This window comes from Hymenobacter cavernae, assembly GCF_014641455.1.
Taxonomy (GTDB): Bacteria; Bacteroidota; Bacteroidia; order Cytophagales; family Hymenobacteraceae; genus Hymenobacter; species Hymenobacter cavernae.
On sequence record NZ_BMHT01000004.1, the window covers coordinates 366,223 to 423,893 of the forward strand.

Consider the following 57,671-nt stretch of genomic DNA (forward strand, 5'->3'; position numbering starts at 1 on the left):
CGACCTAGCTTTGAATCATATTATTCCGACCGCAATTGCTTACCAAACGAAACTAATCAACAACCTTTGTGGCCTGCGGGAACTTGGATTAGAAGACGACAGTTCGCAGGTCACGATTGATACAATCAAAGCCATTTCGCGCTACATTGCAACCATTAAGACCGAAGCAGACGCGATGGTCAATAGCCGCAAGACAGCCAACAAGATTGAAGATACACGGGAACGCGCAATCAGCTATTGCGACACCGTGAAAGCGCATTTCGGCCCCATTCGCCGCGCCGTAGATAAGCTCGAGCTGATGGTGGCCGATGAGGACTGGCCGCTGGTGAAGTACCGCGAACTGCTGTTCCGGCACTAAGCCCGCGGACGGGCTCGACCCGGAGTTGGGTGGGAATTTTCTCCGCGTGTCGAGACGCGAAAAAGCCGTTCCGGGTGGGACGGCTTTTTTTGTGCCCTCACTAACCTAGGTTGTTAGCGCCGGCAAATGTTCAGACAATGCGCTTTAAATCAGATTGCTGGCTTCTTCCGGGCGCTTCATGGCGGCATTGAGCCCATCGATAGTCGCCAGAATCCAGCGGTCAATTTTGTCAATCGTCTTGATGACGCCTTTGCGTTGTCGGCGCAAGCCATACGCTTCAATATTGGTCGTGACGGTGCCAACACTGTATTTACCGGCTCTAGCGTAATCAGAATACGTGTGGGTGATTTGGTCGATTTGATACTGATAATGACCATCTTTCACCTGGATAGCCAACCGAAAGGCTTTTCCGTCGAAAGCGTTACCGGCCTTAACGTGGCTGATGAGTAGGCCGGCTTCCGGATTGCTCACTTTCTGAACGACTGTGTGCGTGGAGCCTAGCTCCGCAAGCCAATCCTGCGCCCGCAGAAACAGCTCTTCCTCCGGAACATTGGCGGCGGGCACCACGGCCGTGTACTCAACTTGCTTTGTTGTTTGATTTACAGGTAGTTGAAAGTAGCCAGGGTAAGGCCCCGGCTGGGCGATTGTTGTGCTGGTCGCCAGCGCAAGCAAAAGTGTGCATAAGAGTTTCATGGGACGAATGGGTGGCTTTCTGATAGGGGTGGGTTATCAGAAAAGGTGGGTGGTAGGAAGGTGAAGAGCGGCGTGATTCAGTTAAATCTCTGGGCGGAGCGTAGCAGTTCAGCAGGCAAGTAAACACTGGAAAATTATACTCAGATTAAAATAGATTAAAACGCTTTTAATCTGACTGGCAACTGCTAAAGCCTACTATTGCCGATGGGTTTGCGTTGCTGATTTTGTATAGTACAATTTACGCGCACTACCGCATATAGTTCCGCCAGCCCGGCACCCGCGGATGCCACCATTCAGCCTGTTAAAACCAAACCTAGCTTCTGCCCGCACGAGAGAAGAGGGCTGGGGTGCGGCTGCCTTCAGTCCGCAGAGCCGCGCTCCACTTCTTCCAGTACCTCCCAAAGAGCTTCGGCACTCTGGTCCCAGGAAAAGCGCTTCATATTATCAAAGCCTTTGATAATCAGCTCCTCACGCAAAGCTAGGTCGGCGTGCAGCCTGACCAGCGACTCCGCGATGGAGTCGACGGCAAACGGGTCTACCAGCAAGGCGGCGTCGCCGGCTACTTCGGGCAGGGAGCTGCAATTGGACGTAATAACCGGGCTGCCGCAGGCTTGCGCTTCAATAATCGGGATGCCAAAGCCCTCGAAGTAAGGTACATACACCGTAGCAAGCGCGGCGGCGTAGAGTTCCACCAGCTCCGCGTCGCTCACGCGGCCGGTGAGATGCACATCGTCCTGGTGACGCATTTGGTCGTACACATCGAAGATGGGTCCGGCCTTCCACGCCTTGCGCCCCACGATCAGCAGCTGCGTATCGGCACCGGATTGGGCTTTGAACTGGTCGAAGGCGCGGAGCAGGTTCACCAGGTTTTTGCGTGGCTGCAAAGCGCCCACAAAGAGAAAATATGGTTTGCCGTCGCTGAACTTTGCGCACGTAGCGGTCTGTGTTGCCTCCGGCTGCGGCCGAAACCTGGCATCGGCCGCATTGTACACCACGCGGATACGCTCGGCGGGCAGCTGGTACGTGTCGATCAGATCCTGCCGGGTCGCTTCCGAAACGGCCACTACACAGTCGGAAGCGTAAGCGAAACGCGGCGCAAAAAAGTGGTAGTACTGGCGTTGCAGAAAGCCCACATCCTGCGGAAAATGCTCGAAAGCCAGGTCGTGCATCACCGTCACGCGGGGCACGCTGGTACGCAGCGTCGTGAACCCATCGAGGCTGAGAAACACATCGGGGCGTAGCTGGCGAAGCGCTTGAGCTACAGCGCCTTCAAACCATGCTACGAACAGAAACGGATGCCGGGCCGGCGGAAACAGCACATGCGGCACCACGTTTTTGCCGAAGACGTATTTCGAGTCAAACGGCCGGTCGAACAGGAAGTGGAACGTGTGTTCGGGGTGGCGCCGCACCATCCGGATCAGCGTTTCGTAGGTGAAACGCCCGATGCCTTCGAGCTGGTTGCCGGGCAGCAAAAAGCGGACGTTGACGGCGATAATCAATTGGACGATAGGATGATGAGGTGATATGCTAGTGTGCTAATAGAGCTGTTGTCCTGAGGAACAAAGGACACGACTAACGTAATAACGCGCTGCTCAACTGGCATTAGGTCATGCCGCTTGATGCGCGGAATGTTCCTCAAGATGACAGAGAGGAGAACCTAGCTGCGTTTCAGCACCTTCTGCAGCTCGGCTATGCTTACGATGTTCGTCAGGAACAGGATGCCCACGAACGCAAACCCCGCCAGCACCGCTTCGATGAGCCATTGATCGACGAGCAGGCGCAAGCCGAAGAACACGCCGCAAAGCAGCCCAAACGCCAGACCTAGCTGCCCCAGCACCCGCCACGGAATGGCGACGCCCGCCCGCTTACGTACCAGCCACAAGTAGCCAATCGACACAAAAAGGGCACACAGCAAGGTATTCACTGATGCTGCTAAAGCACCATAGCGCGGCAAAAGCACCAGGTTCAGGCCAACGTTCAGGGCGATGCTGCCGGCTACAAGCCAGCTAACAGGCCGCTCCTGACTGGTGCTCGTGAGCAGCGTGCTGTAGATGGCAAAGAAGGCGTGCACCAGCACGTTCACGAACAAGATCTTCAGACACAAGGCCATACGACCTAGCTCCTCGGGCGAGCTGTGCTTAAACTGCCAGAACAAAACCTCGCCCCGGAACAGCACGAACGCGCACACAAACAGCAGCGGCACCGTAACGACGCGCTGCCCGAACCAGAGCAGCTCCTGCTGCTCCTCGCGGTTGTGCGTAGCGAGCGCAAACTTGGCGAAGAACAGCGGCAGCACCGTCCACAAATACATCATCACGGCATCGACCCAGCGGTAGGCGCCGGCGTAGTAGCTAGCTTCCTGCGGCGATACCAGCCGCTCCAGCATGCCCATGTCCACGCGTTCATTGAGGCCGTAGAGCAGGGCAATGAGGGCAAACGGCATACTGTCGCGCAGGAGGGTGCGGGCGTGGTCCCAGCGCAGCCGGTAGCGCACCCGCCCGTATAGCCGCGACACCAGCCCGTATAGCACCACAAAGGTGAAGAGCACCGCCACCGAGCGCGCGCCCACGTAGCGGTTGAGGGTGAGGCCGATGGGCAGCAAACCGAGCACCAGCAGCAGCAGCAGCGCCTTCTCCAGAATAGACAGCACCGCATCGGTATTGAAGCGCTGGTGAGCCTGAAGCGCGCCGCGCAAAAACAGCGTGTACTGCGTCAGGAGCAGGCCTGCGCCGATGAGCGCCAGCAGCAGCAGTACGTGGCCCTGATAACCTAGCACCGCCCCGACGCCAACCATCAGCGCCAGGAAGCCCGCCATGAGCCAGCCTTTGAGCGGCAGCAGGGTCGGGAAGTATTCGGGTAAAAAATCGGCGTTGGCGGCTACCCGCTTGGTCATGAGCTGGGTAGTACCTAGGTCCGACACCGACGCAATGATGAGTGTCCAGGCCGACAGCGCCGTGAACGTCCCGAACGCCGCGTGCCCCAGCCGGTCCTGCACCAGATTCTCAACCACCACCCAACCCGGCTTCACCAGCAGGTTGAGCAGTACGACAAAGCTGATATTTCCGAAAAACTTTTTGATAAAAGCAGGAGCGTAAGTGAAGCGACGAAAATACGATGAGTAAGTTTATTGGCTATTGGCTATTGGCTATTGGCTATTAGCTGTTGGCTGCTAGCTGTTAGCTTTTGTTCAACGACGAAGGCTAGCAGCTAACAGCTAACTCATTACTCAAACCGCAAGTGCTTCACCGATTCGCCGGAGTTCTGTAGTTCAATGAGCGAATCAATGCCGATCTGAAGGTGGGCCTGCACGAAACCGGCCGTCACTTTCGAGTCGCTTTCGGCCGTTTTCACACCTTCGGGCGTCATCGGGTTGTCCGACACCAGCAGCAGCGCGCCGTGCGGAATCTCGTTGATGAAACCGACCACGAAGATGGTCGCCGTTTCCATATCCACGGCCATCGCCCGAATTTGGCGCAGGTAGTCTTTGAAGGCGGCGTCGTGCTCCCACACGCGGCGATTGGTGGTGTACACGGTGCCGGTCCAGTAGTCCTTCTCGTGCTTCTTAATCATTGAAGAAACAGCACGTTGCAAACGGAACGAGGGCAGGGCCGGGATTTCCGGAGGCAGATAGTCATCGGAAGTACCCTCGCCGCGAATGGCGGCAATGGGCAGGATCAGGTCACCTAGCTTGGTCTTGCTTTTCAGGCCGCCGCACTTGCCCAGGAAGAGCGCCGCTTTTGGCTTAATAGCTGAGAGCAAGTCCATTACGGTAGCCGCCATCGGCGAGCCCATACCGAAGTTGATAATCGTGATATTGTTTGCCGTAGCCGTTTGCATCGGCTTATCCAGGCCGCGCATCTCAACGCCAAACTGCTCAGCAAACATCTGAACGTAGTTGATAAAGTTGGTCAGCAGAATGTATTGCCCGAACTCCTTGAGCGGAACGCCCGTGTAGCGCGGCAGCCAGTTCTCCACAATGGAGGCTTTGTCTTTCATGGAATTATATTGTTATATGGTTGATTGTTAAATGGTTAATTGCTTGATAAAAGGGTGCATCCAGTTGAGAATCTTAAAATCGGTAGCTCAGCCATTTGACAATTCAACCATTTAACCATTCAACAACCAGCCTTTTAAAAACAAAAAAGCCGTCACACAAAACTGTACGACGGCACCTCAGTGAAAAGCGGAAACAGATTTTCCATGCGGTACCTTTGTAGGTGATGCAAGCGCTGAACCTGCCGCCTTTCGAGTACAAACTTACAAAATCGGGCCCAAACTCGCTAATCTGGGACGTTTTACGCCGCAAGAACGTGGTGCTGACGCCCGAGGAATGGGTGCGCCAACACGTCGTTCATTACCTCATCGACCACCTAGGTTACCCGCGCGGCCTACTCGCCCTGGAGCGCGGCCACGCCTACAACCAACGCCAGAAGCGCACCGATCTTTGTGCCTTCGACGCCGATGGAAAGCCCTTGCTGCTGGTCGAATGCAAAGCCACTACGGTGCCTATCACGGCAGCCGTAGCGCACCAGGCCGCTACTTATAATCAGACCATCGGCGCGCCTTTATTGCTTCTAACCAATGGGTTGCAACACTACTGCTGGCACGTTGACTTCGCGCAGCGCCGCAACGAGCAGCTAGCGGAAATTCCGGATTACGAAGCCGCGCAACGTGTAGCCAAGAACCTAGGTTAATAGAACGTCATTCCGAGCCTTGCGAGGAATCTCGCGTGCTTTACCAAAACGTCATGCTTCATCTGGCGTCCGCTTGTCGAAGCATCTCTACCGCAACGGTATTCATTTACTTTGGCGGGAGAGATGCTTCGACAAGCGGACGCCAGATGAAGCATGACAGTTACTAAGGCATCGGCAATCGGAACCTAGGTTTACTTATACAGCTGATTATCAGCTAACCCATTCACGAAAAACTGCACACAGGCTTTCAGCTCGTCGCCGTACTGCTGCACTTTTCGCGGATCGGGGTGGGGGAGCGGCTCCGCCGGAATGAAATGCGTTTGGTAAGGAAAGAGCAGCACTTTGTTGTCGACGGTAAGCTCCGTTACGAAGTCGCGGTGAACCAGGAAGTAGGAGCCGCCGCTTAGGTAGATGGCCCGGCCGGAATTGTCCTTGTCAAAAACGGAGTAGCCGAAGGGAAGCAGTTGATTATCAGCGTTGAAACCTAGGTAGTCGAGCACGGTGGCGGGCACGTCGGCTTGCTGGGTGATGCGGTGCACATCGGCAGCGGGCAGGGTGCGACCGGGGTGGAAGAGGAGCAGCGGCGTTTTGTAGTTGCCTAGGTCGTTCTGGTAGCCGGGGCGGCTGGTCTGCGATGTGTGGTCGGCCAGCAGAATGAACAGCGTGTGCTGGTACCACGGCTGCCGGCTGGCGGCCTTGAAGAACTGCCGCAACGCATGATCGGTGTAGCCAATGGTGGCGTGAATGGGCAAATCGCCCGCCGGGAAACGACCCGTGTACTTGGCCGGCACGGTGAACGGCTCGTGGGAACTGAGCGTGAACAGTGTGGAGAAGAAAGGCTCTTTTTGCTTGCTTAACTGTTGATTAAAGTGCTGAAGATAAGGCTCATCGAAGATGCCCCAGTGCCCATCGTAGTCGGGGCTGCCGGCGCCGCCGGGGTATTCTTCCAGGCCGTAATAGCGCTGTATGCCCGCAATACCGGCGAAGGTGTTGAAGCCCATCGTACCATTCTGCGCCCCATGAAACATGGACGTGGTGTAGCCCTGCCGGCCCAGCAGCTCACCTAGGCCATGCAGCTCATCGGTCTGGTAATTGGAGGTGATAAACGGGCCTTCCATCAGCGAAGGCAGCCCCGCCAGCGCGGCCGGTAGCGCCTCGATGGAGCGGCGGCCGTTGGCATAATGCTCCCGAAAAAACAGGCCCTTGGTAGCCAGCGAGTCGAAGAAAGGCGTGTAGCCTTTGCCGCCGTTTTCGATGCCCGTATACTCAGAGGCAAAGCTTTCCAAAAGCAGCACCACCACATTATCGGGCGGAGCGCCTCTTTTTATTAGCTGCACTGGCAGATGGCTAGCAGCCAACGCCCGGCGCAAATCAGCGGGCGAAGTGAAGTAGTGCTTGTGCTCCGCGGTCTGGTAGCCCAGGCTTTTCAGGAACGTGAAGGTGCTGTTCAGGGCCAGATGACCTAGCACGGCGGGCTGCTGCACAAACGCGTGACCCGTGCGCAACGGCTTCAGCTGCAAGCCTCCCCGAATACCCAGCACCACCCCAAAAGCCACTAAAGCCACTTCCAGCGCCCCGAGCCCAAATCGGCGCAGCCGGGTAGTTGGAAAAGCAAGCTGAGCGGTAGCCTGGCCCGAAGGCATCGGGTACAGGTAGCCGAGCAGCACCATCAACCCAATGAACGGAATTAGCAGGTACCAGTAATGACCTAGCAGCTGCACGGCCTGGCGCTGCACATCGGAGCCAATCGTGGAAAGCTCGTTGGACGTACGTCGCCCGATGAACTTGAAATACTCCGTGTCAATGATGTTGAGGGCTAGGCCTATCGAATTGATTACCAAATACACGCCGCGCAAAAAGCGTTGCCAGGCTCGCCCAAACGCCGGCACCAGTGACAACACCATAAACGGTAGGTTCAGCAGCAGCAACCCCGAAATATCGAACCGGAAGCCGTGCCAGAAGGCCCACAGCACCTGTCCGCCGGATGCCTCCTGGAAAACGGTATGATTGGCCGCGTAAAAACCTAGCCGCAGCAGCAGATACAACCCAAGCAGCAGGGAAAAGCGCCGCAGCAACAGGCGCAAAGCAAGAGAAGGCATGCGCATTGCCACGTTATTCGCCCGACTTGAATTGAATCGACTGCCCGTCGGGTAAGCCTTTGATTTTCTGGTAGAAATCAGCCAGCCAAGCTAGGCGCTCGGCGTTAGGTACCGCCTTGAGGCTGGTCTTTGTCTTGTCCTTGGTTGCAATACAAGCCGGCGGATAAAGCCTTAACAACTGCCCAGGCTGAAGCACCCCGCCACCTTGCTGGAACGTGCGCAACGGCTGCATACCCAGGGCATCGACCGGAAATTTTTCCACGCCAAACAGGAAGTGCTTGAAGTCGACTTCCAGGTCGGCTAGCTCGCCGGTTTCGGTATCGAGGAAGAACACGGCATCTTGGCGCAGCAGGAACTGGTTGCCAAGGCAATCCTGCGCAAACGGAATATCCGACCGCTCTACAGTGTCGTAGGTGCGCCAAAAGGCATTTGGGCCGTGCCAAACTTCTTCGAGCGAATGCCAGGCCGGCACGCCGCCGCAGCCCCGAATGTGCAGGCCGCCGAAGTAGGCGACCACACCATTTTGCTTACGCAGAAAATCTTGGAGGTAGGAGGGAAGCAGAGCGAGGGTCGTGGCGTTGGTGATAGGTGCGCCCGTGAACAGAATTCCAATCATGTAATCAAATCCAGCATGGAGCTGGCTGCGGATCAAAGTAAAAGCCGAAACGACGTTATTTCGGCAAAAGAAGAAAAGCCTTCCCAACCTAGCGTCGGGAAGGCTTTTCACAAAATTAATCTAAACCTAGACGTGGGCCGGCTCTAATACTGAATCCACGCTAACGAGCGGCAGATTCCAGGCTTCCGCCACGCCTTTGTAGACGACCTCGCCGTTTACCACGTTCAGGCCGAGGCGCAGATCGGAGTTCTGGCGGCAGGCTTCCTGCCAACCTAGGTTGGCTATTTTTACGGCGTAAGGCAGCGTGGCGTTGGTCAGGGCCAGGGTGCTAGTGTAGGGCACCGCGCCGGGCATGTTGGCCACGCAATAGTGCACAATATCGTCGATGATGAAGGTCGGATCTTCGTGGGTGGTGGGCTTGCAGGTTTCGATGCAACCGCCCTGGTCCACAGCTACGTCGACGAGCACCGTGCCGGCCTTCATTGTCTTGAGCATGTCGCGGGTGATGAGGTGCGGCGCTTTCGCGCCCGGAATCAGCACGGCGCCCACGATGAGGTCGGCGGTTTTGATGGCTTCGCGGATGTTGTACTCGTTGGAGTACACCGTCACCACGTTTTTGGGCATGATGTCGTCCAGCTCGCGCAAACGGTTCAGGCTGATATCCATGATGGTCACCTGTGCACCTAGGCCGGCCGCAACTTTCGCCGCCTGCGTACCCACGATGCCGCCACCCAGCACGAGTACGTGCGCAGGCTTCACGCCGGGCACACCGCCGAGCAGAATGCCACGGCCTTTCAGCGGTTTCTCCAGGTACTTAGCGCCTTCCTGCGGCGCCATGCGACCAGCTACTTCGCTCATCGGCACCAGCAGCGGCAGCGAGCGGTCGGCGCGCTCCACGGTTTCGTAGGCGAGGCAGGTTGCCTTGCGCTCGATCATGGCGTGGGTCAGCTCCTCGCTCGAAGCAAAGTGGAAGTACGTAAACAGCAATTGGCCTTCCCGGATCAGCGCGTATTCTTCCTGAATCGGCTCCTTCACCTTGATGATCATCTCCGCCTGCGCGTACACGTCAGCGATGGTCGGCAGCACCACGGCGCCAGCTTGCTCATACTCAGCATCCTGGAAGCCGCTACCTACGCCAGCCGAAGCCTGCACGTACACGGTGTGATGATGCTTACGCAGCTCCGCGACGCCTGCGGGTGTCAGGCCTACGCGGTTTTCGTTATTCTTAATTTCTTTCGGAACGCCGATAATCATGGTGAAGGGAGGAATAAAGGAGAAAACTACGGGTGGAAAAACGGCCGCAAAGATACGATATATAGACGATGCACGAAGCCTGCGCTTCGCGCTTCATTGAACGCTAAATGTTGCGCGCCGCCTTTTGGTTCGTCATAACAATAAACTGTGCAACGATACGCGAAACGCAGGCTGCGTGCTGCATCTTGATCAACTCAAGTTGCGGAGCTGTAAGCTAGCTCCAGTGGGGCGGTATATGGGTAGAACCTGGCCTGTAAAAAACGACCTAGCCCCAGCAGGGCGCCACCTAGGTTCTAATGACCGGTGCCACTCCGCTGGGGCCAGACTCAGATAGTCAGCAACCTAGGTTGTCTACTTAAACGGAACCGCTGAGCCGCTTTCCTTCACCATGCTGGCCGCGTTCAGGTCGCGTACTACGTTGGCCTGAAGCGTCACTTTGGCGTCGCCGCTCAGGTCATTGGAGCTCATCGTCACGACTTCCAGCGACTGACCGGCTTGCCGGGGCGCGTAGATCAACTCGACGGGTGCGCTTTGGCCGGGCTTAATGGGCTGTGGCGTAGCCTTGTAGCCTACGCAGTTGCACGACGAAGACAGCATGCCCAGGACCAAATCCTGCTTGCCGGTGTTCTGCACCGCGAAGCGGGCAATGCTCTGCTGCCCAACTTCCATCTTGCCGAAGTCGTGCGAGGTAGTGTTCAGCTTCGCGTGGGGCGACTGGGCCAGCTGGGCGGGCGTGAGTTTGCTCTTCAACTCGTCTTTGCCGAGCACGGTGCCTTTGATGCTGAGCACGGTGCTGGGCGTAGCCGCGTTGCTGGTCACGGTCACAGTTTTGTTGAACACGCCGGGCCGGCCGGCGCTGCTGTACACGGCCTTCACCATGCCCGATTTGCCGGGCAGCACGGGCGTCTTGGTCCAGTCGGGCGTGGTGCAGCCGCACGACGCCTGCACGTTGGCAATGACGATGGGCTGAGTGCCGGTATTTTTAAACTTGAATTCGTAGCTGGCCATCGTGCCTTCGGCGACGTTGCTGAAGTCGTGCGCGTCTTTTTCAAACGTCATAATGCCCTGGGCACTAGCGCCGAAGCCGGTGAGCAGCAGCCCGAGCCCAAACAAAAGCGAGACAAAGTTTTTCATAGAGTGAAGCGTACAGGTTTTAGGATTTCGGTTCTGAAAAGGTAAGCCGGTGCAGCCAGAGCTATACAAATTAAACGAATAATACACGAAGCCTGTAATCTATCAAGACACTGCCAAGGCTAGCCCACCAAATTACGCGAGCTACTTTGTAGCCTTTGCATAATAATCCGATGGATTCAGGGCGTATTCTTCTTCAATTTTAGTGGTTACTGCCACAGTACCACAAAGATATACAAAAACGTTTCCGCTGCGTATGGCAGGCTAGGTAGGCGCTTGCCGGGCGTCGTTTTCAAAATCCGTACTTTTGCCCCGAGTTTGCAGCCTAGGCGTCCCTGATTCGTTTCAGTTGCTTGTTGTCCACCCGTTTTGTTTTCTATGTCTACTGTCGAATCGGCGCTGGCTCCGGCCATTGCCCTGAGCAAAGAAGAGTTGCTACGTGATTACCGCCTAGGTTGGGAAAGCCGACAGGCTTCGCTGGCCGGCCGCAAGGAGGTATTTATGGGCAAAGCCAAGTTTGGCATTTTCGGCGACGGCAAAGAGCTGCCTCAATTGGCCATGGCGCGCGTTTTTCAGGCGGGCGACTTCCGCTCGGGCTACTACCGCGACCAAACCTTTATGCTCGCGGCCGGCGAGCTGAACTTACAGCAATACTTCGCCCAGCTCTACGCCCACACCGACGTAGAAGCGGACCCCGCCACCGGTGGCCGCTGCATGAACGGCCACTACGCCACCCGGCTGCTCGACGAGGATGGCAACTTCAAGCCCCAGACGTCGAGCAAGAATTCCAGCGCCGACATTTCGCCCACGGCCGCCCAAATGCCGCGCTTGGTGGGGCTGGCGTACGCCTCGAAGCTGTACCGCCAGAACCCGGAGCTGCACGCCTTTACTGATTTTTCGGTGAATGGCAACGAGGTGGCTTTCGGTACTATTGGTAACGCCAGCACCTCGGAAGGCATGTTTTTCGAGGCCATCAATGCCGCCGGTGTGCTCCAGATTCCGATGCTCGTGTCGGTGTGGGACGATCATTACGGCATCTCAGTACCTGCTGAATACCAGACCACCAAGCAGAGTATCAGTGAGATACTGGCCGGTTTCCAGCGCAACGGACCCGGCGAGCAGGGCTTCGAGATTTTCGTGGTGAAAGGCTGGGACTACCCGGCGCTGCTCGAAACCTACCAGCGTGCCGCCGACGTGTGCCGCCGCGAGCATGTGCCGGTGCTGATTCACGTTACGGAAGTAACGCAGCCGCAGGGCCACTCGACCTCCGGCTCGCACGAGCGTTATAAAAACAAAGAGCGCCTAGCCTGGGAGCAGGAACACGACTGCCTGCGCAAGATGCGCCAGTGGCTGCTCAAGGAAGGCTACGCCACGCCCGAGGAGCTGTTTCGGATAGAAGATGAAGCGCTGGACGCAGTTAAAAAAGCGCGCACTGCTTCGTGGCAGGCGTTCTTCAACCCGATTCAGCAGGAGCGCGAGGAGCTAAGTCAGCTGCTGGAAAAGCTGGCTAAGGAAGCCGAGAAGCCCCACAACCTCCACAAGTCGATTGAGCACCTGAAGCAGAACCCCACCGCCCTCCGCGCCGACATCATCCGGACGGCGCGCCGGGCGTTGCGGCAGGTCCGCGGGCAGCGCATCGGTGCGCGGCGGGAGCTGCAACAGTGGCTGGAGCAGGCCACGGCCGAAAACGCCGACCGCTACAATTCTTACCTATATAGCCAGAGCGAGCAGGCCGCCTTGAACATCACGGAGGTGAAAGCCGAGTTTGCGCCCAATGCTCCGCAGGTAGACGCCCGTGAGGTGCTGCAAGCCTGCTTCGACGCCAACTTCCGCCGCGACCCTACCATCTTCGCCATCGGGGAGGACGTGGGGCAGATTGGGGACGTAAACCAAGCCTTTGCCGGTTTGCAGGCCAAGTTCGGCGAGCTGCGCGTGACGGATACTGGTATTCGCGAATGCACCATCGTGGGGCAGGGCATCGGGGCGGCGCTGCGCGGACTGCGGCCGATTACGGAGATTCAGTACCTAGATTATCTCCTTTATGCCATCCAGATTCTGTCCGACGACCTAGCTACGCTGCAATACCGCACCAAAGGTGGGCAAAAGGCGCCCCTTATTGTGCGCACGCGCGGCCACCGCTTGGAAGGCGTGTGGCACGCGGGCTCACCGATGGGAATGATCCTGAACAGCTTGCGGGGCATGCACGTCTGCGTGCCGCGCAACATGACGCAGGCAGCGGGCTTCTACAACACGTTGCTTCGCTCTGATGAGCCGGCCCTGGTTATTGAATGCCTTAATGGCTATCGCCTCAAGGAAACCATTCCGCAGAACGTTGGAGAATTCACGGTGCCGCTCGGCGTGCCGGAAGTGCTGCTGGAAGGCACCGATGTGACGATTGTCACCTACGGCTCAATGTGCCGCATTGTGCTGGATGCCGCCCGGCAGCTCGCCAAAGTCGGCATCTCGGTTGAAGTAGTTGACGTGCAGACGCTTTTGCCCTTCGACACCGACCAGTTGATTACTGACAGCATCCGCAAAACCAACCGGGTGCTGTTCACCGACGAAGACGTGCCCGGGGGGGGCACGGCCTACATGCTTCAGCAGGTGCTCGACGGGCAGCAGGCCTACCGCTACCTCGACGCGCAGCCCCGCTGCCTCGCCGCGCAGCCCCATCGCCCACCCTACGGCACCGACGGCGACTACTTCAGCAAGCCCAACGCCGAGGACGTATTCGACACGGTGTATGAGCTGATGAGCGAAGCCGACCCGAAGCGCTTTCCTGCTATTTACTAGGGCATTAGCAGCAAAAAGCCCGCTCAGACACTGCTGTCTGAGCGGGCTTTCGTTTGGGGAAATGAAACCTAGGTTGGTTCGGATTAGAACTGAATCGGGTCGGTAAGAATGGTGTTGCTCTCGTGCAGCGCCCGGTCTACGATGCTAACTTTATAGCGTACTTTCGAGCCGGTCGGGAAAGTTCCAGCGAAGACTTCTTGACTGAGTGTTAACTCGCCTTTGAGCGGTTCGGCCCGCCCGCTTGTGTTAAGCAGCGGATAGCGACTATCATAAGGAATGCCATTCAGGATGGTGTCTTTGTACTCGCCATTACGCAGAATCTGAGCTTGAAAGAAGTAATTGTTGTAAAAGCGATTGGCGGTACCATCTGTGTTTTTCTCCTGGTAAGGCGAATTTGTTTCGTCATTGCTCAGACCTAGGTCACCGTCGCCATCCTTAAAAGAAATGGTCACCTTCACGCTGTCGAAGGTGCCACTACCCGTTACGTAGCGCTCTTTGGTAATACGCTTAAAATCAATGCTGGGCGTGTCGGAGTAATCGGGAGCGGTGATGCAGGACGAAACAGTAAGGCTCGCCAGCAGCACCAGAAAAGCCAGCCCCAACAGCCGCAATGGAGTAGAAAAGTTGGTCATATCACGTAGAAAAAAGCAGCCGCCAACCCGTTGGCTGAACAGCCTGAATATACAGCTTCTCAACGAAGAGTCGGGCTATTTGTTATATCGAACCGCTAACTGAATCGTGTTGTAATGAGTTTCCGCGACGCCTACCTACGGCAGCTACCGTACCTGACGGCTGCTGATTTTGAACAAACCGCGTTGGCGCTGTTCCGGCATCAGGCGGCGCATTGCCCACCCTATACCGAATACCTAGGTTTGCTGGGCCGTGACCCGCAGACGGTGCAGCAGCTCACCGATATTCCGTTTCTGCCTATCGAGTTTTTCAAAACCCACGAGGTACGCACCGAGCCGGCCGAATGGGAGCCGCAGGAAGTGTTTCTGAGCAGCGGCACGACCATGCAGCAGCGCAGCCGACACTTGCTGCGCGACCCGCAGCTGTACCGCCAAAATGCCGCCCGCATCTTCGAGCAGACCTACAGCCCGGTGCGCGAGTGGACATTTCTGGCGTTGCTGCCTTCTTACCTCGAACAAGGCCAATCGTCGTTGGTAGCAATGGTCGATTATTTTGCCAAGGAATCCGGCCAAACGCAGCCTGCGTTTTTCCTGCACGACCATGCCGCGCTGCTGCAAGCGTTAGGGGAAGCGAAAAACCTAGGTCGTCACGTCATGCTTATTGGCGTAACATACGCGCTGCTCGACCTGGCTGCCGAATACGGCCCGGCGCCTGAGCTGCAACATCTTACAGTGCTGGAAACCGGCGGCATGAAGGGCCGCCGCCGCGAAATGATTCGAGAGGAGTTGCACGCGGAGCTGAAGCTAGCTTTTGGCCCCGCCGGCATCCACTCCGAGTATGGCATGACGGAATTGCTTTCGCAGGCTTACAGCCTCGGCGACGGCCGTTTTCATCAGCCCGTGCCGCTGCGCATTCTGCTGCGCGACCCGTCCGATCCGTTCTCCGTCTCCACTACCCGCCCCGACGGCGCCATCAACGTCATCGACCTGGCGAACATTGATTCATGCGCTTTCATTGAAACGAAGGACCTAGCTCGCCAGCATCCGGATGGTTCGTTTGAGGTGCTGGGGAGGATGGATAACTCGGACGTGCGCGGCTGTAATCAGCTGATAGCTTGACAAAAAAGCCTAGGTGAGAACCTAGGCTTTTTTGTTGGGTATATGGTTGTTACTTACCTGAATACGCCTTGGCGTCGGCTTCCGTAATGATGTCATCGCTCATGATAACCAAGCGCTCCACCACGTTGCGCAGCTCCCGGATGTTGCCGGTCCAGTTGAGGCTTTGCAGATATTTCAACGCGGCAGCGTCGGCTTTCTTGGGCTTGTTGCCGTAGTCGCGGGCTATGTCGTTCAGGAACTTCTGCACGAGGTCCGGAATGTCTTCGCGGCGGTCGTTGAGGGCCGGCACCTGGATCAGAATAACCGACAAGCGGTGGTACAAGTCTTCGCGGAAGTTGCGGTCGGCAATTTCCTGCACCAGGTTCTTGTTGGTGGCCGCTACCACGCGCACGTCTACCGAAATTTCCTTCTCGCCACCCACGCGGGTAATCTTGCTTTCCTGCAAGGCTCGCAGCACTTTGGCCTGCGCCGAAAGGCTCATGTCGCCGATTTCGTCGAGGAACAGCGTGCCACCGTTGGCTTGCTCGAACTTGCCGATACGCTGCTTGACAGCCGAGGTAAACGAGCCTTTTTCGTGGCCAAATAGCTCGCTTTCAATCAACTCCGACGGAATAGCCGCGCAGTTAACTTCCACCATCGGGCCGCTGGAACGGTTGCTCTGCTCGTGCAGTTGGCGGGCTACCATCTCCTTACCCGCCCCGTTCGGCCCGGTGATGAGCACACGGGCATCAGTAGGCGCTACCTTCTCGATGGCCTTGCGCACCACACTCAGCGCGGCCGAGTTGCCGACCATCTCCGAGCTTTTGGCAATCTTCTTCTTGAGGGTTTTCGTCTCCGTCACCAGCTTGGTGCGGTCAAGGGCGTTGCGCACCGTGATGAGTAAACGGTTCAGATCCGGGGGCTTCTGGATAAAGTCGAACGCGCCTTTTTTGGTGGCATCCACGGCCGTTTCGATGCTGCCGTGCGCCGATACCATGATGAAAGCGGAATCGGGCGATATGGTTTGGGCGCGCTCCAACACTTCAAGGCCGTCCATTTTCGGCATCTTGATGTCACAGAGCACCACGTCGTACTTGTTTTTGACGAGCATATCTAGGCCCGTAGGGCCGTCCTCGGCCTGGTCTACGGCGTAGCTTTCGTACTCCAGAATCTCCTTCAGAGTATTACGAATGGCCCGTTCGTCGTCGATGATTAGAATTTTGGGCATGGGGTAAATTAGAGAACAGATGAGCGCAAGTAGAGACGAAGGTAGCGAATTGTGAGGCGTAGGTAAGAAACAAATACGCAGCGCTTCAGCAAGGTAGATTTATAGAATCTTCGGTAAAGTTACATGAAGTAGCCCCTGATTTGCTATTGGTTTAATAGTTGTCGGTTTGGCGATGGTGCCTGGCTAGCTTGGCTGGCATACCTAGCTCAAGTATCTTGGAAGTAATAAGCGGAAGAGGCAGCGCCTGCACTATTAGCTAGCTAATTGCCAAACTGCACGCAACCACTATCTGATGCACATTTATACTCCTGGGTTACATATTCTGGCCACCTTCATGGCTCCCACTTATCACTTAATCGATGCCAGTGCGTGCCGGCAGTTTTTCGATCAGCAGATTGCCGCCTTGCACCTAACGAAAGTGGGGGAGGTGTACCACACGTTTCCGAACGGCAGCTTCACGGCCGTAATCGGCCTCACAGAGTCGCACCTGAGCATTCATACCTGGCCCGAGTACGGCTTGGCTACCTTCGACGTATTTCTGTCCAACTTTCAGCGCGACAACTCGGCCACGGTGCGCCAGCTGTACGCCGAAACCCTACGCTTCTTTGAGGCTACGGAGCAAACCAAAACGGAAGTAGTTCGATGAGCGCTGAGTTGGTTCCTTCCGGCATTGTGGAGCAATTCGAGTGTCCTAACTGCTCGATGGATATTTCATCTTATGACCCAGCGAGTAGTACTTTTTACGCGTGTCCGTCGTGTGAGGCGTATATTCGGAAGGAAGGCCATGAGCCCGCGAAGGTAATTGTCAGTTCGCGGTGGTCTAGAACTCCGAAGTATATTCCGCAGGTACTGCCCCTAGGTACACAAGGCGTAATGCCTGATGGCTTGACTTACCGCGTGATTGGCTACATGGCCCGGAAAGAAGCCAAGAATACAGAAGTGGAGTATAAATGGGGCGAGTATACGCTGTTCAGCTTGCCCGACAAGTACGCCCAGTTAGCTATATATGAAGGGCACTGGATGTTTATAAAAGCTGCCCAACAGAATTATCGTGTAGGACAACCTGCCTCACGTTACGGCTATGTTGAAGCCGATAACACCACCTACATGCTTTACAACCGGTACTCACCCCGGATCATGTACGCTGTTGGCGAATTTGATTGGGACATTCGAGAAGACGAAAATCTAAACGTTAATGAGTTCGTGGCGCCACCTTACATGCTGGTGGAAGAGCGTAAAGCGGACAAAACATCCAACTGGTATAAAGCTGAACATGTAAACTCTAAGCAGATAGCTAAAGCTTTCGATATAGAAAGATACGCGTTGCCCGATCCGCTAGGAGTGGGGGCCATTGAACCTGCACCCGGACAGAAAACGTGGCCCGCTCTGAAGAGCTTCACGCTACTCCTGGCGTTGCTAGTGGTTGCTACTCAGCTAATACTGCTGGGAATCAGACCCGAGCGTCAGTTGCTGACTCAGCAGTTTCACAGCCGACTCGATGCTTCGCTGCCTACAACGGGTAGCGCGGGAAGTGAAGCAGTTATTGTATCGACTTCGTTTCAGGTGGAAGGCCCGGCGGCTCTCTCGGTGCAGATGCGCTCCACTTTAGACAATCAATGGCTGGAATTACCCGTGTCGTTAATCAATGAGAAGACGGGGCAGAGTTACGAATTCTCAAAAGCCTTGGAGTATTATCACGGGTACGAAGGCGGGGAAAGTTGGAGTGAGGGTAGCCAGGAGCAAGAAGCTACGCTAGGAAAGATTCCCACCGGACGTTATCATCTAAATATATATCCAACGTCGGAAGTTGGTTTGGATTTACCTATTTACCTCAGTGTTAGCCAGCAATCGTCGTTGCATTCCAATGCCATATTGCTGCTGCTTATTCTGCTTATTTATCCGGGTATTCAATTCTGGCGACGCTCTTACCACGAGCGGCAACGTTGGGAAAACAGTGATTTTGGACCGACAACTTAATTATATCTCGTGAACCTCCTTCGTCAACTCTGGTCGATTCGGTACTACGCCTTCCTGGCGCTGCTTGGCTACGGCACCTTCGTGTGGGCCGGCCTGACCGGCACCCGCCTGCTCGGCGACGACAACGAGAGCACCGAAAACATCAACGGCAATGGCTTCTCCGGCGGGCGGGCCGGGCACAGTACTTACTACCACAAGTAAACTTTTCTCCCAATGGAATACCTCAACTTCAAGCTTATTACGGCTTCGGTCGTGTATTCATTGCTCGGCATTCTGATTCTGGTGGTGAGCTTTATTGTCGTGGAAAAGCTGACCCCCCGCACGCTCTGGCGAGAAATTATTGACGAGCACAATACGGCCCTTGCTATCGTAGCCGGGGCCTTTATGCTGTCCGTGGCGATTATTATCAGCGCGGCTATTCATGGGTAACGAGCCGGTTGTATCGCCGCCGCGCCGCGCTACTGCTACCCCCGACCACTTGCCGGGGCTGCTGCTCGCTTCGGTGTTCGTTATTGCTACGTGCGGGCTGATCTACGAGCTGATTGCGGGCACCCTAGCTAGCTACCTGCTCGGCGACTCGGTGACGCAGTTCTCTACTATCATCGGGGCGTACCTGTTCTCGATGGGCATTGGCTCGTGGCTGTCGCGCTACCTGGATGAGCCGTTGCTGAAGTGGTTTATTCGGCTGGAAATTCTGGTGGGGCTGGTTGGTGGATTTTCGGCGCCGCTGCTGTTCGTGTTGTTCGAGTACGTCACCTCGTTTCGACTCATGCTCTATGCGTTGGTGGGGCTGACGGGCGTGCTGGTTGGCCTTGAGATTCCGCTGCTGATGCGCATTCTGGAAGATCGGTTTGCTTTTAAGGAGCTGGTATCGAGAGTTTTTACCTTCGACTACATCGGGGCGCTGCTGGCGTCGTTGATTTTCCCGCTGGTGCTGGTGCCGCAGCTAGGTCTGATCCGGACGTCGTTGTTTTTCGGCGCGCTAAATGTGATAGTGGCCGCCGTGGCGTTGCACCGCTTTCGCGAAACCCGACCGTACCGCCGTCAATTTACCGGCGTTATCATAGGCGCCTTGCTGATGCTGGGAGTGGGGTTTGCCTATGCCGAGCGCATCATGACCTACACTGAGACCCTCGCTTTTCAGGATCAGGTTATTTATAGCAAAAGCACCCCGTATCAGCGCATTGTGCTGAGCAAGAACAACCGCGAGCTGCGCCTTTTTCTGAATGGCAACCTGCAATTCAGCTCCGCCGATGAATATCGCTACCACGAAGCGCTGGTGCACCCCGCCATGCAGGCGCTGCCCCGCGCCCGGCGGGTGCTGGTGCTGGGCGGCGGCGATGGATTAGCCGTGCGCGAACTGCTGAAGTACAACCAGTTGCAAAGCATTCGGCTGGTAGACCTGGACCCGGGCATGACGCACCTGTTTCAGCATAACCAGATGCTGCTGGCGCTAAACAAAGGCTCGCTGCTAAATCCTAGAGTGCAGGTAATCAACGGCGACGCCTACCAATGGGTGCGGCAGGACACCACCCGCTACGACTGTATCGTGGTAGACTTTCCCGATCCGTCGAACTACTCGGTAGGTAAGCTTTACACGGCAGCCTTTTACCGGGAGCTAGATAAGCTGCTAGTTTCCGGCGGACTGATAGTGGTACAAAGTACCTCGCCTTACGTGGCTCGGCAGTCATTTTGGTGCGTGCGGCACACGTTGGATGCGGCTGGTTTTCACACCATTCCTTATCACTGCTACGTGCCTTCGTTTGGCGAGTGGGGCTATGTGCTGGCGGGTCGCAACGGTCATTGGCGGGGCGATGGTGGGTTGCCCGCCGGTTTGCGTTACGTAACCCCTGCCACCATTCGCGATATGCTCTACTTCCCGCCGGATATGGCCGAGGTGCCCACGGAAATCAACCAGTTGAATAATCAAGCGCTGGTGCGGTATTTTGAAGAAGACTGGGGGCCGTACACGCACTAGAGCGCATCTTACTTCTTGGTTATTTTTGGAAAGGTGCTGTGCACCAAATATTTGCGAGAAGCTAGGTTCTGGTACTAGTTTTACAGGTGATACTTTGTATTCGTGATTTTCAACTCTAGAAAACTAAAAGCTAATTACCCCTCTTCCCAGGAGAGGAGGCTTGGAAGTGAGGTTTCCCGCCGCGCCTTCTTAGCTCGTGCAAGCGCTGGTCTTATCGGTGTGATGCTTGGACCTAGCTTATTACTAGAATCTTGTGGGTCGGCAACGGCTTCGCGGGGGCATATTCAGGGGACGCTACACGGAGCAAGCCACGTCCTTGGGCACTTGCTGCGGCAGCCGGGTAAACTGCCCGCACCTAGTCGCACGTTGCAGGCAGAAGTGGTGATAGTGGGCGGGGGAGTGGCTGGGCTGGCGGCGAAGCGCTGGCTGCACCGCCAAGAGGTGCACGAGGTGCTGCTGCTAGAATTGGAGGAGCAAGTAGGCGGCAATGCGGCCTCGGGGCACAGCGAAGTATCGGCTTATCCGTGGGGCGCGCACTACCTGCCGGTGCCCGATACGCGCAACCAAGATCTGCTTGATTTCCTGCGCGAAGCGGGCGTCATTACTGGCTACGATGCGGCTACGGGTTTGCCGATTTATAATGAGTACCACCTCTGCCACGACCCAGAGGAACGCCTGAATATCCAAGGGTATTGGCAGTCTGGCCTAGTGCCGGAGCTAGGAGTGCCGGCTGCCGACCGCCAGCAAATAGCTAGGTTTTTCGCCCTGATTGAGCAATTGCGCCAAGCCAAAGGGCACGATGGAAAGGACGCTTTTGCCATTCCCGTCGATCATTCGTCGGCCGACGATACGTTCCGCCAACTCGATCTGCTTTCGTTCGGTGATTACCTGGCGCGGGAGGGCTTCACTTCACCTTATTTGTGCTGGTACCTAGATTATTGCTGTAAAGACGATTATGGTGCTACGACTGCCACGACTTCTGCCTGGGCGGGCCTGCACTACTTTGCCGCGCGCAAAGGTAGCGCCCACAACGCTACTGCTTCCGACGTGCTAACCTGGCCGGAGGGCAACGGCTTTTTGGTGCATCATCTGCGCCGGGCTAGCCCGGAAAACATTCTGCCGCAAACCCTCGCGTATGCCCTTCGTGAAACCTCGGATGGGGTGGAAGTGCTGGCGTATGACGTGAGGGCGCAGCAGAGTGTCCAGCTGAAAGCCAAGCAGGTACTGCTCGCTACCCCGCAATTTGTGACGCAACGGCTGCTGGCCGGTGTGGCCGAAAGCAAGGCGCTTGCTTGTTATCATGCGCCTTGGGTGGTGGCGAACCTAACGGTGGATGGGCTGCCGCAAGGACCTGGTCGGCCGCTGTGCTGGGATAATGTGGTGTACGGCAGTAAGTCGGTAGGCTACGTGAATGCCAACCACCAAGACCTAGCTATGACGGCCGATGAGCGCAAGGTCATTACCCTGTACTGGCCGCTCGCCGACGAAGCGCCCGACCTAGCTCGCCGCGCTGCTTACCAAACCTCGTACGATGAGTGGCTGCAACGTATTATGGCTGAGCTAGAAACGGCGCATCCCGGCGTGACGCCCCACGTAGCACAAGCCGACATCTGGGTGTGGGGCCACGGCATGATTGCACCCACGCCCGGCTTCCTCTGGCACTCGGAGCGCCTTGCGGCGGCTCAGCCGCTACGCCAGAAAATCTTCTTTGCCCATACCGACTTGAGCGGTATGTCCATCTTCGAGGAAGGCTTTTACCAAGGCATCCGAGCGGCGCGCGAAATACTGGCTTCCGCATGAAAGCATTGTTGACCCCCATAGCAGCTAGGTCGCAGGATCGCACCGCCGCTCAGCCCTGGATTCGCTCGATGTGGTTTGATGGGTGGTTCATTCTGAGTCCGCCGTTTCTGTCGCTGTTGGTAGTCATGCTGCTGCCGGCGCAGTTCCGAGCCACGGCACAAATGCCGTTGATGGCGTGGTTTGGGCTGGTGGTGCTGATTGATGTGGCGCACGTGTACAGCACGTTGTTTCGGACGTACTTCGACCCGGTGCGCCGCCAACGGCAGCGCGTGCTGTTTTGGATGGTGCCATTAGGCTGTTACCTAGCCGGAGTAGCGCTGCATTATATGGGAGGATGGCTGTTCTGGCGCGTGTTAGCGTATTTGGCCGTATTTCATTTCATCCGGCAGCAATATGGCTTCCTGCGGCTCTATTCCCACCACGAACCTAGCCCCGGACAAGGCTGGCTTAACACGGCCATTATCTACTACGCCACAATTTACCCGTTGCTCTACTGGCACTTTTCGCCGCCGCGCAATTTCAACTGGTTTGTCGATGGCGACTTTGTGCAGCATGACTGGCCATTTGGGCGCACTGTTGCCACGCTGCTCTATGGTACCCTGCTGCTGATATACCTAGGTAAGGAAATCCGGAGCTGGCAGCGCTTACGCACCTTCAATGTGCCACGTAACTTACTAGTAATAGGTACTTTGGTGTCGTGGTATTTCGGCATCGTGTATTACAACGGCGACCTGGCTTTTACGTTGCTCAACGTGGTGTCGCACGGCATTCCGTACCTGGCTTTGATCTGGACCACCAGCCAGTCGGCTGCCAAGCACCGCAACGGAGCGCGGCCCTGGTGGACGGGGCGTTATGGCATTGCTCTGGTTTTGGGTGTGCTAGGACTGTTGGCTTACGCCGAAGAAGGTCTGTGGGACGGCTTAGTATGGCGTGAGCATGCATCGGTGTTTGGCTGGTTTCAGCAGCTGCCCGCTGTCGAGAGCCACTTATGGCTAACCTTGCTGGTACCGCTGTTGGCGCTGCCACAAGCCACTCATTATGTGCTTGATGGCTTCATCTGGCGGCGTAATAGCTAGAATTGACCTAGCTAGCCGTTGTAGCGTGCACGCTGCCGGTCCGATGCCCAAGGCCTCCAAACGGTTGTCATCTGCGGATAGCTGTAAAAGCTAGGTTCCGCCTCTTGCAAACTACTTTTCTACTGACAACTGGTCAGACGCCCCAGGCGTCGGACCGGTAGGCGTGCCCAATGCGCAGAAGAATTGTAGCTTCGCTGCAACAGAAAGTAATGAGCCAGCTTCCAACCTTCCGGCCCTGCTACGCGTCTGTAGCTTGTGCAAAGTAAGTTATCCATCACCCCTCAAAACGCTCTGAGAAACCAACCTGACACCATGAAAAAAAACTTGACGCGCTACCTGCTGCTCCCGGCTGCCCTCGTCGGAAGCTTGTCCTTGTACGCCCTCACCACTCCGCCCACGCTGGTAGCCGACGCCAACAATGCCGGCCTGAAGCTGCCGACTGGCTTCAGCGCCCTCGTAGTGGCCGAAACCGGCGCCCGGCCCCGCCACCTCACCATCACGCCGCAGGGCAATATTTACGTCAAGCTTAACCGCGTTAATAAGTCTGGGCAGGGTATTCTGATGCTGCAACCCACCAGCGGCGGCAAAGCCGAGGTGAAAACCGGCTTCGGGAATTATGGCGGCACCGGCATGTACTACAAAGACGGCTACCTGTACGCCTCCTCCGATCAGGAAGTATTTCGTTACAAGCTGAATGACAAGGGCGAAGTAACCAACCCGAGCCAGCCGGAGAAAATCGTGACGGGCCTCATCAACCGCCGCCAGCACGAAAGCAAATCCATTGTGCTGGATAATGCGGGCAACGTGTACGTGAACGTCGGGGCGTACTCAAATTCCTGCCAGCAGCGCGACCGGCAGAAAGGCTCCCTAGGTCAGCCGAACTGCCCGATTCTGGATTCGGCGGGCGGCGTTTGGCAGTTCAAGGCCAACCAGATGAACCAGACTTACGGCAACGGTAAGCGCTACGTCACGGGGTTGCGCAACGTGGTGGGCCTCGATTGGAACCAGCAAGATAACCAGCTCTTTGTGATGCAGCACGGCCGCGACCAACTGCACGACATCTTCCCCGACCTTTATGACGCTAAACAGTCGGCGCAGCTACCGGCCGAGTGCATGTACGCGGTGAAGCCAGGCGACAACGCCGGCTGGCCCTACATGTACTACGACCAAGTGCAGCAGAAGAAAATCCTAGCTCCCGAGTACGGCGGCGATGGTAAGAAAGAAGCGGATACCAAATTTATTGACCCCGCCGCGGCTTTTCCCGGCCACATGGCACCCAATGGGCTGCTGTTTTACACCGGCAACATGTTCCCGGAGCGCTATAAAAACGGCGCATTCATCGCCTTCCACGGCTCCTGGAACCGCGCCCCCGAGCCACAAGCCGGCTATTTCGTTGTATTCCAGCCTTTCAAAAACGGCAAGCCGGATGGCAAGTGGGAAGTATTTGCCGATAACTTTGCCGGTGCGCCTGAGAAGGTTGCCTCCGGTCGCGCCGACCACCGCCCGTGCGGCCTGGCCCAGGCACCCGACGGCTCGTTGTATGTCACCGACGACGCAAAGGGCACGATTTACCGCATTTTCTACAATAAGAAGTAACCACCTAGGTATGCAGAAGTTAAGCATCCTGTGCTTCCTCGTTTTCTTGAGTTTGCCGCTAGCGGCGCAGAAGAAACCAGCGCCGAAACCCAAAGCGCCCGCTGCCTCTGCCGGAGCATCGAAGTCGATTGCGGCGGGCAAGCAGATTTATTCGCAGTACTGCCTCAGCTGCCACCAGGCTGATGGGGGCGGGGTGCAGAACATGAACCCGCCGCTGATCAAAACCAGCTACGTGCTCGGCGACAAAACCCGCCTCACGAAGGTGCTGCTCAACGGTTTGCAAGACGTGGACATCGACGGCGAGCCGTACAACAACGTCATGCCCTCCCACGACTTCCTAACCGATCAGCAGATAGCTGACGTGCTGACCTTTGTGCGAAACAGCTTCGGCAATAAAGCCACCGCAGTTAGTGCAGCCGAAGTAAAAGCCGTGCGAGCCGCCAACAAGAAGTAAAAGCTAGGTTGTCTGTCATTCCGAGCTGCGCGAGGAATCTGAGTAACGAACCTAGGTGTCTAACCCAGATTCCTCGCGCAGCTCGGAATGACAGACAACAAAAAAAGCCCCGGAAGACTTCCGGGGCTTTTTTTGTTATAAACACTTGCTGAACAATAATTCAGCTAACAGCTTATAAAGGACCCTAACGGCCGCCGGGCGGGCAGTTATCCTTTAGAAACTTGGTATAAGTAGCAGCCAGGTGGCGACTAGTGCCTTCGCCTTCCGAGATGCTGTGTGTGCGGTTCGGGTACGACATCAGCTGGAACACCTTGCCGTTGCGGATCAGCTCGTTGATCATCTGTTCGGCGTTGTTGTAGTGCACGTTATCATCGCCGGTGCCGTGCACGAGCAGCAGGTTGCCACGCAGGTTTTTGGCGTGGGCCAGGGGCGAGTTGTCCACGAAGTAGTGCTTGTCTTCGGGCACCAGACCCATGTAGCGCTCCTGGTAGATGTTGTCGTAGTTCAGCTGATTATCGACGGCGGCGATGGAAATACCGGTTTTGTAGATCTGCGGGTATTGGAACAGCAGGTTCAGCGTGGACGAGCCGCCGCCGCTCCAGCCCCACACCGCTACGCGGCTGGTGTCTACGAAAGCATTTTTGAGCACTTCCTTAGCACCCATTGCCTGGTCGCGGATGTTCAGGCTGCCGATGTTGTGGTAGATGGCTTTACGGAACTCGCGGCCGCGCGGAGCCGGCGCGCCCCGGTTTTCCAGCGAAGCATAAATGTAGCCATCCTCCGCCATGTTGCCTAGGTACAAGCGGTTGAAGCCCGTGCCGAAACGGTCTGTCACGGTCTGGCTGGCGGGCTCGCCGTACACGTAGAACACGATGGGGTATTTCTTCTTCGGGTCGAAGTTGCTGGGCTTCACCATCCAGCCGTCCAGGGTCACGCCATCCTGGGTTTTTACCTGGAAGAACTCCACTTTGGGCAGCTTGATATTCTGTGCTTGGGCAGGTGTTTCGCCGCCGCTCAAGCGTTGGTGCGCGGGCAACGAGATGACATCGGCCGTCGGGTAAACAGCGCTGCTGGAATACGTGTGCAGAGCTAGCTTGCCGTTGGGCGAAATATCGTAGCTGTGCGAGCCAGCTAGGTTTTGCGGAGTAACGCGCTCAGCCTTACCGCCTTTCAGGGGTACGTGGTAGAGGTAGGTTTGGGTGGCGTTGGTGGGGGAGGCCATGAAGTAGATCTGGCCGCCTTTCTCATCAATCGATTCCAGGCTAATCACGTCGTAGTCGCCTTTGGTTAGGAGCTGCTCCTTGCCTTTGCGGTCGACGGCGTAGAGGTGGCGCCAGCCGTCCTTCTCACTCGACCACACGAAGCGCTTGCCGCCCTGAATCCAATTCCAGCCCACGGCACCTTCTTTGGCATCAACCCACGCTTTGTCGGTTTCGCTGTACAGCGGCTTCACGGCACCGCTGCTGGCGGTGCAAAGCATGAGCTTGCTTTCATTCTGGCGACGATTCAGCTGCTGAAGAATCAGCTCATCGTTGCCGGCCCATTCCATGCGCGGAATGTAGTGCTGCACGGCGTCGCCGGGCACGTCCATCCACTTGGTAGCGCCACCTGCTACCGGCACCACGCCCACGCGGCAGCGGCTCGGGTCTTCACCTACCACCGGGTACTCTACCGGTACGGTGAACGGATACAGCTGATCCGTCGTGTTCAGCATCAGATAGTTGCGCGTCTTGGTAGCGTCGAGCTGCCAGTAAGCTAGCTTCTGCCCGTCGGGTGCCCAGCGGAAACCGTCGCGGCAGTCCAGCTCCTCCTCGTACACCCAGTCGAAGGTGCCGTTGATGAGGCGGTCGGTGCCGTCGGTGGTAAGAGACGTGATGCGGTTGTCGGCCAGGTTCTCGACGTAAAGATTATGTTCGCTCACATAAGCCACTTTGCTGCCATCGGGCGAGAACTTGGCAAACATCAGCGACGACTCCGGCCGACCTTTGCCGAGCTGCGTGAGCTTCTTGCTACCTAGGTCGACCACCCAGTAGTCGCCGCGGGTGTCGTAGCGCCAGACCTTCTTGGTGTTGGTATTGATGAGCACTTTGCGGCCGTCGTCGGAGAAAGCGAAGCGGCGTACTTTCAGCGGTGCCGTCTGGCCTTGCGGTGTTAGTAACTGCTTGTTGATGAGCGTTGTCGACTTGCTGGGGTCACGTGCGTCGAGTTGCACGATTTCGTCATCTTGAGCCCGCATATAGCCGTAGCCATCTTTGGTCCACTGAGTGCCAGGACCGACTTGCGCCCACGCACCCGGCCCGACGGCCAGATGAAGGAAGACGATAATCGCCGCGGCATTGCGCATTAGGGGTTGGATCATGCGAAAAATGAAGTTGTTAAGAGGCTGCAACGAATGATTTAGGAAGACAAGCGTTTTTAGCAGCCCGAATGGAATACGAAAGTAGGTAGTTTTCCAGGTCTGTGACAACCTGAAACAGGACAAGGACAAGGACAAGGACAAGGACAAGGACGCGGTAAGCCGCGGTACGTTGCCTGGCCTGCCTGAGTGCGGACCTCACCCCATCCTCTCGGGGGTGCCAGCCGACCTAGGTTTGTTTAGCAGAACGCACCCCTCTCCCCAAGGAGAGGGGATGGGGGTGAGGTCCGCACCAGAACGACCACCAACTGAATATTTTACTACCTTCCGCCCGTTCACTCTTCAGCTTTGCAACGCTATGGCGGCTTTCTTCAACAAAGGGTTTGGGCGCAAACGTGAATCGACAGCCAGCGACCGGATTCCGCCGGGCCAGTACGAAACCCCCGATTTTCCCGTGCTTTCGGCCGGTCCTACGCCGCGTATCGCGCTGGCCAACTGGACGTTTAAGATGGAAGGCTTGATAGAGGAGCCGGTGCAATGGACGTGGGAGCAGTTCAATGCCTTGCCCCAACAATCGTTCACCACGGATATTCACTGCGTCACGAAGTGGTCGAAGCTCGATACGAAGTGGGAAGGCGTGAGCTTCGACACGCTACTCGAACACGTTAAGCTTCTGCCCGAAGTAAGCCATATAATGGCGTATTCCTACGGCGGCTACACCACCAACGTGCCTCTGGAAGGCCTGCGTAACAGTAAGGGTTTCATTGGCTTACGCTATGACGGCAAGCCGCTGACTCCGGAGCATGGCGGCCCGGCGCGATTGGTAGTGCCGCACCTCTATTTCTGGAAAAGCGCCAAGTGGGTCAACCGGTTGCGCTTTATGGAAGAGGACGAGCCCGGTTTCTGGGAGCGGGGCGGCTACAGCATGTACGGCGACCCGTGGAAGGAGCAGCGCTACCGCTCTGACGATTCCGACTACCAGGCTAGCCTGAACGATGACTAAAGTAGCGTGGCAGCTAGGTCTGGTAAAAGCCATTGTGCAGGAAACACCCCGCATCAAAACCTTCTCGTTGCAGTTGCCCGCCTGGCAACCGCACCTGCCCGGCCAGCACTACGACATGCGCCTCACCACCGAAGACGGCTACCAGGCCGAGCGTAGCTATTCCATTGCCTCGCCCCCGGGGCAGATCGGGGAAATAGACTTGACCATTGAGCTGATTGACGACGGTGAAGTGTCGGCGTACCTGCACGAGGGCGTTGCTGTGGGCGATTCGCTGGAAGTTCGCGGGCCGATTGGCGGCTATTTTGTCTGGCGAAAAGAGCTGCAAACATTGCCGTTGCTGCTGGTAGCGGGTGGCTCGGGCGTGGTACCGCTCATGGCGATGCTGCGCCACCGCGCCCTGATCGGGGCCGCTAACCCCACGGTGCTGCTGTTCAGCGTGCGCACACCCGCCGAAGCCATCTACCGGCAAGAGCTGGAGGCGCTGGCGCAACAAGACAAGCAGTTGACGCTGCTCTTCACCTTCACCCGGCAAGCGCCCGTAGGCTGGACTGGCTACCAGCGCCGCATCGACCGCGCGATGCTGACCGCAATTCTAGGTCGCTTCCCGACGTTGCCGCAGTGCTTTATCTGTGGCCCCACAGCATTGGTAGAACAAGCCGCCAACACGCTGCTCGACCTAGGTCTGTCGGCCGACAGCATCCGTACGGAGCGCTTCGGGCCCACGGGAACCTAGGTGATGTTAAGTACGCGCTACGAACGGGCGGGCTCTGCTGACTGCCTTTCCGTTTTATTAATAAAAATATGGCGGCGGGCAAAGCGTGGGTAGGAACGCGCCAAGGCGCGTTCGTCGTTGAACAGCCTGCGTTGAACAGTCTTTTACGCCAAGACAACCATTTAGCAAGTGGCCCAGCCGACGAACGCGCTGTGGCGCGTTCCTACGACACCACCAAAAATAGTACAGACAACCACCTATTTTTTGGTTGTTTCTTATCTGCTATTGTGCGCTTGAAAGTCAACGGGTATTTCTTTCCCAGGTAGCCGAAAGGAGAGTTTGTGCGTGTGTCGTAAGTGTATAACTATCGTGTTAACTAAATGCAAAAGCTGCTTCTTGGCCATTCTGAGCAGGTTTTGGAGCTTGCTTTTTAAAAGATTACACCAATATATTTGGCCGCATTACTGCTGCTGGAAGTAGTATTGGCTCGCTGTTTTTGCCGAGTAGTTGGGCCAGCTGCTAGGTCCGTCATAGCGCTCAGCCGATCTTCTGCAGACCGCATACCTAGGTTAGAGAACGCCGCCTTTTCCTGCTCTCGGTTCAGGTATTATGCATCAGCGCACTTCTAGAACTCATTCCAAAGCACCTGCAAAAAAGCTGTTGTAAACAGACCGCAAACGTTTGAGGCAACGATGAATGCTTAGCCTTTCTGCCTGAAAATAAATGCGGTAATTGGTTGATATACAAAAGAAACGATTAATAGTAGCGTGAGAAATGACGGTAGAAAGGAGGCAGAGCATCTCTGCCTCTTTTTTCTCTCTGCTCATCGCCCCAACTCTTCTCAAGTAACAGTATATGCAAGGTCTAGAAAGGAGTGCCTCTGTACCACGGCGCTGCATGATACACGCAGTGCTTTATGCTGGTTTACTGGTGGCAATGCTGTTGGTCAACAACTTCTCTACGCTGGCGCAGGGTCTGAGCATGTTGCACGCTGCCGGCACTAAAATGCAAGATGCCAATGGTAAAGAGGTGGTGTTGCGCGGCTTCAATCTAGGTGGGTGGCTACTCCAGGAAAGCTACATTCTGCAAACGGATACCCTGAACTCCCAATGGCGCATCAAGCAGGGAATGCTGCGCACCATGTCGGAGGCGGAGATGGAAGACTTCTACCGGCAGTATCGGGCTAACTACATCACCAAGGCAGATATCGATTTTCTTGCTAAACAAGGCTTTAACTGTGTGCGGCTGCCGTTTCATTACGACTTGTTTCTGACCGCTGCCCAGCGCCACGCCCGCACCGAGGTTATCCGCGACCCCCAAAACGCGAAGAAGCTAGCCGCTTACGTGCAGAGCCTCAGCACCTGGTACGACCAAAATCAGCTCTTCACCGATCAGCGCCTGGAAGGGTTCCGGCAGATTGATAACGTGCTGAGCTGGTGCGCCGCCAACAATATGTACGTGATTTTGGACCTGCACGCGGCCCCCGGTGGCCAGGGCACTGACCGCAACATCAACGACAACTTTCGGCCCCTGGATATGTGGAAACGTCGCGACGCGAAAGGGCGCGCCATCTACCAGGATATCACCGTGCGGTTCTGGGAAAAGCTGGCGGCCCGTTACAAAAATGATGGTCGTGTGGCAATGTATGACCTTGTTAATGAGCCGCATAACCTGAATGCTGCCAACGGCATGTCGCCGGATAATAAGGAGCTGAGCGCCTTTTACGCCCGCCTCATCACCGCCGTGCGGGCCCAGGGCGACCAGCACCTGCTGCTGCTGGAAGGCAACGGCTACGGCAACGAGTACACCAATCTTACGCCCGATAAGCTAGCTATCCGGGACAAAAGCAACCTGGCCTACAACGCGCACCGCTACGGCTGTCCCAACACCGCCGATGCCGCTGACGCTAACCCCAACCAGATCAACCTCATCAAAAATCTGGTAGCCTTCCGCGACCGATGGCAGGTGCCGGTGTGGGTAGGGGAGACGGGCGAAAACTCCAATGATTGGTTTGCGACGGCTGTGCAAATCCTTAAAGATCAGAATATTGGTTGGTGTCACTGGAACATCAAGCGGGTAAACAGTCAGGCAAGCTTGCTGCGCATCAAGCCGTATGGCAGCATCCTGACGCCGGAAGGCCGTGCGGCACTGCTGCACAATGTGCAGTTTGCCAATTGCATACCCAGCCGCGACGTGGTGGCTGCCCTCACGCAGCCGAGCAGCTTCACGGCCCCGTTTGCGCCACTCACCATCCCCGGCACCATCCAGGCCGCCGACTACGACCTAGGTCGCGCCGGCGTAGCGTACCAGGATGCGTACTCGGCGAAAGTAGACTTCAAGGTTGATACGCCCTGGAACTTAGGTGGCGCGTACCGCAATGATGGCGTGGATATTCAGCTTAGCAGCGACTCTCCCAAAAATGGCTTTTCCGTAGGGCACCTTGCCGCCGGCGAATGGCTGAACTACACCGTAAGGGTCGCCTCATCAGGAGCTTACGCCGTGCAGCTGCGGGTGCAGCCGGCCGCAACCCCCGGTCGACTTACCCTGAAGCTAGGTGATGCGGTGGTAGGCACCATTGCCATAAACCAGCAAAGCAATGCTGCTGAATGGCAGACGGTTACCCTGACAACTGCGCCCCTGCCTGCCGGACAGCATACGCTGCGCTTGTGCATCGATCAGCCCGTGGGGCAGATAAGTTGGCTGCGCTTCATGCCGGCAGGTCGCGCCAGCGCTGGCGGTGAGTAGAGCCGGCACCTGGGGTTTTTGTATCTTGAAAAGCACTATGAAACCGATTGTACGCTATTCTCTGACTTACCCTTTCAGAGCTTGTTTGTGCTTGATAGCTAGCGTGTTTATGCTGCTGACTGCCCGGAATACGATGGCAGCACCGCGAGCAGCTGATACCCTGAAAGTGCAAGCCGGCTTAGAAGAAGTCTTTATTGAGCCGGCTTTTTACAGCGTCCTGGAAGACCGTTCAGGCCAACTGACCCTGGCCGACGTGCAAGAGCCGGCGTACGCAGCGCAGTTTGTGCCCGGCGACCAACTACCAACGACGATGGAGCACCAAGGGGCTACTTACTGGCTGCGCCTCATCATACGGGCAAAAGGGCCGCTGGCGCAGCATTGGTACCTGGAATTGCTTGATTCTCATATAAATGACATCGTTTTCTTCCCCCTCACCGATTCTGAGCGGGGGGCAGTGCATACCGGCGCTGACTACCGCCTGACTTCGCGGAAGTTTCCCTACAAGAACTTCCTGTTCCGGCTGCCGCTGGAGTCCGACCAAACGCACACGTACTACCTGCGCCTCGATTCTAACTCCAAAACCAGCTTCCTGAGTCGCCTGCGCACCGAACAGCCGCTGGCTGTGCATTTCCAGACGGAATACGGCCTGCTTGGCGGTTTTTATGGGGTGCTGCTGATTATGGTGGTGTATAATCTCTGCCTCTATCTGTTCATCGGCGAGCAAACCTATTTGCGCTACGTGCTGTACGTGCTCAGCTGTAGCCTGGTGTTTTTGTCGGAGGATGGGCTAGGTTTTCAGTACCTATGGCCTGATTTTCCGGCTCTGAATCAGCTGGTTATTGCGCTGTCTCCGATTCTGCTGCTGTTCACGTTCAGCTACTACGCCCGGCAATTTCTGGATTCGCCCCAGCGCCTGCCCAACTACGATCCGTGGGTGCGCCGCGTCGTGCTGATCAGCGTGGGCGTGCTGCTGCTCGATACTGTGTGGCTGCACTCGGGCTGGGGTTTTTGGTTCTACCTGCTGCCATATGGCATGCTCTACTACGTAGCTATTCTGGTTTGGCGGGGTGGTTTCCGGCCCGCCCGGTTTTTCCTGCTGGCGCACGCGCTGGTCGCCATCAGCGTCTGCTTCCTGATTCTTAGAAAGCTAGGTATCAACACCTTCACTACCACTGCTACCGTGTACAGCATGAACGCGGCCTTCGTGATTGAGGTAGTTGTGCTGTCGTATGCGCTAGGGGAGAAGATCAAGGGAATTAAGGATGCCACCATTCGGGCCCAGGATAAGCTGGTAAAGCAGCTCCGCAAGAAGCACCAGACCCAGCACCTGCTGGTTGAGCAGCTACGGCAGAACCAAGAGCTTAAAGATCAGCTGAATACGGAGCTGGAAGCCCTGGTGGCCCGGCGTACGGAAGAGCTGCGCCAACAAAGCGAGACCATTGCGGCCCAAAACCGGGAGCTGCTGCAAGCCAACGGGCTGCTGGCTTTGCAATCGGCTGCTATTGAGAAGCTTAACATCGATCTGCGGCACGATTTGCAGCAAGCCCAGGAAGCTAGGGTGCTCTCGAAGGAGGTGGATTTTGGCGAATTCAGCCAGATTTATCCGGATAAAGATGCCTGCCTGCGCTACCTGGCGGAGCTGAAATGGAAGAATGGGTACCAGTGTCGGCGGTGCGGTCACGAGAAGTACTGCGACGGTCGGGAACTGCATTCGCGGCGCTGCACGCGCTGCCGCTACGTGGAGTCGGCTACGGCTTACACCTTGCTTCAGAAGTGTAAGTTCTCCACGGTCAAGGCTTTCTATGCGGTGTTCCTGCTTTATACCCACAACGGCAGCTACTCTTCGCAGGAGCTTTCCCGGGTACTCAACCTGCGGCAGGGCACCTGTTGGAGCTTCAGCCAGAAGGTGCTGGAAGCCATGCGCCGGCGCGAGCAGGCCCCCGATTTTGAGGAGAATGAAAGCTGGACCCATGTACTCCTGGATGCCAGCGGTGAGACGGCTGAGGAACCTGTGGAGGAGCAGGATGAGCAACGGGATTTGTCTTAGCAGCTAAATACCGCAAACGATTCCGGAATAAGATAAAAAGTTGAAAAAAGTGTGCTGCTACGGTAAAATTTCTAGTTGTTCTCTAGCCGTAATCGTTGTGGTGGATGTGGGCGCAGAATGAGGGGTTTAAACATGAATAGCGCCTTCTTTACGTGTGCGGTAAGTGCATAAGCAGATTGTGAATAATCCAGAAAACACTGTTTAGAGCCTATTGAGGCTGGTTTTGATGCTTGCATTTGCCAAACAAGTACCAATATATTTGACCCGTTCTGCTCGGCAATCCACCCCGGCTTTCTCCTTGCAGATTCTTCAATGCCCGCTGAAGATATTGTACATCTCAAAGTTGTACTTGTAGCCTAAGTTCTGGTCAGTCCTATCACGGCACTCAAGCCAGGCACGCGTGCTAATTACTTCGAAAACGTTACCGCAAACCATTGCTGCATTCGCTTTTGCTATAAAGTGTCGGCTCGTAATCAGCCGCTTCTACAGTTCTTCTATAGTTCCTCACCACCCTTTTCAACCTTCCCACATCTTCTTTCTATGAACCCAAAAAATTATACACATTCGCTCTGGCGACGAGTGGTATTGCTGGCCGCCCTGGGAGGGCCAGCAGTAGCCTGGCCGGCCAGCGCAGCACCCTTTATTCCCAATGGCCCCTTCACACTGCTCGCCGGCACCGGAGTAGCTGATGTGCCAGTGTCAGGTCGGGTAGTGCAGGCCAACGGCACTGGGCTTCCAGGGGTGACGGTGGTTGTGAAAGGCACCACCCTAGGCACTTCTACCAGCGGCGACGGTTCGTTCTCTTTGAATGTGCCGGAAGGCAGCACGTTGGTAATCAGCTCGGTAGGGTTTATTAAAAAAGAAGTGCCCGTGACAGGTGCCACTTCTAACCTAACCATCAACCTGGTAGAAGACCGCCAGGCGCTGAATGAAGTAGTCGTAGTCGGCTACGGCACGCAGGAGCGCGGCAGCGTAACGGGCGCCATAGCGTCGGTTAATGGCGCGGAGCTGGTGCGTCAGCCGGTTGCGGATGCCACGCAGGCTATTCAGGGCAAAGTTTCGGGCGTGACGATTACCTCTAATGGGGGGGCGCCGGGTGGGGCCGCTGGTACGTCGGTGCGTATCCGCGGGATAACCTCGGCCGGCAACAATAACCCGCTATACGTTATCGACGGCTTTCCGCTGCCCGATGGTGGTGATAATCAGCTTAATGCCATCAGCCCGAATGACATTGAGACGATTGACGTGCTAAAGGACGCCTCCGCCACGGCAATTTACGGGGTGCGCGCCGCCAATGGCGTTGTGATTATCACTACGAAGCGGGGCAAAGCGGGCCGTACTACCTTCAACCTGGATGCGTATCGCGGGGTGCAGGTCGTTGCACGCAAGCTAGATCTGCTTAATGCACAGGAGTATGCGACCATCAACAACGAGTCGCTGCTGGCGGCCGGCAAGCCGATTGCGCTGGATAAGCTGCGCGACCCGGCGGCGCTGGGCGAAGGCACCGACTGGCAGGATCTGCTGTTTCGCCGGGCCAAGATTCAGAACTATTCACTTTCGACTACCGGCGGCAGCGAAAAAGCGCGCTACGCCTTGTCGGGCACGTACTTCCAGCAGGATGGCATTATCCTAGGGACCAACTTCGAGCGCTTTACATTGCGTGCCAATGGTGATGTGCAGGTTGGTAAAATTCTAAAGCTAGGTAACAGCATATCCCTGACGCACCTACGCGACCGGCAGGTGACGAGCAACGGCGGCACAAACGCCGACGGCTCACGGGGCAACACCGAGTACGGCGCGGTACAGCAGCTGCTTCGGATGCCGCCCACGGTGCAGCCCTACCGCCCCGATGGCTACTGGTACCAGCCAAACAGCGCCAACGACAACTTCACGGAGGAAAACCCGCTGGCCACTTCGCAGCGCACCAACCAAAAATTCACCCGCAACCGCGCTATTACGACGTTCTTTGCCGAGCTGGAGCCCCTGAAAGGCTTGCGTTTCCGGACGAACGTGGGCGCTGACCTCATCTTCGACAACTTCAACAGCTTCGCGCCCAAAGGTCCGGAACTGGCCGGCTATACCCAGCGCTACATCACGGCGGGAGCCACGGCAACTTCCAGCTACGCGCCCAGCTACTTGATTGAGAACACGATAACCTACGACAAGCTTTTCGCCGATAAGCACCAGGTAACGCTGCTGGTGGGGCAGTCGGCGCAGGAGTTCAACTTTAGCAACGTGGAGGCCTTCCGCTCGCAGTACCTGCGTAACGACTTGCAGGTAATCAATGCGGGCCCGATTAACTCGCTGTTGAACAACGCGGGCCGCATCGACCCGCCCCGACGCCTGGCCAGCTACTTCAGCCGTCTCAACTACGAGTTTGCGGGCAAGTACATCTTCCAGGCTACCGCCCGCTACGACGGATCTTCGCGGTTTCAAAAGGGTGAGAAGTTCGGCTTCTTCCCCGGCGCCTCCGCTGGCTGGCGCATTTCGGAAGAGGATTTCCTGAAAGGCAACAGCAAGATCAGCAACCTCAAGCTGCGCGTTGGCTACGGCCGCGTGGGTAATGAGCTGAACGCTGGCCGTTTCGCTTACCTGAACTCGATCAACTTTGGCATTACGTACCCATTCGGGCCGGATGGCACCATCAATACGGGTGGCGCGCCAACCCGTTTGCGCAACACCGACCTGCGCTGGGAATACAACGACCAGGCAAACATTGGCTTGGACCTAGGTCTGCTGGACAACCGCTTCGAAGCGAGCATTGACCTTTACAGCCGCAACTCGCCGAACCTGATTGCGCCGGTGCCGCCGTCGCTCGTATCGGGGACTTACGAAGCGGTGAACCGCAACGAGCCTTCGGCTTATAATAAAGGTATCGACGTGGGCCTGACGTCGCACAACTTCATTGGGGGCGATCAGGAACTGACGTGGACAACGACGCTGAACGTATCGGCTTACAAAACGCGTCTGGAAAAGCTAGGTATGGGCGTGCCTTATAACGGTCTGTCGTCCTTGAGCGGCACTATCGTGCGCTACGACGTGAACCAGGCGTTCGGCTCATTCTACGGCTATGTGGCTGATGGTCTGATTCAAACGCAGGAAGAGCTGAATACGCTGAATGCCGGCGCGAACGTGAATAATCCTAAAAACGACAAGTTCTACCAGACCAATGGCACGGGCCCCGGCGACATCAAGTTCCGCGACCTGAACGGCGACGGCCTCATCACCGATGCCGACCGGAAGTTTATCGGCAATCCGAACCCGAACTTCACGTTTGGTCTCACCAACAACCTGAACTACAAGGGATTTGACCTAAGCTTCTTCATTCAGGGCGTGCAGGGCAACGACGTGTACAACCTGAACCGCTACATCACGGAAAGCGCGCTGTTCAGCACCACCAACGGCACCACGCGCATCCTGAACCGCTGGACTGGCCCCGGCACCAGCAACGACATACCGCGCGCCATCAACGGCGACCCCAACAACAACCTGCGGGTGTCGACCCACTTCATCGAGGATGGCTCCTACGTGCGCCTCAAAAACCTGACGCTCGGCTACACGCTGCCCAAGAGCCTGATGAGCCGGATTTCGGCCTCGCAACTGCGCGTGTACTTCACCGCTCAAAACCTGGTGACGCTGACCAAATACACGGGCTACGACCCGGAGGTGAGCGCCAGCGGCGTCGACCTAGGTATTTACCCGCAAGCGCGCGTGTTCATCGGCGGCCTGAACATTGGGTTCTAATCCTTATTCCCACCCTTTCATCATGACTATCTCAAAATTTACGTGCGGCGCTTTTTTGTTGTCGCTGGGGCTGCTGACCGGCTGCGGGGAGAAGTTTCTGGAGGAAGCTCCCTCAGACCAGGTAACGGACGCCAACTTTTACCAGAGCCAACAGGATGCCATTCAGGCTACTAACGCAGCCTATAGCGAGTTAACCAAGGAAGGCCAGTACAACCTAGCTATGTGGGCCTTCGACATCATGGCCGACAATTCGGTGTCGGGCGGCGACGATGGCAACGACGCCATCGAGTACAAGCAGCTCGAAGCCTTCAGCATTCCCACCACGAACATTGTGGCCACTCGCCTCTGGGGCGGCTGTTTCATCGGCATTCAGCGGGCCAATATTGTGTTGCAGAAAGTGCCGGGCATTGCCAACATGGATCCTGCCATTCAGAAGCGCTGCCTGGGCGAGGCGCAGTTCCTGAGGGCCAAGTTCTACTTCGATTTGGTGCGGGTATACGGCGACGTGCCGCTGTTTACGGCTCCGCCCACTACCCCGGCAGAAGTGAACATTCCGCGCACACCGGTCGCCGACGTGTACAAGCAAATCGAGCAAGACCTGATCGATGCTATCGGCAACCTGCCGGCTTCCTACAGCGGCGCCGACCTAGGTCGGGCGACTAAATGGGCGGCGACGGGCTTGCTGGCCAAGGTTTACATCACCGAAGGCAAGAAAACCGAAGCCGCCCAGCGCGCCCGTGAGGTAATCAATGGCTCGGGCAAGAGCTTGTGGGCCAACTACGCCGACAACTTTAAAGTAGCCAACGAGAACGGGAAAGAGTCGCTGTTTGAGGTTCAGTACGTGAACGGGCGTAATGAATACGAGCGCAACAACGTCGGCTCAGCGATGAACGAGTTCTTCGGTCCGCGTGGCGCCAACCAAACACCCGGCAGCGGCTACGGCTTCAACGTGCCCGAGCCCGACTTCGTGAACGGCTATGAGGCCGGCGATACGCGCAAAGCCGCTACCGTCTGGGTGCCCGGCGACGTGTATCCGGACGGCGGCAAGCAGTCGGCGCGGGCTACCGGCTCCCCGTTTGGCTACAACGTCAAGAAGTGGTTTGTGGGCAAGGTGAATACCAACATCTGGGATTCGCCGCTCAACGTGCCGGTGCTCCGGCTTGCCGAGATGTACCTGATTCTGGCCGAAGCCGTCGGCCCAACGACGGAAGGCTTGGAAGCCATCAACAAAGTGCGCCGCCGGGCGTTCGGCCTCGACATCAACACGCCCTCGGCGGCCCACGACCTAACGGCCGGCACCTCCGACTTCACAGCGGCCGTGCTGCGGGAGCGCAAATACGAGCTGGCATTTGAGTTTGATCGGTGGTTTGACTTAAAGCGCTATAATGGAACGCCTTACGGCCTGATACCCGTGCTGACGGCGCAATCCAACTACCTGGCCGGCCTGGGTATTCAGCGGGGCAAACCCACCGAAACCAACCTTGTGCTGCCCATTCCGCAGTCTGAGATTGATGCCAACCCCGGCCTGAAGCAAAACCCTGGCTACTAAGCCGCTTTTCCAAAAGAGCCGCCTTGTCATTCCGAGAGAAGCAAGGAATCTGAGCAACGAACCTAGGTTTTAACCTGGATTCCTCGCGCAGCTCGGAATGACAGACGCGCTATTCAGCTGACAATCATTTATATGAGACATACATGGACGAAAGCGGCCTGGGTTGTACTTGCCAGTCCGCTGCTTTTTACCGCCTGCGAGAAGGACGACCACGGCAAGCTGGAAGGCGCGCTACCGGCACCTAGCTTCAGCAGCGCCGTTAATGCCACCCAATTTCCCGTAACGGTCACCTTCACCGATAACACCCAGAACGCGTTTGTGACGCAGTGGGAATTCGGCGACGGCACCATTGGCAAAGGGTCGCCCGCTACCCACACCTACAACACGCCCGGCACCTACAAAGTCCGCCTGAACGCCTCGGGAAAGGGCGGCTACAATGCCACGCCGCTGGCCGATGTGATAGTGCCCACGGCTTGCGGCAACACGGGCTTTGCGGCGCTGGTTGGCTGCAACGGTACTGCTCCGTCGGCGCGGGTCTGGACGTTCTCGGCCGCTGCTGGCGCCATTAAGCGCCTCGATGCCAACAATAACGTCATCTCCTCATCGGCGGCTAACTCGCTGGCTTCCTGCCAGGCCGATGACCAGTTCACGTTCAGTGGCAGCTCCTTCACGATGACTTACACGGCCAACAACGCCTGCGGCTCGGAAGTGGCGGGCTCTTCGGGGTTCGTCTACAAGCCGGGCAGCAACGGCAGCCTAGGTCAGATTGTGCTGGGCACCGCCGGCGCCTTCGTCGGCGAAAATGTGGCTGTGCCGAACCAAACCTACGACATCATGGAGGCGAGCAGCACGCTGTTGCGCCTGCGTGGCACGTTGGCTAATGGTACCAAAACCGAAGTAACGCTGGTGCCCTTCGATGCCGTGACCCGCGTGAAGCAGCTGCTCACGGCTGGCACCCAGAAAACGTGGATGCTGGATAACTCGCAGTCGGCCGCTATTACCGTGGGCACGGAAGCGCTGCCAACCGACTACTACCCAGGTGGTGCCGCTGGCAGTCTGCCGCCTTGCCAGGCCGACGACGAGTTCACCTTCTCCGCCAGCGACGTGTACACCTACGATGCCAAGGCTGAAACGCTGGTTGCGGGTGGTGTTGGCTGCTCGGCCCCGCGCTCTACTACTTCCCCCATGACCTTCGGCCCGGCCGATGGCACCGGGCTGGCCCAGTTCGTATTCAGCAAAGCCGGCACGTTCATCGGCATCACCGACGCGCCGGACCTGACGTACCGCATCCTGTCCATCACGGATAAGAATATGGTGCTGCGGGCAGGAGCTGGTAAAAGTGGAGCTACTGTCTTTACCATGAAGCTAGTAGCCAAATAGTTATTGCGGAGCCGGCCGAGCTGTCATTGCGAGCTGAGCGAAGAATCTGAGTAATGAACCTAGGTTTCTAACCCAGATTCCTCGCTCAGCTCGCAATGACAAATCTGCCGGCTTTGCTTTTTCCATAGCATGAAAAATCTACTCGCCTCTTTCTCATTTCAACCTCGTATGACGGCAACCAGTCTGCTGCTGGCCCTGAGTCTGCTGGCTTGCACCGAATCCAAAAAGCCCGACATCCCGGCGCCAACGCCTGCGCCCGGCGCCACTGAAGCCAATGCCCAGGCCAAAGACTACGATCAGTACACCGAACTGAAGTGGAGTGATGAGTTCGACGGTGGCGGTGCCGTAGATCCTACGAAGTGGACTGCCGAAATCGGGGGCAGCGGCTGGGGCAACAACGAGCTGGAATACTACACCAACTCAACGGAAAATGCCTACGTGAGCGGCGGCAGCCTGATTATTCAGGCGCAAAAGCAAAGCCAGGGCGGCCGCGACTACACCTCGGCCCGCCTCATCACGAAGGGCAAGCAAAGCTTCACGTTTGGGCGCATCGATGTGCGGGCCAGGTTGCCGAAGGGCAAAGGCGTTTGGCCGGCCATCTGGATGCTAGGTAGCAACATCGACCAGAACAGCTGGCCCGCGTGCGGCGAAATCGACATTATGGAGTTGCGCGGCCAGGAGCCGAATAAGATCCTCTCAACCATGCACTTCGGCAATAGCGCGGCCGACCACCGCTACAAGGGGACCGACATCACGCTGCCCAGCGGCAACTTCTCCGACGATTACCACCTGTTCTCCATGATCCGCAGCCAGGATCAGATGCGCTTCTTCCTCGACGGCAAGCTGTACTACACCTTCACCAGCGGCGACGCCTCGCCGTACCCGTTCAACAATCCGTTCTTCGTCATTCTGAACGTGGCCGTGGGCGGCGACTTCCTAGGCAACCCGGATGCTACCACGGTATTCCCGCAGCAGATGGCCGTGGACTACGTGCGCTTCTACCAGTATAAATAAAGTTGTCGTTCTGGCGTCCCAAGGTTGAAACCCTGGGCTACGGAGGGGGTTCTGCATCCTCGCTGAATAGCCCAGGGTTTCAACCTTGGGATGATAGAATGGCGATGCCTAGAGCGTCTGACCGGCCTAACGCCGCAGATCATTAAAAACCATCACCAGACTAAGACCTAGGTTTGGCGGCGCCTACTGCGGTGTGCTGCTAAACCTAGGTCTTGGCCTATCCAATTATTTCGTATGCCCGAACTTTCCCGCCTTTTGCTGGGCGCGAGCCTGGCAGCCAGCGTGCTGCTCTTATCCCCAACTGCCGCCCACGCCCAGAAAACCAAAAAGCTAGCTTCTGCCTCCGCCAAAACCATTGACCAGCGCCTCGACGAGCTGCTGGGGCAAATGACATTGGAGGAAAAAATCGGCCAGCTCAACCAGTACACTGGCGACGCCGCCACCGGTCCGGCAGTGACCGACAACAATAAGCTCGGCCAGATTCGCAGTGGCCAGGTCGGCTCTATGCTGAACGTGAAAGGTGCCGCCCGCACCCGCGCTCTGCAAACCGAGGCGTTGAAGTCGCGCCTGGAAATTCCGCTGCTGTTTGGCCTTGATGTTATTCACGGCTACCAGACCACGTTCCCGATTCCGCTGGGCGAGGCGGCTTCCTGGGACCTGGCCGCCATTCGGCAATCGGCGCACATAGCGGCGCGCGAGGCCGCTGCGGCTGGTCAGCACTGGACGTTTGCGCCGATGGTGGATATTGCCCGCGACCCGCGCTGGGGCCGCGTAATGGAAGGCGCGGGCGAAGATCCGTACCTAGGTTCGCTGATTGCCAAAGTCCGCGTGCTGGGTTTTCAGGGCGAAAACCTAGGTGGCACCGATGCCGTGATGGCCTGCGCCAAGCACTTCGCCGCCTACGGTGCTGCCATCGCCGGCCGCGACTACAACACCGTGGATATGAGCCGGCGCACGCTCTGGGAAACCTACCTGCCGCCCTTCAAAGCCGCCCTCGATGCCGGAGCCGCCACCTTCATGAACTCCTTTAATGAACTGGACGGCATTCCGGCCACCGGTAACCGCTACTTGCAGCGCGACATCCTGAAGGGCCAGTGGAATTTCCAGGGTTTTGTGGTCAGTGACTGGGGCTCGATTGGTGAGATGATTGCCCACGGCTACGCGAAAGACAACAAAGAAGCTGCGCTACAGGCCATTACCGCCGGCAGCGACATGGACATGGAAAGCCGCAGCTACATGCCCAATCTGCCCGCACTGGTGCGCGAAGGCAAGGTGCCGGAAGCGCTGGTGAACGATGCCGTGCGCCGCATTCTGCGCAAGAAATTCGAGCTAGGCCTCTTCGACGATCCATACAAGTTTTCGGATGAGAAGCGTGAGAAACAGGTGCTGGCCGATCCGCAGAGCCGCACCACCGCCCGCGACGTGGCCCGCAAATCCATTGTGCTGCTGAAAAACGAGAACAACGTGCTGCCGCTGTCGAAGCAAACCAAGACCGTTGCCATCATTGGGCCGCTGGGTCAGAGCAAGCGCCAGCACCTAGGTTTCTGGAACGTGTCGGAAGACTCGACGCAGGTGGTGAGCCTGTACGAAGGCTTGCAGAACAAACTAGGTAAGAGCGCGAAGCTGCTCTACGCCAAGGGCTGCGGTATCACTGGCGATTCGCAGGCGGACTTTGCCGCCGCCGTGCAAACCGCCCAGCAAGCCGACGTAGTGGTAATGGCCGTGGGCGAAGCCCGCGACATGAGTGGCGAGGCCAAGTCGCGCGCCGAAATCTACTTGCCGGGTCAGCAGGAGGCGCTCATCAAAGCCATTGTGCAGACCGGCAAGCCGGTGGTGGTGCTCGTGATGGCCGGTCGTCCGCTCATTTTCAACTGGACCGCCGACCACGCACCGGCCATTCTTTACACGTGGTGGCTAGGTTCGGAAGCTGGCAACGCCATGGCCGATGTGCTGGTGGGCGACTACAACCCAGCCGGCAAGCTGCCCATGAGCTTTCCGCGTTCATTGGGGCAAATTCCGATTTTCTACGCGGCCAAAAGTACCGGCCGGCCCTCCAAAAACGAGCAGGATATCAACTACCGCTCGGCTTACCTCGACATGCCGAATGCGCCCCGCTATGCCTTCGGCTACGGTCTTAGCTACACCACTTTCGACTACAGCAATCTGACGCTCAATACTAAGCAGCTCAAGAAAGCCGATAAGCTCACCGTCAGCTTTACGCTCACCAACAAAGGCAAGTACGCCGGCGAGGAAGTCGCGCAGCTGTATTTGCGGGACGTGGTGGCCAGCGTCACGCGCCCGGTGAAAGAGCTGAAAGACTTCCAGAAAGTCATGCTCAAGCCCGGCGAGAGCAAGACGCTTACCTTCACCATCGACCAGGAAAAGCTAGCTTTCTATAACCCCGACATGAAGTGGACCACCGAACCCGGCGAGTTCCGCCTGATGATCGGCAGCGCCTCAAGCGATATTCGGCTGGAGGATACGTTTGAGCTGGTGGACTAGCGCCAAGCTACAAAGCCCGTCATGCTGAGCTTGCCGAAGCATCTCTACCGCACTAGTAAACCTGATGATTGGAGTTACTTTGGCGGTAGAGATGCTTCGACAAGCTCAACATGATGTTCTTCCTAAGTAAGCCTACTTATCCAAATAATACTGCAAGTTCTCCTTCGTAATGATATCAAGCGGCAGATACTTGATGGGCTGCACTTCTTTCTTGAAAAACAACTGGTCGGCTAGGGCGTAAATGCCCCGGTAGCCCTGCTTTTTGGGGTTCTGATTGATCAGAAAGTCAATCACGTTCTCCTTGAGAAAATGAATGTTTTTTTCCAGTAAGTCGTAGCCAACCAGCCGAATATCCTCGCGGCGGTAGGCTTGCAGGTAGGGCGCAATTTCGTAGGCTTTGGAGGTGCTCACGAAGATTCCCTTGAGTTGGGTTTGCTCGTCGTCCAGCAACCGGTTCAGCTGTCGGGCAAACGACGGATCGGCCGGGTCCGGCAGGTCGATGCTGATGACGTTGTACTGACTCCTGGGTTGTTCGGGCTCCGGCTCTGACTGGGTGGCGGTGAGCTGCGCGAAGTAGTCGCGGAAGCCTTTCTCCTTCTGACTGATGTGCACCGAGTTGGCAATATCCTCGGCGATGTGCGCAACCAGGAACGTGCCCGCCTGCGCCTGCCCAAACTGCACGAGCTTGCCGGCCAGAAAACCGCTCTGGTAGGAATCCTGCCCAACGTAGCTTAGGGATTGAACCTCCGCGATGTACGTGTTGAACATCACGTACGGAATCTGCTGCTGCTGCCACTGCTCAAAGAGCCCCAGCGACTCGCGGTAGAACAGCGGCGCAATCAGGATGCCGTCGGGGGCCGAGAGCGTGGCCGCCTGCGCCTGCTCCAGGAAAGAGTCGACCTGGTTCAGATTATAGGAATACGTGGTGACGGTGAGGCCGTACTGCTTCAGCTCCCGCGAGGCTTTTTCGATGCCTTGCCAGGGCGCGTGCCAGTAAGGGTCGAGCGTGTGGTCAGGTTGAATGACGGCCAGCCGGTAGGTGCGGTTCGAACCTAGGGTGCGCGCAATCATGTTGGGCTCGTACTCCAGCTCCTTCATCATTTGCAGCACCTTCTGCCGCACATCCTCCGCCACCCGGCCCCGGTTGTGCAGAACCCGGTCGACGGTTCCGACCGAAACGTTTGCTTTGGCCGCTATATCCTTAATCCGTACCGCGTTCTTTCCCATAATTCGACTCCATAATTTGAAAACCTGGCAAAAATAGGACAGGAAGAGCAGAGCCAGCCAAGTTAAACGAAAGCGCTAGGTGATGGACAATTAAATTACGGCTACTGACCTAGGTAGCACGTCATTCCGAGCTAAGCGAGGAATCTGGTATGCAGTCGTCAGAACGTCATTCCGACGACAGGAGGAATCTCGCGTGCAGTCGTTGAACGGCATTCCGACCAGTGGGAGGAATCTCGCGTGCAACGGTAACTCCAATCGTCAGGGAATTACCACCACAACATCAGCACGCGAGATTCCTCCTGTCGTCGGAATGACGTTCTGACTACTTCGGTGCTTGCGTTTGCTATCTAGGTTAATTTATAAGCAGCTTCATAAAGCACAACAACGGCCTCAAACTTCAATACTTTTTGCGTGTGCGCACACTCATTGTAAAAATACTTGCGTGTGCGCACACATTTTTTGTTCTGTTTGCTTGTTTTCTACAACCTAGGTTGCTAGGTTTGAAGTAAATCATCTGGCAGCTACCGCGAAAATTCAATTCGTGAGCTGACGTGAAAGCTATTGCCGCTTCCCTGGCGCCTCACTGATACCTAGGTCAGGCCCGCCTTTGTTGGCCGCTAGCCGCTCCCCAACGGGACCTTCCTGCTTCGTCTTAAAACCTCAACTTTTTAAAATCGAAAACCAGCTATGGAAGTTTTACACTACCCGGAAACCACCTTTGAAAAGCTGCCCGTTACCATTTTCGAAGAGGCCAGGGAGGGGGCAATCAGCGTGGCGTATGAAATTGCCGAGCTGATTCGGAGCAAGCAGAAAAAAGGCAAGAGGGCGGTGCTGGGCTTGGCTACCGGCTCTTCGCCGATCAGCGTGTACAAAGAGCTAATTCGCTTGCACCGCGAAGAAGGCCTGAGCTTCGAAAACGTGGTGACGTTCAACCTCGACGAGTACTACCCGATGCAGCCTGACGAGCTTCAGAGCTACGTCCATTTCATGCACGAGCAGCTGTTCAACCACGTCGATATTCGGCCCGAAAACATCCATATCCCGGATGGCACGCTGCCCATCGAGAAGGTGCGGGAGTATTGCCAGGCGTACGAACGGCAGATTGAGGAATGCGGCGGGCTGGATCTGCAACTGTTGGGTATTGGCCGCACCGGGCACATCGGCTTCAACGAGCCCGGCTCGTCGATTACGTCGGCGACGCGGTTGGTAAAACTTGACCCTCTGACCATTACCGACGCGGCCAAAGACTTCATCAAGGAAGAATACGTGCCGCTGCGGGCCCTCACGATGGGCGTGGGTACCATCATGAAAGCGCGCAAAATCATCCTGATGGCCTGGGGCGAAGGTAAGGCCAAAATCCTGCAAGAAACCGTGGAGGGCAGGATTTCGGATGAGGTGCCGGCTTCCTTTCTGCAACAACACCCCAACGCGAAAGTGGTGGTGGATCAGTGGGCGGCGCTGGAGCTGACGCGCATCAAAACGCCCTGGCTCGTAGGCTTATGCCTGTGGGATGACGCCCTGATTCGGCGGGCAGTGATCTGGCTGAGCCTCAAAACACGCAAACCCATTCTGAAGCTGACCGACGAAGACTACAAAGACGGTAGTCTGAGCGACTTGCTAGCTGAAGCTGGAAATGCCTATAACCTGAATATCAAGGTATTCAATACCATTCAGCACACCATTACGGGCTGGCCGGGCGGAAAACCCAACTCTAACGACGCCCAGCGCCCCGAGCGCGCTTCGCCGGCTGTCAAACGGTCGGTGATCTTCAGTCCGCACCCCGACGACGACGTGATTTCGATGGGGGGCACCCTGCTGCGGCTCGTCGACCAAGGCCACGACGTGCACGTAGCGTATCAGACTTCCGGCAACATCGCCGTGTTCGACGACGATGCGCGCCGCTTCGCAGACTTTGCCCTAGGTTTTGTGGAAAAGCTGAACGTGGGCGTGGCCAACATGCAGGAAAAGCACGCGGAAGTAGTTGAGTTCCTTAGATATAAGAAGCTAGGGGAGGAGGATAGCCCGCTGGTGCAGGATATCAAGGCGCTTATCCGGCAGGGCGAAGCGGCGGCCGCGTGCCGGTTTTGCGGCGTGAAGGAGCAAAACGTGCACTTCATGAACATGCCTTTCTACGAAACCGGCCAGGTGAAAAAGAAGCCGTTGGGCGAAGCCGATATCCAGGCAGTGGTCGATATCTTACAGGAAATCAGGCCGCACCAGATCTTCGCGGCTGGCGACCTACGCGACCCGCACGGCACGCACCGGGTGTGCCTGGATGCCATTTTTGCTGCCCTAGGTCGCTTGAAGGGCCAGGAAGCGTGGGTAGACGACTGCTACCTATGGCTGTACCGCGGCGCCTGGCAGGAGTGGGACGTGGAGGAAATTGAAATGGCTGTGCCCATCAGCCCGGAAGAGCTGATGCGCAAGCGCAAAGCCATCTTCAAGCACCAGTCGCAGAAGGACAGCGCGGTGTTCCCCGGCAATGATAAGCGGGAGTTCTGGCAACGTTCCGAGGACCGCAACCACGCCACTGCCAAGCTCTACGACCAGCTAGGTTTGGTGGAATACGAAGCCATTGAAGCGTTCGTGCGCTGGCGGTTTTAAGAGTGGCGGTTAGTAGAGACGCGATACTTCGCGTCTCCTCGCGTTGCTGATGTTGTTTGTGCTGCGCCACAATGCAGTTCCAGAAGTTCAACGAGGAGACGCGAAGTATCGCGTCTCTACAGCATGTTCAGTACAAATAGCAAGTACAGATGCATCCTTATAACGCTGCTTATCAATGGAAAAGAACCGAGCTGCCCCTGTCCCGCCCTTGGTCATTATTGGTGCGTTGTTTTTCATTTTTGGGTTTATCACCTGGCTGAACGGCACGCTGATTCCCTTTCTGAAGCTAGCCTGCGAGCTGACGTATTCGCAGGCGCTGCTGGTCACGTTTGCCTTTTACATCGCCTACGTTTTCCTGGCAATTCCCTCCTCGCTGATTATGCAAAAAACGGGGTTTAAGAACGGCATGGCTCTGGGGCTGGTCGTGATGGCCGTGGGGGCGCTTGTGTTCGTGCCGGCCGCGCAAGTTCGATCTTTTGCCCTCTTTCTAACAGGGCTGTTTATCCAGGGAGCAGGTTTGTCTTTGCTGCAAACGGCTTCTAACCCCTACGCCAGCATCCTGGGGCCGATTGAGAGTGCCGCCCGGCGCATCAGCATCATGGGCATCTGCAATAAGATAGCGGGGGCGCTGAGTCCGGCTATTATCGGGGCGGTGGTACTGAAAGGTGCTTCGGAGCTGGAAAGCCAGCTGGCGCACAACGCGTCGCTGGTCGAGAAAGAAACGCTGCTTCAGGAGCTGGCGGGCCGGGTGGTGCTGCCTTACGTCATTGTGGCGGCGGCGCTGGTGGTGCTCGCACTCCTGATTCGGGTATCGAGTCTGCCCGAGATTAGTACAAGTCAGGAAGCGGAAAGTGATACTCCCGGGGAGCCGGCACAAAGCATCTGGCAGTTTCCGCATTTATGGCTTGGCGTGCTAGCTATTTTCTGCTGCGTGGGCGTGGAGGTTATTGCCGGCGACACGATTATTCAATACGGCCGCGTGCAGGGCATCAGCCTGGATATTGCCCGGAACTTCACCTCCTTCACCCTGATTACCATGCTGGTAGGGTATTTTATCGGTATCTGGGCAATACCTAGGTATGTGAACCAGCAGACGGCCCTGAGCATCTGCGCCATCGTGGGGGTAGTGTTCACGGGCGGCATTCTGTTCACCCGTGGTTACCTGTCGGTGCTGTTTGTGGCACTGCTGGGGCTGGCGAACTCCCTTATGTGGCCCGCGATATTTCCGCTGGGTATCAAGGGGCTAGGTAGCTTCACGGAGCGCGGCTCGGCGCTGCTGATCATGGGAATTGGGGGCGGAGCGGTGCTGCCGTTCCTGTACGGCAAGATGGGCGAGCAGCTAGGTTTGCAGCAAGCGTACTTCCTGCTGGTGCCGTGCTACCTGTTCATCCTGTTTTTCGCTTTGAAAGGTCATGCTTATCAAGGCCGGAAGGTGAAATACGCTGTACCTACTACCTAGGTCATCATCATGAAAACCAGACATGTACTGCAATGGGCTTGTGCTTTTCTGCTGCTGACAGTGGGAGCGGCAAAGGCGCAGTTTCGGGTGGTGGGCTACCTGCCATCGTGGCGCGGGGAGGTGGATAAAGCCCAACTCGCCCAGCTTACGCACGTCAACTATGCTTTTCTGCAACCCACGCCCACGGGCGGCTTACGGGCCATTCCGAACCCTGCGAAGCTGCGGCGTCTGGTGACCGCTGCCCACGCTGCCAAGGTGCGGGTGTTGGTGTCGGTGGGCGGCTGGCACGACGGCGACCACAGCGCCTTCGATGCCATTGGCGCCAACGCGGGCTACACGAGTGCTTTTGCCGCCAACCTAGTGCGCTTTGCCAACGAGTACCAGCTCGACGGCATAGATATGGATTGGGAGCACCCCGATTCGCTCACGGCCCCTGGCTACGCGGCCCTGATGCAGCAGCTCGCAACCCAGCTGCACGGCCAGGGTAAGCTGCTGACGGCAGCCGTAGCCGGAGGCACCTGGGCTGGGCCAGGCATCTTGCCCAGCGTGTTCGACAACGTTGACTTTCTGAATATTATGGCCTACGATTCGCCCGCGCCGGCGCATTCCACCTACGCGGGAGCCGTCGAAACGCTGGCGTACTGGAAGGCGCGGGGCCTGCCGACCAACAAGACGGTGCTCGGCGTGCCCTTCTACGGACAGCCCAGCGGAGAGGCCTTCGCCGCGCTGCTGGCCCGTGGCGCCGACCCACGCGCCGACCTGATCAACGAAGTCGGCTACAACGGCCTGCCGACTATGGAGAGCAAAGCCAACCTAGCTTTTGACCAGGCCAGCGGCATCATGATCTGGGAGTTGTCGCAGGATGCGACGGGTGCTAATTCGCTGCTTTCAGTCATTAGTCGGGTTGTGAAACAGCGCACGAAAGTCCCCGCTTCGGCGCGCTGACCTAGCTCTTCTTTTTGATGGGTAGGCTAGGTCGTTGAAGGAGCCGTTTAGTTGCCGAATAGTTATATCGTCTTCAATTCAAAAGCTGGTTATTCAGCTTCTACCCAGATTGGTACGGAACAGATAAACAGTAGCATTACAAGAGTAGGATTTTTTGCGTGTGCGCACACATTTTTTTCCTAGTTCGCTTGTTTTGAATAAAGTGAGTCGGTATGTTTGAGAAAAGCTACTCATTGCCTGCCCGAAAAATCTTATTCGGGGACTGGCGTGCATGCGGGTTAGCGAGCTTGCGCAAAGCGCTGTCTACCTGCCTATAAATCGTTATTACTGCTTAGCCAATAAGCGAAGGCAAGGCGAGGGTTTAGGGTACCGAAACGGTTAAAACACAACCGTTCTACTCAGCCAGGAGCCAGCCCCGCTTTGACGATATACCACTAGTACCTAGATGCTGGCTTGTGCTGCCCGAATGCGGCAGCCGGGCTTACGTTCTATTTGCGACGATCCGTCTTTCTACCCCGAAGCCAGCCTGTTCGCGCCGGCTCAAATTTCCCTTCCGTCTAGCCTCAGTCCAAGGTGTACTGCCTTGATCTATACCCGGTTTCAGCCTGATTTTTTGTCGGAACCGGCTTGAGTTTCTTCTGAATTCGTGCTTTTGAAGTTGTCTTGCCGTGCTTTCTAACTACATACTAATCACTGGAATCTATGAAAAGATTTACTTGGTTCATCTTGCTGATGCTGCTGAGCTTACCGGGCTTGGTGCAGGCGCAAACAACGACGGTCTCCGGTAAGGTAACCGACGCCAAAGGCACCTCGCTGCCGGGCGTCACGGTTATCGTGCGGGGTACGAAGCAGGGTCTGAGCACCGATGCGGAAGGGCGCTACTCGGTGGCCGCAGCCGATACGGCGACGCTGGTTTTTTCGTCCATCGGCTACACGCCGCAGACCATCCGGATCGGTGGCCGCTCAGCTATCAACGTGACGCTCAGCGAGAACACCCAGGCGCTGGATGAAGTAGTCGTAACGGCGCTGAACGTGGCGCGGGAGCGGAAAACCCTAGGTTACTCGGTAACGGAGGTGAAAGGGGAGACGCTCACCCAGGCGCGGGAAACCAACGTGGCCAACTCGCTGGTGGGCAAAGTGGCGGGCCTGAACGTAAACTCAACTTCCGGCGGGCCGGGCTCGTCCAGCAACGTCATTATTCGGGGTGTTTCGAGCCTAAACCAAACCAACCAGCCGCTGTACGTCATCAACGGGGTGCCGGTGGAAAGCCAACCTAGCGTAGCCAACACCGGCAGCCAGTACGACAACTCGCCTGACCTAGGTGATGCCATTTCCAACATCAACCCCGACGACATTGAAACCATCTCGGTTTTGAAAGGCGCTGCCGCGTCGGCGCTGTACGGCTATCGGGCCAAGGCGGGCGTTATCCTGATTACAACCAAGAGCGCCAAAGGCAACAACGGTATTGAGTTCAACAGCAACTACGTAGCCGAGAAAGTATTCTCCCTTACCGACTGGCAATACCAATATGGTCAAGGTGCCAATAACCTTAAGCCTACCACGGCAGTGGGCGCGGCGCAGGTGGGCAACTCCAGTTGGGGCGCCCGCCTCGATGGCTCCGATGTCATTCAGTTTGACGGCACCACCCGGCCCTACGTGGCGCAGAAAGACAACATCAAGAACTTCTACCGCACCGGCGGGAGCTTCACCAACACGCTGGCCTTCAACAAGAGCTTCGAGGGCGGCTCGGTGCGGCTTTCGGGTAGCAACCTGCGCAACCAGGCCGTAGTGCCCAACTCGGGGCTGAATCGCCAGACCTTTAACTTGGCCGGTACGTTCGACCCGTTCAAGCACCTGACCATTGATGCGCGGGCCAACTACATCCTGGAACAAGCCAAAAACCGCCCGATCCTGGCTGACGGCGCCGGCAATGCCAACTTCAACGTGGCGTTTCTGCCGACCAGCATCGACGTGCGAAACCTGAAGCCCGGCACGCAGGCTAACGGCAATGAGCTAGGGTTCAACACCGGAAACGTGTATAACACAAACCCGTACTTTGCCGCTTACAACTTCGTTAATAACACCCGGCGGGAGCGGCTAATCGGGTCGGTGAGTGCGCGCTACACGTTCGATAATGGCCTGTTTCTGCAAGGCCGCGCCGGGCGCGATGGCTACACCGACCGCTACACCAACGTCACGCCCTCGGGCACGGCGTATATGCCGGCCGGCCGCATTATCGAGCTGACCACGCAGTTCAAAGACGTCAACGCGGACGGCTTGATTGGCAAAACCTTCAGCGTTGCGAATGAGACGTTTACCATTACCCCGAACCTAGGTGCCAGCTACCGCCGCACTAAGTCGGAGGCGTTCCAGAATATCGGAACGGACCTGGCTGTGTTCGGCGTCAACACCATCGGCAACGCCAAGAACAAGTCGACCCAATCATTCTTCAGCGACCAGGAAATTCATTCCATCTACGGCTCCTTGGACCTGTCTTACAAGGAGTTCCTGTTCCTGACGGCTACCACCCGGCGCGATTGGTTCTCGACGCTCGCCACGCCCAGCACCGACAACGACTTGAGCGTAACTTACCCAGCGGTGAGCACTTCCTTTGTGTTCTCGGAGCTATGGAAGCCGGAATTCCTGTCTTTTGGTAAGATCCGGGCGGGCTACTCGAATGTGGGTCAGGCCACGAACCCTTACCAGACGCAGCTGAGCTACGCCTTTCTGCCAACCACGCTCAACGGCTTGCCCCTGGGCACCATCAGCCCCGACAACGTCAACATTCCCAACCGCAGCCTGCAAGCCTCGAAGGCCAGTGAGCTGGAATTTGGGACCGAGTTAGCAATGGCTGATAACCGTCTGCGCCTCGATCTAACCTTTTACAAGAAGAAGTCGACCAATGAGATTGTGTACGCGCCGGCTTCCATCAGCTCGGGTTACCAAGGCGCGGTGCTGAACGCGGGCGAGATGGAAAACAAGGGCGTGGAAATGCTGCTGACCTACTTGCCGGTGAAAACCGCCAGCTTCACCTGGACTTCCTCGCTCAACGGAGCCTACAACAAGAATACGGTGCTTTCGCTGGCTGCCGGCCAAGAGCAATCGGTGTACGCTACCTCGCGCTCGGGCGTGGGCTTTGTGGGGCAAATTGTGGGTAAGCCGTTTGGGCAAGTGCTGGCCTACGACTACAAGTACAACACCGACGGTAGCATTGCCCTGACAACCAACGGCATCCCGGTGCGCGGCAACCTGACGGCGTTCGGCACGGCCTTCCACCCCTGGACCGGCGGCTGGAACAACGACTTTGCCTACAAGCGCTTCAACCTAGGGGTGCTGATCGACGGGAAATTCGGGGCCAAGATCTTCTCGGCCACCGACTATTACGGCACCATCTTCGGGCTGCGTAAGGAAACCCTGGAAAACCGCGAAGGCACTTTCGGACCCGAAAAGGTGGACGCTGCCACGTACTACAGCACCTTGGCCAACAACGTCTCGAAAGACTTTGTGCAGAACGCCGACTTCATCAAGCTGCGGCAGGTGACCCTAGGTTATTCCTTCCCCAGTGCGTTGTTCAACAATAAAATCCAGCGGCTGACCCTGAGCTTGGTAGCGCGGAACCTAGCTTTCCTGATGCGCAAAACCGACAACATCGACCCGGAAGGCAGCTACAACGCCTTCGCGCAGGGGTTGGAACTCGGCGGGGTGCCGCCCGTGAGAACGTTCGGTCTTAACCTGAACGCCAAATTCTAGCGCTGATGAAAACGGTCACGTTTAACCTAGCTTCCATGAAAAGCCTCTCCTTTAAATATACCCTGTTGCCGCTCGCCGCGCTGCTCCTCACGGGCAGCTGCACCAAGGAGTTCGACGACATCAACACGAACCCCTCGACCTACACCCAGGCCACCTTCGACGCAAACTACCTGCTGACGACCACGCAGCTCGGCTATGCCGGCAGCGCCGATTTTGCCTACGACACCTGGCGCGGCAATCTGATTTATAGCTCCACGATGGTGCAGGGCCTAGCCACTGTGGTAAGCTACTGGGCCGGTGATAAATACCTGCTCAACGAAGCCTACACGGCCGCTTACTGGGGTAACACCACGGTGGGAGCCTACGTCGAGCAGGTGAAGCCCGTTACGGAGCTGGTGGAATCGACCAGGGGCAAAGACCGCTACAAGAATCTGCACCAGATAGCGCGCATTATGCGCGCCCTGATTATGGAACGCCTCACCGATCTGTACGGCGACGTGCCGTACTCGGAAGCGGGCCTCGGTTACTACAAAGGCATTATCACGCCCAAGTATGATAAGCAGCAGGATATCTACGCCGACCTGCTGAAGGAGGTAGAAGAAGCCACTGCCGCTCTCGACCCCGCCGCCGACATTCCGACTGGCGACGTGTTCTACAAGGGCAACATTGCGCAGTGGCAGCGGTTTGGCAACACCTTGCTGTTGCGCATCGCCATGCGCCTGACCAAAGTGGACGAGGCAACCGCCAAGTCGTACGCCACGAAGGTGCAGGGCAAAACCATGCAGAGCAACGACGACAACGCCTACGTGATGCACGACGTAGCCGGTGCTCGCGTCACGCAGAACCGCAACAGCCAGGTGCTGCTTGGGGATGGTGGTCAGGAGAACTACTATGTGAAATGGTCGCAGACGTTTATCAACTTTCTGAAGACCAACAACGACCCGCGACTCTCGAAAATAGCTGTAACGCAGTTGTTCCTGACGGACGCCAGCAAGACCCAAAATCCCGGCGCTATTTCTACCGCGGCGGTGCAGAAGGGCCTACCGAACGGCCGTGACCTGAGCGGCCGTGCCGCCTACGATGTGTCGACTGCGCCCGGCTACACAAGCTTCCCCGATTATTCGTCGCCGAGTCCCGGCATGATCAAGCGCACCGGGCCCACGTTCGTGCTTACGTATGGCGAGTCGGAGCTGCTGCTGGCGGAGGCTGCGCAACGGTGGGGGCTAGGTAGCGCTTCGCAACACTACAATGCCGGCGTCACGGCGGCCATCACCTACCTAGGTCAGTACGACCCGACGATGGTCGTGCCCCCCGCCGAAGCCGGTACCTACCTGGCGGCGCATCCTTATGATGCTGGTAAAGGCCTGGAGATGATCAACACGCAATATTGGGCCCTGACGAATACGATGTTGGATTTCTACGAATCGTGGGCGAACTGGCGCCGCACTGACTTCCCGAAGCTCACGCCCGTCGTGTACCCCAACAATGCCACCAACGGCCAGATCCCACGCCGCTTCCCGTACCCGACCACCGAAATTACCAGCAACCCCAACAACTACAAAGCCGCTAGTGCCGCGGTAACCGGCGGCGACAACCTAAGTGGCCGCGTATGGTGGGATAAATAAGCTAGACTCTTCATAAACTGATTTTATTGGAAAAGAATAAAGAACGTCATGCTGAGCTTGTCGAAGCATCTCTACCGTAGTACTAACTCTAATAAAAGGAGTTTACCATTGCGGTAGAGATGCTTCGACAAGCTCAGCATGACGTTCTTTATTCTTCTCTAAACAGGCTCCTCTTTCTTTAAGCGCAAGACTTTATGCCCTTCAATTTTCTGCTAACCACCCGCATTCTTGGACTGTTAACCGTAGGCTTATTGGCGAGCCAACCAGCATTGGCACAGTCAGCAGAGATTTCTGCGCAAAGCCTAGGTTTGGTGCCATTGCCGCGGGAAGTGAAGGCCTACGCCGCCACGTATACCTTGCCTCAGCAGATAAGCGTTTACGCAGCCAGCCCCGACGCACGAAACGTAGCTAGCTTGCTGAAGGAAATGCTGGCTCCGCTAGGCAAAACCGTGACGCTGACAACTAACAGCCAAGCGGCCCAGATTAAGCTACTTACGGCCGCTATGCCTAACTCGGAAGGCTATCAGCTGGTAGTTGATAAAGCGGGCGTGCGGATTACGGCGGCGGGTGGGTCAGGGCTTTTTTACGGTAGTCAAACGCTTTTGCAGCTGCTGCCGACCAAGTCGACTGCCAGCGCACGCGTGCCGTACGTGCGCATCGCTGATGAGCCCGCTTTCAAGTGGCGCGGTGCCATGCTCGACGTTTGCCGCCACTTTTTCCCGGTCGAGTTCGTGAAGAAGTACATCGATTTCTTGGCTGCCTACAAGCTCAATACCTTCCACTGGCACTTGACCGACGACCAGGGCTGGCGCATTGCAATCAAGAAATATCCCAAGCTGACCCAGATCAGTGCCTTTCGCAAAGAAACCTTACTAGGTGCCCAGCAAACGCTGAAAACCCCGGCCGATTTCAAGTACGACGGCCAGCCGTACGGCGGCTTCTACACGCAGGAGCAGATCAAGGAGGTGGTGGCTTACGCCCAAAAGCGCTACATCACGGTTGTGCCCGAGATAGAAATGCCCGGTCACTCGGTGGCCATATTGGCCGCGTACCCCGAGCTAGCCTGCAAGCCAGGCACCTACGAAGTCTGGACGAAGTGGGGCGTGAACGAAGAAATTGTGTGTCCCACGGAGCCTACGTTTCGCTTTTTTGAAGACGTGCTGACCGAGGTGGCCGCCTTATTTCCTGGTAAATACATTCACATCGGGGGCGATGAGGCGCCGAAAACCCGCTGGAAGGAAAGCCCGGCCGTGCAGGAGATTATGAAGCGCGAGAATATCACCGACGTCGAGAAAGTGCAAGGTTGGTTTAATCGCCGCATCGAGACGTTTCTGGCAAGTAAAGGCAAGAAGCTGATCGGCTGGGACGAGATTCTGGAGGCCGGCATCCCCGCGAGTGCAACCATCATGAGCTGGCGCGGGGAAAAGGCTGGCATTGAGGCTGCCAAGCACGGCAATGATGTGGTAATGTCGCCCAGTGGCTACCTCTACATTGATGCCGGTCAGAACCCAGTGCCCCACAGCCCCAACGAGCCG

Annotated in this window: 39 protein-coding genes and 1 pseudogene (1 of these 40 running past the window's edge); 28 read left to right on the top strand and 12 right to left on the bottom strand. The window is 56.8% G+C overall.

All coding sequences use genetic code 11. The features are described 5' to 3' along the window. A pseudogene (locus IEX74_RS23250) lies at positions 1 to 358 on the top strand (glutamine synthetase type III); the annotation flags it as partial. 144 nt (positions 359 to 502) lie between these two features. On the opposite strand, the gene IEX74_RS12590 reads toward IEX74_RS23250, so the two are convergent. The 4 genes from IEX74_RS12590 to IEX74_RS12605 form a co-directional block, all read right to left on the bottom strand. Continuing rightward, on the bottom strand, positions 503 to 1,051 hold the full coding sequence (locus IEX74_RS12590; RefSeq protein ID WP_188814342.1) for a DUF4468 domain-containing protein: 549 nt from the start codon (positions 1,049 to 1,051) through the stop codon (positions 503 to 505). 359 nt (positions 1,052 to 1,410) lie between these two features. Further along, positions 1,411 to 2,550, bottom strand: coding sequence for a glycosyltransferase family 4 protein (locus tag IEX74_RS12595; RefSeq protein ID WP_188814343.1), 1,140 nt, complete (start codon positions 2,548 to 2,550; stop codon positions 1,411 to 1,413). Positions 2,551 to 2,708: 158 nt separating this feature from the next. Next, the gene (locus IEX74_RS12600) at positions 2,709 to 4,130 is read right to left on the bottom strand and encodes an oligosaccharide flippase family protein (RefSeq protein ID WP_308421125.1); all 1,422 of its coding nucleotides are present in this window, start codon (positions 4,128 to 4,130) and stop codon (positions 2,709 to 2,711) included. 143 nt (positions 4,131 to 4,273) lie between these two features. Next, the gene (locus IEX74_RS12605) at positions 4,274 to 5,047 is read right to left on the bottom strand and encodes an AMP nucleosidase (protein ID WP_188814345.1); all 774 of its coding nucleotides are present in this window, start codon (positions 5,045 to 5,047) and stop codon (positions 4,274 to 4,276) included. 224 nt (positions 5,048 to 5,271) lie between these two features. Between IEX74_RS12605 and IEX74_RS12610 the strand changes: the two genes are divergently transcribed. Then, positions 5,272 to 5,745, top strand: a complete 474-nt coding sequence (locus IEX74_RS12610; RefSeq protein WP_188814346.1) for a type I restriction enzyme HsdR N-terminal domain-containing protein — start codon at positions 5,272 to 5,274, stop codon at positions 5,743 to 5,745. A 191-nt stretch (positions 5,746 to 5,936) separates the two neighbouring features. Here IEX74_RS12610 and IEX74_RS12615 read toward each other — a convergent pair whose 3' ends face one another. The 4 genes from IEX74_RS12615 to IEX74_RS12630 all read right to left on the bottom strand — a co-directional run bounded on the left by IEX74_RS12615 (position 5,937) and on the right by IEX74_RS12630 (position 10,848). Next, on the bottom strand, positions 5,937 to 7,844 hold the full coding sequence (locus tag IEX74_RS12615) for an LTA synthase family protein (RefSeq protein ID WP_188814347.1): 1,908 nt from the start codon (positions 7,842 to 7,844) through the stop codon (positions 5,937 to 5,939). A 13-nt stretch (positions 7,845 to 7,857) separates the two neighbouring features. Continuing rightward, positions 7,858 to 8,460, bottom strand: a complete 603-nt coding sequence (locus IEX74_RS12620; protein WP_188814348.1) for an SMI1/KNR4 family protein — start codon at positions 8,458 to 8,460, stop codon at positions 7,858 to 7,860. Positions 8,461 to 8,586: 126 nt separating this feature from the next. Then, entirely contained in the window at positions 8,587 to 9,714 is a 1,128-nt protein-coding gene (ald, locus tag IEX74_RS12625) for an alanine dehydrogenase (RefSeq protein WP_188814349.1), read from the bottom strand. 351 nt (positions 9,715 to 10,065) lie between these two features. Then, positions 10,066 to 10,848 carry a DUF1573 domain-containing protein gene (locus tag IEX74_RS12630; RefSeq protein WP_188814350.1) on the bottom strand — a complete coding sequence of 261 codons (783 nt, stop codon included), beginning with the start codon at positions 10,846 to 10,848 and terminating at the stop codon, positions 10,066 to 10,068. A gap of 375 nt (positions 10,849 to 11,223) precedes the next feature. Between IEX74_RS12630 and IEX74_RS12635 the strand changes: the two genes are divergently transcribed. Continuing rightward, a complete protein-coding gene (locus tag IEX74_RS12635) occupies positions 11,224 to 13,638 on the top strand; it encodes an alpha-ketoacid dehydrogenase subunit alpha/beta (RefSeq protein ID WP_188814351.1) in 2,415 nt (804 codons plus the stop codon). A gap of 83 nt (positions 13,639 to 13,721) precedes the next feature. Here IEX74_RS12635 and IEX74_RS12640 read toward each other — a convergent pair whose 3' ends face one another. Then, positions 13,722 to 14,270, bottom strand: coding sequence for a hypothetical protein (locus tag IEX74_RS12640; protein WP_188814352.1), 549 nt, complete (start codon positions 14,268 to 14,270; stop codon positions 13,722 to 13,724). Positions 14,271 to 14,384: 114 nt separating this feature from the next. Here IEX74_RS12640 and IEX74_RS12645 point away from each other — a divergent pair, with 114 nt between their 5' ends. Continuing rightward, positions 14,385 to 15,386: a long-chain-fatty-acid--protein ligase gene (locus tag IEX74_RS12645; RefSeq protein ID WP_188814353.1), complete on the top strand. Its 1,002-nt coding sequence runs from the start codon at positions 14,385 to 14,387 to the stop codon at positions 15,384 to 15,386. Between the two features lie 49 nt (positions 15,387 to 15,435). Here IEX74_RS12645 and IEX74_RS12650 read toward each other — a convergent pair whose 3' ends face one another. Beyond that, positions 15,436 to 16,593 (bottom strand): sigma-54-dependent transcriptional regulator, encoded by a 1,158-nt coding sequence (locus IEX74_RS12650; RefSeq protein WP_188814354.1) that lies wholly within the window; start codon positions 16,591 to 16,593, stop codon positions 15,436 to 15,438. 292 nt (positions 16,594 to 16,885) lie between these two features. On the opposite strand from IEX74_RS12650, the gene IEX74_RS12655 reads away from it, so the two are divergent. The 9 genes from IEX74_RS12655 to IEX74_RS12695 all read left to right on the top strand — a co-directional run bounded on the left by IEX74_RS12655 (position 16,886) and on the right by IEX74_RS12695 (position 25,474). Then, a complete protein-coding gene (locus tag IEX74_RS12655; protein WP_188814355.1) occupies positions 16,886 to 17,239 on the top strand; it encodes an S-adenosylmethionine decarboxylase family protein in 354 nt (117 codons plus the stop codon). A gap of 227 nt (positions 17,240 to 17,466) precedes the next feature. Then, a complete protein-coding gene (locus tag IEX74_RS12660) occupies positions 17,467 to 18,570 on the top strand; it encodes a DUF4178 domain-containing protein (RefSeq protein WP_229755259.1) in 1,104 nt (367 codons plus the stop codon). A gap of 9 nt (positions 18,571 to 18,579) precedes the next feature. Further along, the gene (locus IEX74_RS12665; RefSeq protein WP_188814357.1) at positions 18,580 to 18,771 is read left to right on the top strand and encodes a hypothetical protein; all 192 of its coding nucleotides are present in this window, start codon (positions 18,580 to 18,582) and stop codon (positions 18,769 to 18,771) included. 12 nt (positions 18,772 to 18,783) lie between these two features. Next, positions 18,784 to 18,999, top strand: coding sequence for a DUF350 domain-containing protein (locus IEX74_RS12670; protein ID WP_188814358.1), 216 nt, complete (start codon positions 18,784 to 18,786; stop codon positions 18,997 to 18,999). Then, on the top strand, positions 18,992 to 20,548 hold the full coding sequence (locus IEX74_RS12675; protein ID WP_188814359.1) for a polyamine aminopropyltransferase: 1,557 nt from the start codon (positions 18,992 to 18,994) through the stop codon (positions 20,546 to 20,548). Before IEX74_RS12670 ends, IEX74_RS12675 begins: the two co-directional genes overlap by 8 nt. A 324-nt stretch (positions 20,549 to 20,872) precedes the next feature. Next, positions 20,873 to 22,348: an NAD(P)-binding protein gene (locus tag IEX74_RS12680; RefSeq protein WP_229755260.1), complete on the top strand. Its 1,476-nt coding sequence runs from the start codon at positions 20,873 to 20,875 to the stop codon at positions 22,346 to 22,348. After that, positions 22,345 to 23,424 (top strand): hypothetical protein, encoded by a 1,080-nt coding sequence (locus IEX74_RS12685; protein WP_229755261.1) that lies wholly within the window; start codon positions 22,345 to 22,347, stop codon positions 23,422 to 23,424. Before IEX74_RS12680 ends, IEX74_RS12685 begins: the two co-directional genes overlap by 4 nt. A 312-nt stretch (positions 23,425 to 23,736) precedes the next feature. Then, positions 23,737 to 25,020, top strand: a complete 1,284-nt coding sequence (locus IEX74_RS12690) for a PQQ-dependent sugar dehydrogenase (RefSeq protein ID WP_188814360.1) — start codon at positions 23,737 to 23,739, stop codon at positions 25,018 to 25,020. Positions 25,021 to 25,066: 46 nt separating this feature from the next. Next, on the top strand, positions 25,067 to 25,474 hold the full coding sequence (locus IEX74_RS12695) for a c-type cytochrome (RefSeq protein ID WP_229755262.1): 408 nt from the start codon (positions 25,067 to 25,069) through the stop codon (positions 25,472 to 25,474). Positions 25,475 to 25,658: 184 nt separating this feature from the next. Here the strand turns inward: IEX74_RS12695 and IEX74_RS12700 are convergent, their stop codons facing one another. Further along, on the bottom strand, positions 25,659 to 27,833 hold the full coding sequence (locus IEX74_RS12700; RefSeq protein ID WP_229755263.1) for a S9 family peptidase: 2,175 nt from the start codon (positions 27,831 to 27,833) through the stop codon (positions 25,659 to 25,661). A gap of 355 nt (positions 27,834 to 28,188) precedes the next feature. Between IEX74_RS12700 and IEX74_RS12705 the strand changes: the two genes are divergently transcribed. The 9 genes from IEX74_RS12705 (at position 28,189) to bglX (ending at position 44,526) form a co-directional block, all read left to right on the top strand. Continuing rightward, on the top strand, positions 28,189 to 28,833 hold the full coding sequence (locus IEX74_RS12705; RefSeq protein ID WP_188814362.1) for a sulfite oxidase-like oxidoreductase: 645 nt from the start codon (positions 28,189 to 28,191) through the stop codon (positions 28,831 to 28,833). Further along, a complete protein-coding gene (locus tag IEX74_RS12710; RefSeq protein ID WP_188814363.1) occupies positions 28,826 to 29,566 on the top strand; it encodes a ferredoxin reductase in 741 nt (246 codons plus the stop codon). The genes IEX74_RS12705 and IEX74_RS12710 overlap by 8 nt, the downstream gene beginning before the upstream one ends. Positions 29,567 to 30,442: 876 nt before the next feature. Beyond that, on the top strand, positions 30,443 to 32,290 hold the full coding sequence (locus IEX74_RS12715) for a cellulase family glycosylhydrolase (RefSeq protein ID WP_188814364.1): 1,848 nt from the start codon (positions 30,443 to 30,445) through the stop codon (positions 32,288 to 32,290). A 109-nt stretch (positions 32,291 to 32,399) separates the two neighbouring features. Beyond that, positions 32,400 to 34,337, top strand: a complete 1,938-nt coding sequence (locus IEX74_RS12720) for a 7TM diverse intracellular signaling domain-containing protein (protein ID WP_188814365.1) — start codon at positions 32,400 to 32,402, stop codon at positions 34,335 to 34,337. A 540-nt stretch (positions 34,338 to 34,877) separates the two neighbouring features. After that, a complete protein-coding gene (locus tag IEX74_RS12725) occupies positions 34,878 to 38,081 on the top strand; it encodes a SusC/RagA family TonB-linked outer membrane protein (RefSeq protein WP_188814366.1) in 3,204 nt (1,067 codons plus the stop codon). A gap of 22 nt (positions 38,082 to 38,103) precedes the next feature. After that, positions 38,104 to 39,630, top strand: a complete 1,527-nt coding sequence (locus tag IEX74_RS12730; RefSeq protein WP_188814367.1) for a RagB/SusD family nutrient uptake outer membrane protein — start codon at positions 38,104 to 38,106, stop codon at positions 39,628 to 39,630. Between the two features lie 132 nt (positions 39,631 to 39,762). After that, entirely contained in the window at positions 39,763 to 41,010 is a 1,248-nt protein-coding gene (locus IEX74_RS12735; protein ID WP_188814368.1) for a PKD domain-containing protein, read from the top strand. 168 nt (positions 41,011 to 41,178) lie between these two features. Next, positions 41,179 to 42,024, top strand: a complete 846-nt coding sequence (locus tag IEX74_RS12740; protein ID WP_188814369.1) for a glycoside hydrolase family 16 protein — start codon at positions 41,179 to 41,181, stop codon at positions 42,022 to 42,024. A 234-nt stretch (positions 42,025 to 42,258) separates the two neighbouring features. Then, positions 42,259 to 44,526 (top strand): beta-glucosidase BglX, encoded by a 2,268-nt coding sequence (bglX, locus tag IEX74_RS12745; protein WP_188814370.1) that lies wholly within the window; start codon positions 42,259 to 42,261, stop codon positions 44,524 to 44,526. A gap of 132 nt (positions 44,527 to 44,658) precedes the next feature. Here bglX and IEX74_RS12750 read toward each other — a convergent pair whose 3' ends face one another. Then, on the bottom strand, positions 44,659 to 45,753 hold the full coding sequence (locus IEX74_RS12750) for a LacI family DNA-binding transcriptional regulator (protein WP_188814371.1): 1,095 nt from the start codon (positions 45,751 to 45,753) through the stop codon (positions 44,659 to 44,661). Positions 45,754 to 46,440: 687 nt separating this feature from the next. Here IEX74_RS12750 and nagB point away from each other — a divergent pair. From nagB to IEX74_RS12780, 6 genes are all read left to right on the top strand, one after another. After that, complete coding sequence (nagB, locus tag IEX74_RS12755) at positions 46,441 to 48,357, top strand: glucosamine-6-phosphate deaminase (RefSeq protein WP_188814372.1); 1,917 nt, start codon at positions 46,441 to 46,443, stop codon at positions 48,355 to 48,357. A gap of 175 nt (positions 48,358 to 48,532) precedes the next feature. Beyond that, entirely contained in the window at positions 48,533 to 49,816 is a 1,284-nt protein-coding gene (locus IEX74_RS12760; protein WP_188814373.1) for a sugar MFS transporter, read from the top strand. A gap of 9 nt (positions 49,817 to 49,825) precedes the next feature. Further along, positions 49,826 to 50,761: a glycosyl hydrolase family 18 protein gene (locus IEX74_RS12765; RefSeq protein ID WP_188814374.1), complete on the top strand. Its 936-nt coding sequence runs from the start codon at positions 49,826 to 49,828 to the stop codon at positions 50,759 to 50,761. 702 nt (positions 50,762 to 51,463) lie between these two features. Beyond that, positions 51,464 to 54,511 carry a SusC/RagA family TonB-linked outer membrane protein gene (locus IEX74_RS12770; RefSeq protein ID WP_188814375.1) on the top strand — a complete coding sequence of 1,016 codons (3,048 nt, stop codon included), beginning with the start codon at positions 51,464 to 51,466 and terminating at the stop codon, positions 54,509 to 54,511. A gap of 35 nt (positions 54,512 to 54,546) precedes the next feature. Then, entirely contained in the window at positions 54,547 to 56,136 is a 1,590-nt protein-coding gene (locus IEX74_RS12775; RefSeq protein WP_188814376.1) for a SusD/RagB family nutrient-binding outer membrane lipoprotein, read from the top strand. Positions 56,137 to 56,330: 194 nt separating this feature from the next. After that, on the top strand, positions 56,331 to 57,671 hold the 5' portion of the coding sequence (locus IEX74_RS12780) for a beta-N-acetylhexosaminidase (protein WP_188814377.1). 531 nt of this gene lie beyond the right edge of the window; the window shows 1,341 of its 1,872 coding nt (coding positions 1–1,341); the start codon lies at positions 56,331 to 56,333; the stop codon falls past the right edge of the window.

Excerpts from the sequence above, each read along its gene's own strand:
- IEX74_RS12690 (WP_188814360.1), top strand. The coding sequence starts at position 23,737 with ATGAAAAAAAACTTGACGCGCTACCTGCTGCTCCCGGCTGCCCTCGTC.
- IEX74_RS12705 (WP_188814362.1), top strand. The coding sequence starts at position 28,189 with ATGGCGGCTTTCTTCAACAAAGGGTTTGGGCGCAAACGTGAATCGACA.
- IEX74_RS12715 (WP_188814364.1), top strand. The coding sequence starts at position 30,443 with ATGATACACGCAGTGCTTTATGCTGGTTTACTGGTGGCAATGCTGTTG.
- IEX74_RS12700 (WP_229755263.1), bottom strand. The coding sequence starts at position 27,833 with ATGATCCAACCCCTAATGCGCAATGCCGCGGCGATTATCGTCTTCCTT.
- IEX74_RS12760 (WP_188814373.1), top strand. The coding sequence starts at position 48,533 with ATGGAAAAGAACCGAGCTGCCCCTGTCCCGCCCTTGGTCATTATTGGT.
- IEX74_RS12645 (WP_188814353.1), top strand. The coding sequence starts at position 14,385 with ATGAGTTTCCGCGACGCCTACCTACGGCAGCTACCGTACCTGACGGCT.
- IEX74_RS12620 (WP_188814348.1), bottom strand. The coding sequence starts at position 8,460 with ATGATTGGAATTCTGTTCACGGGCGCACCTATCACCAACGCCACGACC.
- IEX74_RS12740 (WP_188814369.1), top strand. The coding sequence starts at position 41,179 with ATGACGGCAACCAGTCTGCTGCTGGCCCTGAGTCTGCTGGCTTGCACC.
- IEX74_RS12650 (WP_188814354.1), bottom strand. The coding sequence starts at position 16,593 with ATGCCCAAAATTCTAATCATCGACGACGAACGGGCCATTCGTAATACT.
- IEX74_RS12725 (WP_188814366.1), top strand. The coding sequence starts at position 34,878 with ATGAACCCAAAAAATTATACACATTCGCTCTGGCGACGAGTGGTATTG.
- IEX74_RS12770 (WP_188814375.1), top strand. The coding sequence starts at position 51,464 with ATGAAAAGATTTACTTGGTTCATCTTGCTGATGCTGCTGAGCTTACCG.
- IEX74_RS12590 (WP_188814342.1), bottom strand. The coding sequence starts at position 1,051 with ATGAAACTCTTATGCACACTTTTGCTTGCGCTGGCGACCAGCACAACA.
- IEX74_RS12710 (WP_188814363.1), top strand. The coding sequence starts at position 28,826 with ATGACTAAAGTAGCGTGGCAGCTAGGTCTGGTAAAAGCCATTGTGCAG.
- nagB (WP_188814372.1), top strand. The coding sequence starts at position 46,441 with ATGGAAGTTTTACACTACCCGGAAACCACCTTTGAAAAGCTGCCCGTT.
- IEX74_RS12655 (WP_188814355.1), top strand. The coding sequence starts at position 16,886 with ATGCACATTTATACTCCTGGGTTACATATTCTGGCCACCTTCATGGCT.
- bglX (WP_188814370.1), top strand. The coding sequence starts at position 42,259 with ATGCCCGAACTTTCCCGCCTTTTGCTGGGCGCGAGCCTGGCAGCCAGC.
- IEX74_RS12630 (WP_188814350.1), bottom strand. The coding sequence starts at position 10,848 with ATGAAAAACTTTGTCTCGCTTTTGTTTGGGCTCGGGCTGCTGCTCACC.
- IEX74_RS12735 (WP_188814368.1), top strand. The coding sequence starts at position 39,763 with ATGAGACATACATGGACGAAAGCGGCCTGGGTTGTACTTGCCAGTCCG.
- IEX74_RS12685 (WP_229755261.1), top strand. The coding sequence starts at position 22,345 with ATGAAAGCATTGTTGACCCCCATAGCAGCTAGGTCGCAGGATCGCACC.
- IEX74_RS12640 (WP_188814352.1), bottom strand. The coding sequence starts at position 14,270 with ATGACCAACTTTTCTACTCCATTGCGGCTGTTGGGGCTGGCTTTTCTG.
- IEX74_RS12605 (WP_188814345.1), bottom strand. The coding sequence starts at position 5,047 with ATGAAAGACAAAGCCTCCATTGTGGAGAACTGGCTGCCGCGCTACACG.
- ald (WP_188814349.1), bottom strand. The coding sequence starts at position 9,714 with ATGATTATCGGCGTTCCGAAAGAAATTAAGAATAACGAAAACCGCGTA.
- IEX74_RS12730 (WP_188814367.1), top strand. The coding sequence starts at position 38,104 with ATGACTATCTCAAAATTTACGTGCGGCGCTTTTTTGTTGTCGCTGGGG.
- IEX74_RS12775 (WP_188814376.1), top strand. The coding sequence starts at position 54,547 with ATGAAAAGCCTCTCCTTTAAATATACCCTGTTGCCGCTCGCCGCGCTG.
- IEX74_RS12635 (WP_188814351.1), top strand. The coding sequence starts at position 11,224 with ATGTCTACTGTCGAATCGGCGCTGGCTCCGGCCATTGCCCTGAGCAAA.
- IEX74_RS12670 (WP_188814358.1), top strand. The coding sequence starts at position 18,784 with ATGGAATACCTCAACTTCAAGCTTATTACGGCTTCGGTCGTGTATTCA.
- IEX74_RS12615 (WP_188814347.1), bottom strand. The coding sequence starts at position 7,844 with ATGCCTTCTCTTGCTTTGCGCCTGTTGCTGCGGCGCTTTTCCCTGCTG.
- IEX74_RS12720 (WP_188814365.1), top strand. The coding sequence starts at position 32,400 with ATGCTGCTGACTGCCCGGAATACGATGGCAGCACCGCGAGCAGCTGAT.
- IEX74_RS12765 (WP_188814374.1), top strand. The coding sequence starts at position 49,826 with ATGAAAACCAGACATGTACTGCAATGGGCTTGTGCTTTTCTGCTGCTG.
- IEX74_RS12750 (WP_188814371.1), bottom strand. The coding sequence starts at position 45,753 with ATGGGAAAGAACGCGGTACGGATTAAGGATATAGCGGCCAAAGCAAAC.
- IEX74_RS12675 (WP_188814359.1), top strand. The coding sequence starts at position 18,992 with ATGGGTAACGAGCCGGTTGTATCGCCGCCGCGCCGCGCTACTGCTACC.
- IEX74_RS12610 (WP_188814346.1), top strand. The coding sequence starts at position 5,272 with ATGCAAGCGCTGAACCTGCCGCCTTTCGAGTACAAACTTACAAAATCG.
- IEX74_RS12660 (WP_229755259.1), top strand. The coding sequence starts at position 17,467 with ATGCCTGATGGCTTGACTTACCGCGTGATTGGCTACATGGCCCGGAAA.